Origin of the sequence: Peteryoungia wuzhouensis (assembly GCF_003205195.1) — a bacterium.
Lineage (GTDB): Bacteria > Pseudomonadota > Alphaproteobacteria > Rhizobiales > Rhizobiaceae > Allorhizobium > Allorhizobium wuzhouense.
The window spans coordinates 279,855-337,100 of the sequence record NZ_QJRY01000002.1 but is presented as its reverse complement, the minus strand read 5'-3'; the positions used below and the strand labels follow the sequence as shown (position 1 = coordinate 337,100).

At 61.8% G+C, this 57,246-nt stretch carries 48 protein-coding genes and 1 riboswitch (1 of these 49 cut by a window edge); of the genes, 27 read left to right on the top strand and 21 right to left on the bottom strand.

Annotated elements, in window-relative coordinates:
• Positions 1-132 precede the first annotated feature (132 nt).
• The gene (locus DMY87_RS07485; protein WP_110790666.1) at positions 133-495 is read left to right on the top strand and encodes a gamma-butyrobetaine hydroxylase family protein; all 363 of its coding nucleotides are present in this window, start codon (positions 133-135) and stop codon (positions 493-495) included.
• On the opposite strand, the gene DMY87_RS07480 is transcribed toward DMY87_RS07485, so the two are convergent.
• Positions 476-979 carry a MarR family winged helix-turn-helix transcriptional regulator gene (locus DMY87_RS07480; RefSeq protein WP_110790665.1) on the bottom strand — a complete coding sequence of 168 codons (504 nt, stop codon included), beginning with the start codon at positions 977-979 and terminating at the stop codon, positions 476-478. The genes DMY87_RS07485 and DMY87_RS07480 overlap by 20 nt on opposite strands.
• A gap of 48 nt (positions 980-1,027) precedes the next feature.
• Here DMY87_RS07480 and DMY87_RS07475 point away from each other — a divergent pair, with 48 nt between their 5' ends.
• Positions 1,028-1,960: an alpha/beta hydrolase gene (locus tag DMY87_RS07475; protein WP_110790664.1), complete on the top strand. Its 933-nt coding sequence runs from the start codon at positions 1,028-1,030 to the stop codon at positions 1,958-1,960.
• A gap of 62 nt (positions 1,961-2,022) precedes the next feature.
• Complete coding sequence (locus DMY87_RS07470; RefSeq protein ID WP_110790663.1) at positions 2,023-2,631, top strand: pyridoxamine 5'-phosphate oxidase family protein; 609 nt, start codon at positions 2,023-2,025, stop codon at positions 2,629-2,631.
• A 12-nt stretch (positions 2,632-2,643) separates the two neighbouring features.
• Here the strand turns inward: DMY87_RS07470 and DMY87_RS07465 are convergent, their stop codons facing one another.
• Together DMY87_RS07465 and DMY87_RS07460 are read right to left on the bottom strand one after the other, a co-directional pair.
• Positions 2,644-3,708 (bottom strand): GGDEF domain-containing protein, encoded by a 1,065-nt coding sequence (locus DMY87_RS07465; protein ID WP_110790662.1) that lies wholly within the window; start codon positions 3,706-3,708, stop codon positions 2,644-2,646.
• Positions 3,709-3,926: 218 nt separating this feature from the next.
• Entirely contained in the window at positions 3,927-5,534 is a 1,608-nt protein-coding gene (locus tag DMY87_RS07460; RefSeq protein ID WP_110790661.1) for a fumarate hydratase, read from the bottom strand.
• Between the two features lie 172 nt (positions 5,535-5,706).
• On the opposite strand from DMY87_RS07460, the gene DMY87_RS07455 reads away from it, so the two are divergent.
• Complete coding sequence (locus tag DMY87_RS07455; RefSeq protein WP_110790660.1) at positions 5,707-6,579, top strand: GGDEF domain-containing protein; 873 nt, start codon at positions 5,707-5,709, stop codon at positions 6,577-6,579.
• Between the two features lie 45 nt (positions 6,580-6,624).
• On the opposite strand, the gene fumC is transcribed toward DMY87_RS07455, so the two are convergent.
• Positions 6,625-8,013: a class II fumarate hydratase gene (fumC, locus tag DMY87_RS07450; protein WP_110790659.1), complete on the bottom strand. Its 1,389-nt coding sequence runs from the start codon at positions 8,011-8,013 to the stop codon at positions 6,625-6,627.
• A 452-nt stretch (positions 8,014-8,465) separates the two neighbouring features.
• On the opposite strand from fumC, the gene DMY87_RS07445 reads away from it, so the two are divergent.
• Positions 8,466-10,328: a L,D-transpeptidase family protein gene (locus DMY87_RS07445; RefSeq protein ID WP_110790658.1), complete on the top strand. Its 1,863-nt coding sequence runs from the start codon at positions 8,466-8,468 to the stop codon at positions 10,326-10,328.
• A 61-nt stretch (positions 10,329-10,389) separates the two neighbouring features.
• Here DMY87_RS07445 and DMY87_RS07440 read toward each other — a convergent pair whose 3' ends face one another.
• Positions 10,390-11,073 carry an HAD family hydrolase gene (locus tag DMY87_RS07440; protein WP_425353474.1) on the bottom strand — a complete coding sequence of 228 codons (684 nt, stop codon included), beginning with the start codon at positions 11,071-11,073 and terminating at the stop codon, positions 10,390-10,392.
• Positions 11,074-11,212: 139 nt separating this feature from the next.
• Here DMY87_RS07440 and rpiA point away from each other — a divergent pair, with 139 nt between their 5' ends.
• The 3 genes from rpiA to gor all read left to right on the top strand — a co-directional run bounded on the left by rpiA (position 11,213) and on the right by gor (position 13,976).
• The gene (rpiA, locus tag DMY87_RS07435; protein WP_110790657.1) at positions 11,213-11,914 is read left to right on the top strand and encodes a ribose-5-phosphate isomerase RpiA; all 702 of its coding nucleotides are present in this window, start codon (positions 11,213-11,215) and stop codon (positions 11,912-11,914) included.
• 17 nt (positions 11,915-11,931) lie between these two features.
• The gene (locus tag DMY87_RS07430; protein WP_110790656.1) at positions 11,932-12,471 is read left to right on the top strand and encodes a DUF2059 domain-containing protein; all 540 of its coding nucleotides are present in this window, start codon (positions 11,932-11,934) and stop codon (positions 12,469-12,471) included.
• A 116-nt stretch (positions 12,472-12,587) separates the two neighbouring features.
• A complete protein-coding gene (gor, locus tag DMY87_RS07425; protein ID WP_110790655.1) occupies positions 12,588-13,976 on the top strand; it encodes a glutathione-disulfide reductase in 1,389 nt (462 codons plus the stop codon).
• Between the two features lie 471 nt (positions 13,977-14,447).
• Here the strand turns inward: gor and DMY87_RS07420 are convergent, their stop codons facing one another.
• A complete protein-coding gene (locus tag DMY87_RS07420) occupies positions 14,448-15,320 on the bottom strand; it encodes an alpha/beta hydrolase family protein (protein WP_110790654.1) in 873 nt (290 codons plus the stop codon).
• Positions 15,321-15,563: 243 nt separating this feature from the next.
• Here DMY87_RS07420 and DMY87_RS07415 point away from each other — a divergent pair, with 243 nt between their 5' ends.
• Complete coding sequence (locus DMY87_RS07415) at positions 15,564-16,940, top strand: class II 3-deoxy-7-phosphoheptulonate synthase (protein WP_110790653.1); 1,377 nt, start codon at positions 15,564-15,566, stop codon at positions 16,938-16,940.
• A gap of 83 nt (positions 16,941-17,023) precedes the next feature.
• Positions 17,024-17,422: a GFA family protein gene (locus DMY87_RS07410; RefSeq protein ID WP_110790652.1), complete on the top strand. Its 399-nt coding sequence runs from the start codon at positions 17,024-17,026 to the stop codon at positions 17,420-17,422.
• Between the two features lie 15 nt (positions 17,423-17,437).
• Here the strand turns inward: DMY87_RS07410 and DMY87_RS07405 are convergent, their stop codons facing one another.
• Together DMY87_RS07405 and DMY87_RS07400 are read right to left on the bottom strand one after the other, a co-directional pair.
• The gene (locus DMY87_RS07405; protein ID WP_110790651.1) at positions 17,438-18,331 is read right to left on the bottom strand and encodes a hypothetical protein; all 894 of its coding nucleotides are present in this window, start codon (positions 18,329-18,331) and stop codon (positions 17,438-17,440) included.
• Positions 18,332-18,547: 216 nt separating this feature from the next.
• On the bottom strand, positions 18,548-20,479 hold the full coding sequence (locus DMY87_RS07400; protein ID WP_110790650.1) for an LTA synthase family protein: 1,932 nt from the start codon (positions 20,477-20,479) through the stop codon (positions 18,548-18,550).
• 201 nt (positions 20,480-20,680) lie between these two features.
• Here DMY87_RS07400 and DMY87_RS07395 point away from each other — a divergent pair, with 201 nt between their 5' ends.
• The 4 genes from DMY87_RS07395 to bluB all read left to right on the top strand — a co-directional run bounded on the left by DMY87_RS07395 (position 20,681) and on the right by bluB (position 24,535).
• Entirely contained in the window at positions 20,681-22,360 is a 1,680-nt protein-coding gene (locus DMY87_RS07395; RefSeq protein ID WP_110790649.1) for an NAD+ synthase, read from the top strand.
• Complete coding sequence (locus DMY87_RS07390; RefSeq protein ID WP_133253007.1) at positions 22,360-22,701, top strand: hypothetical protein; 342 nt, start codon at positions 22,360-22,362, stop codon at positions 22,699-22,701. The genes DMY87_RS07395 and DMY87_RS07390 overlap by 1 nt, the downstream gene beginning before the upstream one ends.
• A gap of 19 nt (positions 22,702-22,720) precedes the next feature.
• Positions 22,721-23,557 carry a TolB family protein gene (locus DMY87_RS07385; RefSeq protein ID WP_110790647.1) on the top strand — a complete coding sequence of 279 codons (837 nt, stop codon included), beginning with the start codon at positions 22,721-22,723 and terminating at the stop codon, positions 23,555-23,557.
• A 39-nt stretch (positions 23,558-23,596) separates the two neighbouring features.
• Positions 23,597-23,789: riboswitch (cobalamin riboswitch) on the top strand.
• 44 nt (positions 23,790-23,833) lie between these two features.
• Positions 23,834-24,535: a 5,6-dimethylbenzimidazole synthase gene (gene bluB / locus DMY87_RS07380; protein WP_110790646.1), complete on the top strand. Its 702-nt coding sequence runs from the start codon at positions 23,834-23,836 to the stop codon at positions 24,533-24,535.
• A gap of 6 nt (positions 24,536-24,541) precedes the next feature.
• On the opposite strand, the gene DMY87_RS07375 is transcribed toward bluB, so the two are convergent.
• The 4 genes from DMY87_RS07375 to DMY87_RS07360 form a co-directional block, all read right to left on the bottom strand.
• A complete protein-coding gene (locus DMY87_RS07375; RefSeq protein WP_110790645.1) occupies positions 24,542-25,612 on the bottom strand; it encodes a DUF2865 domain-containing protein in 1,071 nt (356 codons plus the stop codon).
• 142 nt (positions 25,613-25,754) lie between these two features.
• Positions 25,755-26,396 (bottom strand): acyl-homoserine-lactone synthase, encoded by a 642-nt coding sequence (locus DMY87_RS07370; RefSeq protein ID WP_110790644.1) that lies wholly within the window; start codon positions 26,394-26,396, stop codon positions 25,755-25,757.
• 123 nt (positions 26,397-26,519) lie between these two features.
• A complete protein-coding gene (locus tag DMY87_RS07365; protein WP_110790643.1) occupies positions 26,520-27,266 on the bottom strand; it encodes a helix-turn-helix transcriptional regulator in 747 nt (248 codons plus the stop codon).
• 124 nt (positions 27,267-27,390) lie between these two features.
• Positions 27,391-29,700, bottom strand: a complete 2,310-nt coding sequence (locus DMY87_RS07360) for an NADP-dependent malic enzyme (protein ID WP_110790642.1) — start codon at positions 29,698-29,700, stop codon at positions 27,391-27,393.
• 209 nt (positions 29,701-29,909) lie between these two features.
• On the opposite strand from DMY87_RS07360, the gene DMY87_RS07355 reads away from it, so the two are divergent.
• The 5 genes from DMY87_RS07355 (at position 29,910) to DMY87_RS07335 (ending at position 34,960) form a co-directional block, all read left to right on the top strand.
• The gene (locus DMY87_RS07355; RefSeq protein ID WP_110790641.1) at positions 29,910-30,758 is read left to right on the top strand and encodes a UDP-2,3-diacylglucosamine diphosphatase; all 849 of its coding nucleotides are present in this window, start codon (positions 29,910-29,912) and stop codon (positions 30,756-30,758) included.
• A 173-nt stretch (positions 30,759-30,931) separates the two neighbouring features.
• The gene (locus DMY87_RS07350; RefSeq protein ID WP_425353473.1) at positions 30,932-32,083 is read left to right on the top strand and encodes an ABC transporter permease; all 1,152 of its coding nucleotides are present in this window, start codon (positions 30,932-30,934) and stop codon (positions 32,081-32,083) included.
• A 9-nt stretch (positions 32,084-32,092) separates the two neighbouring features.
• Entirely contained in the window at positions 32,093-32,914 is an 822-nt protein-coding gene (locus DMY87_RS07345) for an ABC transporter ATP-binding protein (RefSeq protein ID WP_110790640.1), read from the top strand.
• A gap of 4 nt (positions 32,915-32,918) precedes the next feature.
• Positions 32,919-34,292, top strand: coding sequence for an MlaD family protein (locus DMY87_RS07340; protein ID WP_110790639.1), 1,374 nt, complete (start codon positions 32,919-32,921; stop codon positions 34,290-34,292).
• 89 nt (positions 34,293-34,381) lie between these two features.
• Positions 34,382-34,960, top strand: coding sequence for an ABC-type transport auxiliary lipoprotein family protein (locus DMY87_RS07335; protein ID WP_165826186.1), 579 nt, complete (start codon positions 34,382-34,384; stop codon positions 34,958-34,960).
• A 118-nt stretch (positions 34,961-35,078) separates the two neighbouring features.
• Here the strand turns inward: DMY87_RS07335 and DMY87_RS07330 are convergent, their stop codons facing one another.
• Positions 35,079-40,892 carry an apolipoprotein A-IV repeat region-like domain-containing protein gene (locus DMY87_RS07330; protein ID WP_110790638.1) on the bottom strand — a complete coding sequence of 1,938 codons (5,814 nt, stop codon included), beginning with the start codon at positions 40,890-40,892 and terminating at the stop codon, positions 35,079-35,081.
• Positions 40,893-41,368: 476 nt separating this feature from the next.
• On the opposite strand from DMY87_RS07330, the gene DMY87_RS07325 reads away from it, so the two are divergent.
• Both DMY87_RS07325 and DMY87_RS07320 read left to right on the top strand, forming a co-directional pair.
• Entirely contained in the window at positions 41,369-41,743 is a 375-nt protein-coding gene (locus tag DMY87_RS07325; RefSeq protein ID WP_110790637.1) for an Hpt domain-containing protein, read from the top strand.
• 120 nt (positions 41,744-41,863) lie between these two features.
• Positions 41,864-42,184 (top strand): 2Fe-2S iron-sulfur cluster-binding protein, encoded by a 321-nt coding sequence (locus DMY87_RS07320; protein ID WP_110790636.1) that lies wholly within the window; start codon positions 41,864-41,866, stop codon positions 42,182-42,184.
• A gap of 294 nt (positions 42,185-42,478) precedes the next feature.
• Here DMY87_RS07320 and DMY87_RS07315 read toward each other — a convergent pair whose 3' ends face one another.
• On the bottom strand, positions 42,479-43,099 hold the full coding sequence (locus DMY87_RS07315; protein WP_110791002.1) for a DUF922 domain-containing Zn-dependent protease: 621 nt from the start codon (positions 43,097-43,099) through the stop codon (positions 42,479-42,481).
• A 117-nt stretch (positions 43,100-43,216) separates the two neighbouring features.
• Between DMY87_RS07315 and folP the strand changes: the two genes are divergently transcribed.
• From folP to folK, 3 genes are read left to right on the top strand one after another with little or no spacing between them, the layout of a single operon-like run.
• Positions 43,217-44,092, top strand: a complete 876-nt coding sequence (gene folP, locus DMY87_RS07310) for a dihydropteroate synthase (RefSeq protein WP_245408850.1) — start codon at positions 43,217-43,219, stop codon at positions 44,090-44,092.
• Entirely contained in the window at positions 44,089-44,460 is a 372-nt protein-coding gene (gene folB / locus DMY87_RS07305) for a dihydroneopterin aldolase (RefSeq protein ID WP_110790635.1), read from the top strand. Before folP ends, folB begins: the two co-directional genes overlap by 4 nt.
• Entirely contained in the window at positions 44,441-44,965 is a 525-nt protein-coding gene (gene folK, locus DMY87_RS07300; RefSeq protein ID WP_280953040.1) for a 2-amino-4-hydroxy-6-hydroxymethyldihydropteridine diphosphokinase, read from the top strand. The genes folB and folK overlap by 20 nt, the downstream gene beginning before the upstream one ends.
• Before the next feature lie 45 nt (positions 44,966-45,010).
• Here the strand turns inward: folK and DMY87_RS07295 are convergent, their stop codons facing one another.
• From DMY87_RS07295 to DMY87_RS07280, 4 genes are all read right to left on the bottom strand, one after another.
• Positions 45,011-45,562, bottom strand: coding sequence for a hypothetical protein (locus tag DMY87_RS07295; protein ID WP_110790634.1), 552 nt, complete (start codon positions 45,560-45,562; stop codon positions 45,011-45,013).
• 140 nt (positions 45,563-45,702) lie between these two features.
• The gene (locus DMY87_RS07290) at positions 45,703-46,806 is read right to left on the bottom strand and encodes a YcjF family protein (RefSeq protein WP_110790633.1); all 1,104 of its coding nucleotides are present in this window, start codon (positions 46,804-46,806) and stop codon (positions 45,703-45,705) included.
• Entirely contained in the window at positions 46,803-48,275 is a 1,473-nt protein-coding gene (locus DMY87_RS07285; RefSeq protein ID WP_110790632.1) for a YcjX family GTP-binding protein, read from the bottom strand. Before DMY87_RS07285 ends, DMY87_RS07290 begins: the two co-directional genes overlap by 4 nt.
• A gap of 144 nt (positions 48,276-48,419) precedes the next feature.
• On the bottom strand, positions 48,420-48,911 hold the full coding sequence (locus DMY87_RS07280; RefSeq protein ID WP_110790631.1) for a SixA phosphatase family protein: 492 nt from the start codon (positions 48,909-48,911) through the stop codon (positions 48,420-48,422).
• 276 nt (positions 48,912-49,187) lie between these two features.
• On the opposite strand from DMY87_RS07280, the gene dksA reads away from it, so the two are divergent.
• Positions 49,188-49,607, top strand: coding sequence for an RNA polymerase-binding protein DksA (dksA, locus tag DMY87_RS07275; protein ID WP_110790630.1), 420 nt, complete (start codon positions 49,188-49,190; stop codon positions 49,605-49,607).
• A 162-nt stretch (positions 49,608-49,769) separates the two neighbouring features.
• Here the strand turns inward: dksA and DMY87_RS07270 are convergent, their stop codons facing one another.
• On the bottom strand, positions 49,770-51,395 hold the full coding sequence (locus DMY87_RS07270) for a flagellar biosynthetic protein FliO (RefSeq protein ID WP_110790629.1): 1,626 nt from the start codon (positions 51,393-51,395) through the stop codon (positions 49,770-49,772).
• Positions 51,396-51,655: 260 nt separating this feature from the next.
• On the opposite strand from DMY87_RS07270, the gene cckA reads away from it, so the two are divergent.
• Positions 51,656-54,283, top strand: coding sequence for a cell cycle histidine kinase CckA (gene cckA, locus DMY87_RS07265; protein ID WP_110790628.1), 2,628 nt, complete (start codon positions 51,656-51,658; stop codon positions 54,281-54,283).
• Between the two features lie 81 nt (positions 54,284-54,364).
• Here the strand turns inward: cckA and DMY87_RS07260 are convergent, their stop codons facing one another.
• Both DMY87_RS07260 and DMY87_RS07255 read right to left on the bottom strand, forming a co-directional pair.
• A complete protein-coding gene (locus DMY87_RS07260; RefSeq protein WP_110790627.1) occupies positions 54,365-55,291 on the bottom strand; it encodes a pseudouridine-5'-phosphate glycosidase in 927 nt (308 codons plus the stop codon).
• A gap of 28 nt (positions 55,292-55,319) precedes the next feature.
• A complete protein-coding gene (locus DMY87_RS07255; RefSeq protein ID WP_110790999.1) occupies positions 55,320-56,264 on the bottom strand; it encodes a carbohydrate kinase family protein in 945 nt (314 codons plus the stop codon).
• 242 nt (positions 56,265-56,506) lie between these two features.
• Here DMY87_RS07255 and recA point away from each other — a divergent pair, with 242 nt between their 5' ends.
• A protein-coding gene (gene recA, locus DMY87_RS07250; protein ID WP_110790626.1) for a recombinase RecA crosses the window boundary here: on the top strand, positions 56,507-57,246 show its 5' portion. The gene runs 349 nt beyond the window's last position; the window shows 740 of its 1,089 coding nt (coding positions 1-740); it begins with the start codon at positions 56,507-56,509; the stop codon falls past the right edge of the window.

Sequence of the window (57,246 nt, the reverse complement as noted above, 5' to 3'; positions counted from 1 at the left end):
ATGTGGGGCCATGAGGATCGAGCGTCAAGCGAAGGTCTTCCGGACCAGGTGCATGAAGGGCAAAACAGCTTGCATGAGCAGGGCCTTGGGCCTAACTCTCACGCCGAATTGTATGAGGAAGAGGGCCCTTCAATGTCTGAGATCTGGCCGAGCGAACTCAAGGTGTCCAAGGATCGCAGGACGCTTGCCGTGAGCTTCAATGACGGTGTCGTCGTCAGCTTGCCGGCGGAGATGCTCCGGGTTCTGTCACCCTCTGCAGAGGTTCAGGGTCATGGACCCGGCCAGGCGGTCACGGTGCCGGGCAAGCGGAATGTCGCGATCCGTTCGATGACGCCTACGGGCAATTACGCCGTGCGGATCGGTTTCGATGACGGCCATGACACCGGCATCTTCACCTGGATCTATCTGAGGGAACTGGGCGAGAGCGGCACGGATAAATTTGCCGATTATGAGCGCTCGCTTGCCGAAAAGGGTCTCAGCCGCGATCCGCGCTGAGGCCGACGTCGCTCGCGTCCTCATGACCTGCATCCACCGCCATCATGCGCTGGATCAGGCGCTCCATGGTCTCGGCCATACGGGTGCATTCCTCGATCGGGGTTGCCGACAGCATCTGCTCGATCAGCTCCGTCTGGATCGCCATGGCCTTCTCGGTCAGCGTCCTGCCATCTGCGGTCAGAGATAATCTCAGGACGCGCTTGTCGCGTTGATCAGCATTTCGCTCCAGAAGTCCGCGCTTTTCCATCTGCGGCAAGAGCATGCTCATATTGGATCGACCGACCAGGAGTTTCCGGGCCAGCTCCTGCTGCGAAATGCCTTCGAAACGATAGAGATTGATCAGGATGTCCAGGTGCGGCGGCTTGATGTCGAGGGGCGCGAGTGCCCGTGTGAGCGTCTGCTGCATGAGCTGACAGGCTCGGGCGACGGAGATCCAGCTGCGAAACCGCGGATGGTCCCAAGGGAAGGCTTGATTTTTGTTCATTCTTGTACTTTATTGTTCAGCATTGAACATATTTCCGGGATCCCGACTATGACATCCTTTGCTCTCAAGGTCACCCGCCAGGCATTCGCGAAGCTGGAGAAGCTGTCGCCGGATGCCTCGGGGAAACTTGCATTCGAGCTCTTCTGTCGCACACCGACGCGCAAGCCGAAAGGTGCCAAGGCCGCCTCGGTTTTTCGCCGGGGCGCTGAGCGGCTTAAACACGCGAGCACCGTACGCCTGGCTCTGTCACGGGGGATGGCCGCTGCCCATCACCTGACGCCTGGGGCTTCATCCGGTGGGAGCGGGGCGGCGCGTATCCTTGTTGTGCACGGCTGGGGATCGCGTGCCGAATATCTCACGGAGATGGCAGCAGGATTGCTGGATGCGGGGGCGGAGGTCGTGCTGCTCGATCTTCCCGGCCATGGCGCATCAAGCGGGCGGAGGCTTGAACTCCGGATCGCAGCGGAGGCCATCGTGGCAGCAGAGCGGCATTTTGGTCGTTTTGACGGCGTTGTCGGCCACTCGTTCGGCGGGGCCGCCGTGATGATGGCGGCCGGCGGCATTTTTTGTGATGTCCCGGTGCTCAATGCTCCACGTATTGCGCTGATCGGTGCGCCGTCGAGCATCAGCGAAGTCTTTAGCGGTTTTGCCAATACCATCGGGCTCGGGAGGGCGAGCCTCGCCGTGATGCGGGCTCGGGTCCAAGCGCTGTCCGGTCGCAGCGTCGAGGAACTGGACGGTGTCGCCGTCGCGCGACGGCTCGATCGGCCACTGCTCGTCGTGCATGCGGAGGACGACAAGGAGGTCAATGTCGGCCACGCGCAGCGCTACATCGGTGTCTCGCGGCATGTCCGTCATCTCTGGGCCAATGGCCACGGACATCGACGGATCGTCAGCGCACCGGAGGTGATCCGTGCGGTCGGCGAATTCCTGCTTGCCGAGAGGGCGACCGTTGCGGATGCTCAGCGCATCGTGTCTTGATCCTGTCATGCGGTTTGCCTAAGCGCTGTGGGATCGTCCGGTTCGACGCGCGGGAGGCCTTGATGACCATCATTCAGACAGAAGAACAGCTGAAGCTCCTATACGGGGAGGTCAGCGAAGCTTCGGTTGCCAAGGTCACGTCCTACCTGACCGATGCCTATCGGCAGATGATCGGCTTGTCGCCTTTCGTGGCGCTCGCAACGGTCGGTCCGGAAGGCCTCGATTGTTCGCCGCGTGGCGACGCCGGCTCCGTTGTTCGCATCGAGGACGAACGGACGCTCGCCCTGCCGGACTGGCGGGGCAACAACCGCATTGATTCGCTGCTCAACATCATTCGGGATCCACGGGTGGCGCTGATGTTTCTCATCCCGGGGTCAAACTCTGTGATGCGCGTCAATGGACGGGCGGTGATTTCCGCCGATGGAGCCCTGCTCGAAAGCTTCGAGATCGACGGAAAACATCCGCGCAGTGTGATTGTCGTTACGATCGACGAGGTTTATTTCCAATGCGCCCGGGCCGTCATGCGAGCGGATCTGTGGAATCCGGGCCGCAGGGTGGCCGCCAGCGATCTGCCGACGCCTGGCGAAATGTTGAAAGCGGCCAAGGCTGGTTTCGATCAGGAAACCTATGACCGCGAATGGCCTGCAAGAGCCGCCAAGTCGATGTGGTAAGCGGCCGGCTGATCAGCGCTTGTAGATCAGCCAGCTCTTGGTGAAGTCCTTCTTCATGCCCTCTTCATAGGCGCGAGTCCGGTTGCGTCCTGCGTTCTTGGCGCAATAGAGGGCGATGTCCGCCTTGGCGTAGAGTTCGCCAGCGTCTTCCGAATCCGTTGCCATGCTGTAACCCAGCGAGATGGTGATCGGTCCGTAATTCACGCCGGTCTTCGAATTCTTGAAGGGCGTGGTTTCGAGGGCCACGCGGACGCGTTCGCAGTTCTGCTGCACTTCGTCTGCCGTGTTGCCTTCGATGATGATGGCGAATTCCTCGCCGCCGGTACGGGCGACGAAACAATCCTTGCGCACGTTGCTGCGCAGGACGGTGGCGACGGTTGCAAGGATCTTGTCGCCGACCGGGTGGCCGTAGACGTCGTTGATCTTCTTGAAGTTGTCGATGTCGGCGAGGACGAGTGCGGCAAGCGGGCGGGTACCGCTGACATAGACGGCGGCCAGTTTCTCGTCGAAGGCGCGGCGGTTCGCGATGCGCGTCAGCGAATCCGTATTGGCGATGCGCTTGTATTCATCGAGTTCGCGACGGACCTCGTCCATTTCCTGGGAGCGCTGGGCCATCTGAACGACGGTCTCTTCGCCATGCGCCATGGTGCTACCAGTGGCTTCCGTCAGGATGTTGATTGCGCTGCGAAGGATGTCGGCGCTGTTGCTGCTCTTGGAATTGATGCGGCTATAGGTTTCTCCCAGAAGCCGGTTGTAGCTCTCCAGCGACGTCTGTTCCTGACGCAGCACACGCAGCAACGCATCCAGTTCACCGAGAATGCGCGAATGGACGTTTTCCATTGCGCGGGTCTGGTTGTGGTTGAAATACTGTTCGCCGATCGCGTCCAGCTCATCCTGGTTGGCGCGGCTGCCAAGGGCGGCCAGTTCGCGCGACAGTGCCGGATTGGAGCCGATAAACGCCTCGTAGAACAGCTCGTAATTGCGCGGAATCGGCGCGACACCCATCGTGCGCATGGCATAGGTAATCTGTGCCGCAATGTCGGGTGCTTGCGTCTTGGACGGCGCTGCCGTGGTCATTCGGCCAACTCCAATTATCCTCTTGGGTGCCCCTTAAAGGTCAAGAAAGATATTAGCGTCAAATGATTTTGAAAGATTTAATGCTGCCGTTACGACAAGTAATTGATACAAAATCGAGCAATGCTGGGAATTTCTATTTAACTGTATGTTTTTGATGCATTTTGGCGTGCCGCGACGGCTCATGGCTGACGTCGCGGCACGTTCATCGGTGAAAAAAATCAACCGAGATTGAATTCCTGGAAGAAGTCGTTGCCCTTGTCGTCGGTGACGATGAAGGCGGGAAAGTCTTCGACTTCGATCCTCCAGACGGCTTCCATGCCGAGTTCCGGATACTCGAGAACCTCGACCTTCTTGATGCAGTCCTGGGCGAGCCGGGCGGCGGGGCCGCCGATGGAGCCGAGATAAAACCCGCCATGGGTCTTGCAGGCTTCCCGGACCGCACGCGAGCGGTTGCCCTTGGCAAGCATCACCATCGAACCGCCAAAGGACTGGAACTGGTCGACATAGCTATCCATGCGGCCGGCCGTCGTCGGCCCGAAGGAGCCGGAGGCGTAGCCGGTCGGGGTCTTGGCCGGACCGGCGTAATAGACCGGGTGGTTCTTCATGTAGTCGGGCATGCCTTCGCCCTTTTCCAGCCGATCGCGGATCTTGGAATGGGCAAGGTCGCGGGCGACGATGATCGTGCCGGTCAGCGACAGCCGAGTCTTGACCGGATGTTTCGTCAGTTCCGCCAGGATGGCCGTCATTGGCTGGTTGAGGTCGATCTTGACCACGGACGAGGAGAGGGAGCTCTCATCGATGTCCGGCATGTATTTCGACGGATCGGTTTCCAGCTGCTCGATATAGATGCCATCCTTGGTGATCTTGCCCTTGGCCTGACGGTCGGCGGAACAGCTGACACCGAGGCCGATCGGGAGCGAGGCACCATGGCGGGGCAGGCGGATGACACGCACGTCATGACAGAAATATTTGCCGCCGAACTGGGCACCGACACCCATCGACTGGGTGAGCTTATGGATCTCCTTTTCCATCTCGATGTCGCGGAAAGCGTGGCCGCTCTCCGAGCCTTCGGTCGGCAGGTCGTCGAGATAGCGCGCCGAAGCCAGCTTGACGGTCTTCAGCGTCATCTCGGCGGAGAGGCCGCCGATGACGATCGCCAGATGGTAGGGGGGACAGGCAGCCGTACCCAAGGTGAGGATCTTCTCCTTAAGGAAGTCGATCATGCGGTCGTGGGTCAAAAGAGAAGGTGTTCCCTGATAGAGGAAAGTCTTGTTGGCCGAGCCGCCGCCCTTGGCCATAAACAGAAACTTGTAGGCATCCTCGCCCTCTTCATAGAGGTCGATCTGGGCCGGGAGGTTGGTCTTGGTGTTCTTTTCCTCGAACATCTTGATCGGGGCGAGCTGCGAGTAACGCAGATTGCGGCGCTCATAGGCGTCGCGCACACCTTCTGCCAGCGCTGCGTAGTCCTGACCGTCGGTCCACACCCGGCGGCCCTTCTTGCCCATCACGATCGCGGTGCCCGTATCCTGGCACATCGGCAGGATGCCGCCGGCGGCGATGTTGGCATTCTTGAGGAGGTCGAAGGCGACGAAGCGATCGTTGTCGGTCGCCTCAGGGTCTTCAAGGATCGAGGCGAGCTGCTTCAAGTGGCCGGGACGCAGGAGATGGTTGATATCAGAGAGCGCGGTTTCCGCGAGCAGGCGCAGTCCCTCCGGCTCCACTGTCAGGATTTCCTGACCCTTGAATGTTTCGACGGACACATGGTCCGAGGTGATCTTGCGGTAGGGGGTCAGGTCTTCGCCAATTGGGAACAGATCGTCTGCCATCACGGGGCCTTTCGCGGCATCAGCTGGAAATTCCGGTGGTTTACGGGGAAGCACTTAACATTTCAATGCGCCGAAAGCCGCAAGCTGCGCGTTGATCGCAGCACCGCGGAATTGAGGAGACGGCGTGCGACTTGCATGCCACGGTGTGGAGCAGATTCGGAGAAGAGCAGGCATGGTATTGGACAGCGCTAACAAAAGTACCTGGCGACGATCGATCGTCATCAAGATCTTTCTGGTGAGCTTCGTCTGCATTCACCTGCCTCTCATCGCCTTGCTGATCGCCTTTGGGACAGATACCGCCGCCGATGGCCTGTCTGCTGCGATCGTGGTTCTGGCTGCGACCTTACTCGGCACTGTTGCCTGCCTTGCGACCATGTGGTGGCTGACCCGGCCCTTGCGTCTTCTTGCCTTGGCGATCACCCGTTATCGGAGCGGCGGGAGCTTCTCCGAAGAGCGCCTCAACCTGCATGGCAATGACGAGATCGCGGTTGTGACCCGGGCTGTCTGCGGCATGGTCGGGGAGATCGCAGCCCTGGCCGAGCGGGTCGATGGACAGCCTGGGCTTGATCCGTTGACCGGCCTCTTGAACGGCAGCGCGGCCTATGGCGTGGAGCTCGACCGTCTTGGCTATCCAACAAACAGCGGCGAGGCGATTACCGTTGCGGTTTTCGAACTCGACGCCATCGATTCCTTGCCGCTCAGCCATGACAGGGAGGTGGCTGATCTTGCGCTGGTGGCCGTCGGTGACCTTGTGCGCGCGCACTTCGCGCCGCGACCGGTCGCAGCCCGCATGTCTGCAACCACCTTCGTCCTGCTTTTTGCAGGGGACGGACCAGAGGCGATCTATGCCTGCTGCGAGGCCTTGCGGCGGGCGATCTCCGAGCTTGACGTCGGTTCCGACATCCGGGGCAGGCTGCGCGCGACCTTTGGCCTTGCAACGCGCCGAGAGCGGGAAAGCATGGCTGATCTCTTGCATCGGGCCGACATGGCGCTGTTTCGCGCCAAGGATACGCTCCGGACCGGGCTCGAAGCCTTAAAGCCATGAGAGGTCTGGGGCGGGCGGCACGTTCGAGCCGCCCGCTCTCGCCTGTTACTGAGGCCGGATCATCAGTTCCGGCCGGACATACTGGTCGAATTCCTCATTGCTGAGATATCCGCCGCCGACGGCTTCTTCGCGCAAGGTCGTGCCGTTCTTGTGGGCCGTCTTGGCGATCTTGGCGCAGGCGTCATAGCCGAGCCTGCCGTTGAGAGCGGTCACCAGCATCAGCGAGTTCTCGACACCCTTGCGGATGTTGTCCTCCCGCGCCTCGATGCCGACGACGCAGTTGTCGGTGAAGGACACGGCGGCGTCGCCCAGAAGCTGGACCGACTGGAGGAAGTTGTAGGCCATCATCGGATTGTAGACATTGAGTTCGAAATGTCCCTGGCTGCCGGCAAAAGTGATGGCGGCCTGGTTGCCGAAGATGTGGGCGCAGACCTGGGTGAGGGCTTCCGACTGGGTCGGGTTGACTTTGCCCGGCATGATCGAGGAACCCGGCTCATTCTCCGGCAGCTGCAATTCGCCCAGACCGGCGCGAGGTCCGGAGCCGAGGAAACGGATGTCGTTGGCGATCTTGAACAGCGCGGCGGCGGCGGCATTGATCGCGCCGTGGGCAAAGACCATGGCGTCATGGGCGGCCAGAGCCTCGAACTTGTTCGGGGCGGTGACGAAGGGCAGGCCGGTGATCGCAGCGATCTCTTCCGCGACCTTTTCGGCAAAGCCGATCGGCGCGTTGAGGCCTGTGCCGACGGCCGTGCCACCCTGGGCGAGTTCATAGAGGCCGGGAAGCGTCAATCCGATGCGCTTGATCGACGAGGCGACCTGAGCGGCATAGCCCGAAAACTCCTGGCCGAGCGTCAAGGGCGTGGCATCCTGGGTATGGGTGCGGCCGATCTTGATGATGTGATCGAAGGCTTTGGCCTTTGCGTCGAGGGCGCCATGCAGGTGTTTCAGTGCCGGGAGAAGGTGATGCACCACATGCTCGGCGGCTGCGATGTGCATGGCCGTCGGATAGGTGTCGTTTGACGACTGGCTCATATTGACATGGTCGTTGGGATGGACCGGCTTCTTCGAGCCCATCTCGCCGCCCAGCATTTCGATGGCCCGGTTCGAGATCACCTCGTTGGCGTTCATGTTGGACTGCGTTCCGGATCCGGTCTGCCAGACAACGAGCGGGAAATGGTCGTTGAGCTTGCCGTCGATCACCTCCTGTGCGGCGACGATGATCGCTTCCGCCAGTTGGGGTTCGAGCTTGCCGAGGGCGAGATTTGCGCGGGCGGCTGCCTGCTTGACGATGCCGAGGGCGCGAATGACCGGCAGCGGTTGCTTCTCCCAACCGATCTTGAAATTGCCGAGGGATCGCTGGGCCTGGGCGCCCCAGTAGCGATCTGTCTCGACCGCGATCGGTCCGAAGGTGTCGGTTTCGGTTCGTTTCGTCATGGGAAATTCAGCCTTTTCGGATGGTTGATCAGGATGCGCAACACGGGCGGCAATGTAGGATGCATCGCCATCGTTGCAACTGCATGGCTTTATCTTGCGTATGTATGTCAAGTATTTTTGCACGCGGTCCCATGCTGCTGCACTCTTCGGTCCGGCCGGCGGCTTGTGTCAAATTCGGCACGCGTCACGACAATTTGTCTCGGCCGTGACAGTGTATAGCGGGCAGGGTTTTGCTACATTTCATTAACGTCAATGAAAAATTAACGAATGTTTCCATTAAGTTTCTCCTCAGGCAGCGCTTTTTGAACGGCGCGGTCGCGTGAATTTCTGCCCGGCGTTCCGTTCACCGTTGCGGCGTCGAACTTCCCAATCCAAGGCTGATCGGCTAGTGATCCGCGCAAATGGCCATCAAGCCGCGAGTCCATCGGGCTCGACCTGACATGAGAGCAAGAATGACGAGAACTCCCACATTCGTACTGACGGCATTCCTGGCGGCGACGACTGCCCTTGGTGCATTGCCTGAGCAGGCTTCAGCAACGACGCTTCTCGATCTTCTGCGCGGTGGTCCCGGCCGCAACACACGCGAGAAGGCACGACCGAACCTTCTTGAGCAGCAGGCGCTTGGCGGCCTTGAAATGGGCGATCCCGAGCCGCTGCCGAAGGTGACGGGGCCGCGTTACTACACCTACAAGCCGGAAGCCCAGCGGGCGATCCGGATCGCCTTGCCGACGGCCGCGAACGGCGATCCGGCTGCTCAGAACGAAGTGCTTGGCACGCGCCGCTTCCTGGCCGAGGTGAACGTGCGGGCGAATGACGAGGTCGCCAAGACCGTCGAAGCCTACTATTCCAACGCGACGAAGCCGCTGATCTGGGTGGACGAGGCAGGCTTGTCCGAACGCGGCCGGCAGATGGTCGCGGCACTCGCCGATGCCGGTGCTGCTGGCCTGTCGCCGGAAGATTATGCCGTCACCTTGCCGTCTGACGCCAGCGCCACCGCTGATCCGGAATTGCGCCAGCGTGAATTGATGGGCTTCGAAGTCGCCCTGTCCGCCAAGGTTTTGACCTATGTCCAGGACACCGTGCGCGGGCGTATCGATCCCAACAAGATCTCCGGCTATTACGACTTCAAGCGGAAAGGCGTGAACATCGCCCCGGTGCTCGACATGCTGCGCAAGAGCCCTGATGTCGCGGCCTATCTTCGCAATCGCGACCCGAAGAACCCGCAATTCCTCGCGCTGCGCGCCGAATTGGAACGTCTGCGCGCAGAAGATGCCCAGGCGGACGTCGAGCCGATCACGATTGCTCCCGGCACGTTGCTGAAGCCAGGCCAGACCAACCCGGAATTGTCGCGCATCGTGGGTGCGGTCAAGCAGGTTGCCTCCGAGGCGGTGCTGTCCCAGCATGCCGCGACGCTTGCCGCTTATACCGGAACCCCGGACTACACGCCGGAGCTGGTTTCGCTGGTCGAAACCTTCCAGAAGGAAAAGGGCCTGAAAGCCGACGGTGTCGTCGGCCCGGCAACGATCCGTGCGATGACCGGCCACAGCAATCAGGAAAAGATCGCAAAGCTGCAGGTCGCCATGGAAGCCGTCCGCTGGTTGCCGTCCGATCTTGGCCAGCGTTACGTCTTCATCAACCAGCCTGCCTTCCAAGTGTACTACGTCAACGATGGCAAGGAGCAGCTGTCGATGCGTGTGGTCGTCGGCTCGAAGTCGAACCAGACCTATTTCTTCCAGGATCAGATCGAAACCGTCGAGTTCAACCCGTATTGGGGCGTGCCGAAGTCGATCATCGTCAACGAGATGCTGCCGAAGCTTCGGGCAGATCCGTCCTATCTCGATCGCCTCGGCTATGAGGTCTCCTATGGTGGTCGCAAGGTGGCGTCGAGCCAGGTGGACTGGAATACGACCCATTCGGTCGACGTGCGCCAGCCGCCGGGTGGCGACAACGCGCTCGGCGAGCTGAAGATCCTCTTCCCGAACGATCACGCGATCTACATGCACGACACGCCCTCGAAGAGCTTCTTCAACCGCGACATGCGTGCGCTTAGCCATGGGTGCGTGCGTCTGGCCCAGCCGCGCGTCATGGCGGCGGCCGTGATGGGGACGACGGTCGAGGAAATCGGCAAGCAGATTGCGTCGGGTCAGAACCGCGCCGTCCAGGTGCCGCAGAAGATTCCGGTCTATGTGTCCTATTTCACGGCATGGCCGAACAAGGACGGCGTGATCGAATATTTCGACGACGTTTATGCTCGAGACGAATACACGGCCAAGGCCTTCAAGATCACCACGGATGCGAGAGCTCCGAAGGCCTGATCCAGCGGCATCGAGCGTCTGGAAACGATGATATGGCGGGCTTTGGCCCGCCATTTTCGTTTCAGGCCCGGGTTGTCAACCGCTCGACGAGTTCCGGTGTCAGTTCGTCGAAATGGCTGATGACGGTGGAGGCACCCAGCGTCTCGACGGCGACATCGGAATAGCCGAAGGGAACCGCAATCGACGGAATGCCTGCATTGCGGGCGGCCAGGATGTCGTTGATGCTGTCGCCGATCATCAGCGCATTGTGCGCTACGCCGCCGGCCAGTTCGATCGTGCCGGTCAGGTGGGCGGCGTCTGGCTTGCGCACCGCAAAAGTGTCGCCGCCGGTGATCGCTGTAAAGTATCTGGTCAAGCCGAGCGTTTCGATCAGGGGACGCGCGAGACCCTCCATCTTGTTGGTGCAGACGGCCAAGAGGTGGCCGGCGTCGCGCAGGCGGTCGAGTGCCTCGACGAGACCCGGATAGGGGCGGCTGAGCCCCGGCATGCCGGCTGCGTAGTGGGCGATGAAGCGGTCCAGCAGGGCAGGGATTTCGTCGTCTGCCAGCGGCGAGCCCCTCAGCGCAAAGGCGCGGGCGATCATGACGCGGGCGCCTTGGCCGACCAGATGGGTCAGGTCCTCATAGCCGACAGGGGCAAGGTTCTTGATCGCGATGGTATGATTGAGGCTGGCGACGAGGTCCGGTGCCGTATCCACCAGCGTTCCGTCGAGGTCGAAGACTATGGTCGTCGCGGTCAAGGTCATGCTCCGGGCTGAACGATCTGCCGTCCGGCGTTAGGGGAAATCCCCGCAAAAGGCAATTGTCGGCCCCGTCGCGGGGCTTTCGTTTGTGGAACGAGCCGTGTAAACAGCTTTCGACGCAACAGACGGGAGCTTTCGGCGCATGGACGCCCGGGAAATGAAGATCAAGGCAGCAGCCGAGGCACTGACCCATGTCGAAGACGGCATGCGGCTTGGCATCGGCACTGGTTCCACGGCAGAGGAATTCGTGCGCCTGCTGGCGGAGCGGGTGGCCGGCGGGCTGAAGGTGGAAGGTGTTCCGACGTCCGAGCGCACTGCCCGGCTTTGCCTGGAACTTGGAGTGCAGCTCCGCTCCCTCGACGAATTGCCGGAACTGGACCTGACGATCGACGGCGCCGACGAGATCGACGCGCAGCTGCGGTTGATCAAGGGCGGCGGCGGCGCGCTTTTGCGCGAGAAGATCGTCGCTTCGGCCTCGAGCCGGATGATCGTGATTGCCGACGAAACCAAGATCGTCGACACGCTGGGCGCCTTTCCGCTGCCGATCGAAATCAATCCGTTCGGCCAGGTGTCGACCCAGATCGCCATCGAGGCTCTGGCCTCGAGACTGGGCCTTTCCGGTGCGCTCACCTTACGCAAGCGCAGCGATGACAGCCTCTACATGACGGATGGCGGTCACCTCATTCTCGACGCATCTTTTGGCCGCATTCCTGATGCAGACGCGTTGGCGGAACAGCTCAATGCGATCCCCGGCGTTGTGGAACACGGCCTATTCATAAACTTGGCATCCCTCGCGATCATCGCCGGTCCGGCGGGAGCGCGCGTGATGGAGCCGAAAAACTAACAGGAGCATAGAATTACATGATCAGCATTTCGGGTATGGGCCGTTTCGCCTCGATCGCCATCGTCGCCGGCAGCGTCATGCTGGGCGCAATGTCCGCCAAGGCACAGGACGTTGCCCCGGAACATCTGCAGGCAGCCCGCGCTGCGATCGACGCACTCGGTGTGACCGATCGTTTCGATGCCATCCTGCCGAACATCATGGATCGCCTGACGGTTCAGCTCATTCAGGCTTATCCGAACCTGCAGGACCAGATTTCTTCGACCGTTGAAGCCGAAGCTCTGAAGCTTGCGACCCGCCGCGCCGATCTGGAGCGCGAAGCCGCCCTCGTCTATGCCAAGGCCTTCACTCCGGAAGAGCTGCAGGCGATCACCACCTTCTATTCGAGCGAAGCCGGCAAGAAGCTGCTCAAGGACGGCCCGATCGCCACGCGCGAATTGCTGAAGGCTGCCGACATCTGGACCTCGGGCATTGCACGCGATCTGGAAAAGCAGTCGAACGACGCGCTTCTGAAAGAAGTGCAGGCAACCCAGCCGGCCGCCGAGGCGCCGAAGCCCTGATTGCTTCCCTGTTGAATTCTCGAGCCCGGGCATCGTCCCGGGCTTTTCTTTTTTGGCCCCGGCCTCCTATATCAGGCTGACATTCGGCGAAGCCGCCAAGCGCAGGAGCAAAACGCATGACCCAGTTCGACTATGATCTGTTCGTAATCGGGGGCGGATCCGGCGGGGTTCGCAGCGCGCGGCTTGCCGCCGCGATGGGCAAGAAGGTCGCCATCGCCGAGGAGTATCGGTTTGGTGGCACCTGCGTGATCCGCGGCTGCGTACCGAAGAAACTCTTCGTCTATGCTTCACAGTTCCACGAGCATTTCGAGGATGCAGCGGGCTTCGGCTGGACCGTCGGCGAGAGCCGCTTTGACTGGCATGCGCTGATCGCGGCCAAGGATAAGGAGATCGACCGGCTCGAAGGGCTCTATCGCAAGGGCCTAGAAGGGGCGGGTGCCGAGATCCTGCAGACCCGCGCGGAACTCACCGGGCCGCACAGCGTGCGGCTCGTGGCGACCGGTCGGGAAGTCTCGGCGGAGCGCATCATCATCGCAGTCGGCGGCGCACCGAATCCGCATGCATCTCTGCCTGGACATGAGCTGTGCATTTCGTCGAACGAGGCCTTCCATCTGGAGACCCTGCCACGCTCGATCCTGATTGCCGGCGGCGGGTATATCGCGGTGGAGTTCGCCAATATCTTCCACGGGCTCGGCGTCGAGACGACGCTGATCTATCGGGGGGCGGAGATCCTCAGCCGATTCGACCAGGATATGCGGCGCGGCCTGCACGAGGCGATGGAGGCGAAGGGCATCCGCATCCTTTGCCAGGACCATATTCAGAAGGTGGAGAAATCACCGGCCGGAAATCTTCAGGTCGAAACCATGAAGAACGGCGTTTTGGTGGTCGAGCAGGTCATGCTGGCGCTCGGCAGGGATCCGAATACGACGGGGCTCGGTCTTGAAGCCGCCGGTGTCGAGATCAACGAGCGCGGTGCCGTCGTCGTCGATCGGTATTCGCGTACCAATGTGCCGAGCATTTTCGCGCTCGGAGATGTCACCGATCGGGTGCAGTTGACGCCTGTCGCGATCCATGAGGCGATGTGCTTCATCGAGACGGAGTACAAGGGTAATCCGACGTCACCGGACCACGAGCTGATTGCGACGGCCGTGTTTTCGCAGCCGGAAATCGGCACTGTCGGCCTTTCGGAAGAGCAGGCTGCGAAGAAATTCGACGAGATCGAGGTCTACCGTGCGCAATTCCGGCCGATGAAGGCCACGCTTTCGGGGCGTGCCGAGAAGATGATCATGAAGCTGATCGTCAATGCCGCCGACCGCAAGGTCGTCGGCGCCCATATCCTCGGACATGATGCCGGCGAGATGGCCCAGCTTCTCGGGATCACGCTGAAAGCGGGCTGCACCAAGGACGATTTCGACCGGACCATGGCCGTGCATCCGACGGCGGCAGAGGAACTCGTCACGATGTATAGCCCGAGCTACCGGGTGAAAAACGGGGAGCGTGTCTGATAACGCGGAAAGGCCCGCCAATTGGTGCTGACGCATCCGGCGGGCCTTTATCCACTGCGGGCTCAGCCTGGGGATTATTCCCGTACCGGCGCGCTCTCAAAAATGCTGGATGAACTCTGTGGCGACGATCGGGGCCGTGAACAGGGCCAACGCCAGCAGGGACAATAAGGCAAACCGCAACCTGCGGTTCCGACGGGCCTGTACGCCACTCCAATCATACGCCATCACAATGATCCTCATGATCAACGCGAGAAACCAACGGCTTCCCAACTCACTGCACTGCCCCCACAATGGCGGGTAGCCATTGAGGCTTGCGTGAAGCTGGTCGCAGGATACCGGACGTGTCCGGCGCTGCGGTATTCGGAGACCGTTGATGATGCGACTCACCCGAGTGGACAGCAAGTTCCCGTGTTGCGCTTGCAAGCTGCCCGCCTGTGGAAACTGTGGGTAACTTGGGTGCAGTGCAACGTCTCAGCTCTGCTGCAGCCATTCGATGGCGGGCTGCCAGAGGGTGTCGCGGAACTGCGACCGGAAGAAACCCAGATGACCGATGGGGCCGCCGGCCTCTTCCGGTGAGAGCCAGCGTATTTCTGTCGGCGCGCGGTGGTAGTATTTCAGCAGGGCATGCTGGGCGCGCGGCGTGCCCCAGGGGTCGTCAGTCATGCCGAGGGCCAGGATAGGCGTTTCGACTTCGCCGAAACGGCGAACCGCATCCATGGTCTGATCGGCAAAGAAATATTCGGGATGGCGACCCCAGCGGGCCCATTCACGGAAAACTGTGCCGGGCAGGGTCTGTCCAAGCCCAACCTGGCCAGGGACCTTACCCAGCAAGAGCGCGAGCGGCACGCCGATCAGGTTCATCTGGCTGAAAACGCGGTAGCGAGTTTTCGTGTTGCCCCAATAGCCCGTCATGGTCGCGACCATCAGATACCGTTGAAAGCGATCCGAGCAGCCTCCCAGCGCCAGGACCTGCCCTCCGAAGGATTGGCCTATGCCCACGACCGGATGGCCGGGCGCCTCTGCTTCCAGCCTCTTCAGGGCGGCCGGCATGTCGAAATGGGCCCAGTCGCGCATCAGCAGTGGTCGGCGCCAGTCCGATGGCGCAGTGGAACCCGAAACGCCACGGTAATCGTAGGTGAGGGCGGCGCGAAAGCCGTGGTCTTGCACCAGATGCACGGCAAAACGCGCATAAAAGCCACGGGGGACCGCGGCCGCAGCGGATATGAGAGCAAGCGGCCCCTTACCTGTCCCTGAGAAAAGCGTGGCCGAAATCGGAAAGCCATCTGCAGTGGTGATGACGAGATCACGCTTTTCCGGTGGCGGTGCGGCGTCATGCGGTGTCATCCGGATCCTCCCATCACAGACCCGCACAGATTACGTTTACGTGCTGGTCAATTCAAGTGGCGTGTCCCCACCCGGTGTTGTCGCATGTGCGGTGACGGCTGCGAGATGTCGGAGCTGTTGGGTCGCGAATGTGTTCGAAAGCCCTTCAACTTCGGCTTTCCAACCCTTAGATAACCGTTTATAAGCCCCCATCCCTTGCGGCCGGGAGGTTGCCGCAGTTCCAGTACAAGACAGGTGACGACGATGGCGCAAAATTGGACCCCGAACAGCTGGCGGCAGAAGCCGATCAAGCAGGTTCCGGCCTATCCGGACCAGGATGCATTGAAGGCTGCCGAGCAGCAGCTCGCCTCCTATCCGCCGCTGGTCTTTGCGGGTGAAGCGCGTCGTCTGAAGAAGTCGCTGGCCCAGGTCGCGGAAGGCAATGCCTTCCTGCTGCAGGGCGGTGACTGCGCCGAGAGCTTTGCCGAACACGGCGCCGACAACATCCGCGACTTCTTCCGTGCCTTCCTGCAGATGGCTGTCGTTCTGACCTTTGGTGCACAGTTGCCGGTGGTCAAGGTCGGCCGTATCGCCGGCCAGTTCGCCAAGCCGCGTTCGTCGGACATGGAAAAGATCGGCGACGTGGAACTGCCGAGCTACCGTGGCGACATCATCAACGGCATCGAGTTCACCGAGGATGCCCGCATTCCGAACCCGGAACGGCAGCTGATGGCCTATCGCCAGTCGGCCGCGACGCTGAACCTCTTGCGCGCCTTCGCGATGGGTGGTTATGCCAACCTCGACAATGTGCACCAGTGGATGCTCGGTTTCATCAAGGATAGCCCGCAGGCTGAGCGTTACCGCAAGCTCGCCGACCGTATTTCCGAAACCATGGACTTCATGAAGGCCATCGGCATCACGTCGGACAACAATCCGAGCTTGCGCGAGACCGATTTCTTCACCAGCCACGAAGCTCTGCTGCTCGGCTATGAAGAGGCACTGACCCGCGTCGATTCCACGTCTGGCGACTGGTATGCCACCTCCGGCCACATGATCTGGATTGGTGACCGTACCCGTCAGGCCGATCACGCGCATCTGGAATACTGCCGCGGGATCAAGAACCCGATCGGTCTCAAGTGCGGTCCGTCGCTGCAGGCGGACGATCTCTTGAACCTGATCGACATCCTGAACCCGCAGAACGAAGCGGGCCGGTTGACGCTGATCTGCCGTTTCGGTCACGACAAGGTGGCCGAGCACCTGCCGCGCCTCATTCGCGCCGTCGAGCGCGAGGGTCGCAAGGTTGTCTGGTCCTGTGACCCGATGCATGGCAACACGATCACGCTCAACAACTACAAGACCCGTCCCTTCGAGCGTGTCCTGTCGGAAGTTGAGAGCTTCTTCCAGATCCACCGTGCCGAAGGCTCGCATCCGGGCGGCATCCATATCGAGATGACCGGCAAGGACGTGACCGAATGCACCGGTGGCGCGCGTGCGGTGTCGGCCGAGGATCTGCAGGATCGCTACCACACCCATTGCGATCCGCGTCTCAACGCCGATCAGGCCCTCGAACTGGCCTTCCTGCTTGCCGAGCGGATGAAGGGTGGTCGAGACGAAAAGCGCATGATGGTTGCGAACGGCTGAAACCAAGCTTCAGTTTTCCGAGTTTGACGATCGGGCGGGCTTCTACGAAGCTCGCCCGAAATCGTTTTGCCAGGAGGGCGTTGATGGCCAGGAATATTTTCGGAAAATGCCTCTGTGGTGCGGTCGAGGTCACCGTCACGGGCGAGCTCGGATCTGTCGGCTACTGTCACTGCAGCCAGTGCCGTCGCCAAACCGGATTGTACTACGCGACAACCAATGTTGCCGTCGATGACGTCACGATCGCGGGAGAGGAGAATATCAGCCGCTATCGGGCAAGCCCCGGAGCCGAACGCGCCTTCTGCCGAACCTGCGGCTCGGCCCTGTTCTGGAAGGGCGATGGAGAAAAGACGGTGTCGCTGATGGCAGGGCTCTTTGAAGCGCCGACAGGGCTTGCGGGCGGCTATCACATCTATTGCGCCGACAAGGGCGATTTCTATGAGATCAATGACGGGTTGCCAAAGTTCGCGGCCAGCCGGAGCTGATGCTGTCGTTATGGCTTAGGCTGCGACGACGTTTGTCTCGGCGCTGATCCCGAGTTCGCGGCAAGCCTCGTGATAGGCAAGTTCGAGAGCCGCGAACTTGGCGGACTGCCATGTGAAATAGTCTTCAAGGAAAGACTGGCCAAGCCACAGACTGCCACGGCGGCGAGGCAGTTCCCAGCCGAGCAATCCGTCGGTCTCTGCCTTCTTGAACATCCGTTTCAGGTTGGTTGCCGAGACCTGGTAGACGTCGCTCAGTTCGGCCAGGGTCACCGGGCCGGCAAGGACCCGGGGCGCCTGGCGATCGACGCTGTCGAGACGGGCGACGAGATCGTGGAGGATCATGCCGCCAAGATCGGACCAAAGGAAGTGACCGATCGAGTCCGGAGGATCCCGCCAGAGCGGATCGTCGACGAGCATGTCGGCAGCTCGTGGCTGGGCCAGCACGAAAATCGTTTCATGGTCGATCGAGGTCTGTTCGCGCGTGCCACCGTCGAGACGATCAAGGCAGGCCATGTGGCCGTTGAACCAGCTGCGCATGCCGCCAAGGCTGAGTTCCGTGGCTTCCAACACGCGCACGCGTTTGTCCGGCACATCCGGAACGTCCCGGAGAAACTTGTAGGCGACGAGTTCTGCGAGATATCCGGTCGCCGTGTTCCGGCTCGCGGCCCCGAGCCGCATCACGGTTTCGACAAAGCGGGTCGCCGTCAGGCCCGACAGCGGATCGTCAGGCGTACGACGCAACGCGAGCGCAAACAGCGACTGTGTCATCAGCCACTTGCGATGCGATGCCTTCAGTCGCGACATCCGCGGCGTCCGCAAATGAATTCCAATCAGATGCTGGGCGATCTGTTTTTCGATCGAGGGAAAGAGCGGATGGGCCGCGATTTCGGCACGCGTCAGTGACGGCATGGCACAGCTCTGCTTCACATTCCTGACTATTGTCATTTAAAAACGGCTGTCCGGTCAAAAGGGATTGCAGTAAAGCAACTCAAATACTGTCAAGCGCTGCAAACGACTGAACAAAAAAAGTCTATGCCGCAAATTCGCGGATGTCGCAAGACATCCGCTACTTCAAATTTGCGGTATCAATAACAAGCTGTTGGGACGAGGAGCCTTCAGTGTGTCTTAGCTGTTCGGTTGCAGCCGCAATGCCTGTTCCGGGAAGAAACGCGGCAGGCCATAACCTTCTCCAAACATGACGTCATGCTGAAGCATGCGATAGTCGCGGATGAGCGGATCTACTGTGCCGGCGAGAGACCAGTCGGCCTGAGACTTGGCGTTGCGACCGATCAACTGGTGTCTGTCGACGACCGTATAGCGCTCGGCCACGCGACCCAGCACGCCGGTGTAGTAGGGGTGACGGTAGCCGGCAAGGCGGACCACCACATGCGGCAGCTGCGAGGGGCTGACCGAGCCGATGTCCTTCTGCACGCCGCGCTTGGACGACCACACGACAAGCGGTGTCTCGTGCTCGCGCTTCATCGTCGGTACCGATGCCTTGCGGGTGGCCACGACGTTCGGCATGTAACCGCTTTGGGTATAGACTTCGCCGAGCGGCGGCAGGTGGTCGCCAAACATCACGATGATGGTTTCACGGCGGCGCTTCTTTGCCCAGTCCATCAGCATCTTCAGGCTCTGGTCGGCTTCCTTGACGCCTTGCGTGTAGGTCGCGAGTGTCTTGGTCGGAGCGTCCGACAGGGTCGGAGCATCCACCTCGACCGTGTTCTTCGCATAGCGGTGCTCTTCGTAGGGGCCATGGCCCTGGAGGGTGACGGCAAAGAAGAAGAACGGCGCTTCGGTGTTGTCTGCTTCCTTGATGATGTAACGCGTCAGGGCATCGTCCGAGGCGAAAATGCCGCGCTTGTCCATCGTCGGCATGTTTTCTTCCGAACGGAACTGCTGGAAACCGAGCGCCTGGTAGACGTTCTGCCGGTTCCAGAACCAGCTCTGGAAGGGATGGAAAGCCTTTGTCACGTAACCCTTCGATTCAAAGAAGGTGGCGAGCGAGGGCAGTGGCCGGCGGATGTATTGCTGATACGGGATGCTGCCATAGGGCAGGAAGGCGTTGGAGAAACCGGTCAGTGCCTCGAACTCGACATTGGCCGTCATGCCGCCGAATTCCGGGGAGAACATGTTGCCCGACGTGGCTGCACGGATGGTCGGCATCGGGTCTTCGGAATAGCGGACGCTGGTGAGGCGGGTCGGATCCCAGAGGCTCTCGCTCATCACCACGATCACGTCGGCCTGGCGGCCGGAGTAGAAGGAGGCGGGAACGCGGTCTGAAGGAATGTCTGTGATGGCCGGCTGGCTGTAGCCATCGGGGGCGCTGATGCGGGCCATCGGCACATTGAAGGCAAACGCCATCAGAAAGCCGTTGTGGCGATAATTTTCCTTCTGGTCCCACATCATCGGAACGATGTTCAACCGGTCGCGCACAGCCGAGAACGCCATGGGGTCCATCAGGGAGATGAAGCCGGCGAGCAAGGGGAAGGAAAGCGCGAGGCGCATGCCGCGACCGACGAGGTTGAGGCGTGGGAAAACTTTGCGGCTCTTCCAGATCAGCGCGAACAGGGCAACAATGAAGGCAAGGCTTGCGACCGCCAGGCCAACCGCCTTCATGGGTTCTGCTGCCACCATAGCTGGCAGGAGTTCCATGATCTGGCGACCGAAGAGCAGGTCGCTTGGAAACAGCGGATCCGACAGGAAAAGCTGCTTCTGTCCCGAGAAGAAGGCCGGCAGGAGCAGAAGTGGGCCGACGAAGAGCACAGATTGGTAGCCCTTACCGATGATCGCATCGGTGAAGGCGAGAATCAGGAAGATGACGCCTACGGCAACCAGCCCGGGGCGGCTTGTCGAAGTCATGTATTCCACGACGTCGATCATGCTGCCGCGTGCCAGAATCTCGCTCAGCAAAACGATCGCCGCGGCAATCAACGCCGTGTTGATCCACTGGACGATAAGTTGGGCGATCCAGGAGCTTCCGAGCTCTCGCTCGCGTGTCGCGCCAAACGCGCTAAAGATGTTCGCGACAAGCGATTTCGGGCTGGACTGGACCACTTCGAACTCCAGGTCTTGGGCAGATGTCGTGAAAGGTTCGCATAGGTGTCACATAAGTGTCATGAATGCTACATGAACCGTGATCAAGAAAGCTTTGTTCCCAGAATTTCCCGTGGTCTCCTGAGCGCGAGCGGTGGCTGCGGTGCCCCGACAGAGCAAAGCGACATTGCGATTGGGCGGACGAGCGGCTAAATCGGTGTCATGAGCGATACAAAGAAGATTTCCGACGTCCTGCGAATTGCGGTGGCACAGTTCAATCCCACGGTTGGCGACGTCACCGGCAATCTCGCGAAGGCGCGCGCCGCGCGCGCCGAGGCAGCTGGGCAGGGGGCCGATCTGCTGCTCCTGACGGAGCTGTTCATTTCCGGCTATCCGCCTGAGGACCTGGTGTTGAAGCCGGCTTTTCTAAAGGCCTGCATGCAGGCCGTGGAAGCGCTTGCCGCCGACACCGCCGATGGCGGGCCAGGAGTGATCGTCGGTTTCCCGCGTCAGGGCGACAAAGGGCGCCACAATTCCGTCGCCATCCTCGATGGCGGCAAGATCCTTGCCTTCCGCGACAAGATTGACCTGCCGAACTACGGCGAGTTCGATGAGAAGCGCGTGTTCGTTGAAGGCGAGATGCCCGGGCCGGTGAATTTTCGTGGCGTGCGCATCGGCGTGCCGATCTGCGAGGAGATCTGGAACGATCTGGGCATCTGCGAGACGCTGGCGGAGACCGGGGCGGAAATCCTGCTTGTGCCCAATGGTTCGCCCTATTATCGCGGCAAGGTCGATGTGCGCCACCAGGTGGCGCTGCGTCAGGTGATCGAGACGGGCCTGCCGCTCGTGTTCGCCAACCAGCTCGGTGGACAGGACGAACTGGTGTTCGACGGTGCGAGCTTCGCCTTCAATGGCGACAAATCGCTTGCCTTCCAGATGAGCCAGTTCGAGGAGACGCTTTCGGTGACCACCTGGAAGCGCATGCCCGATGGCTGGCGCTGTGACGGCGGTCCGATGTCGCGCATTCCGGAGCATGAGGAGGCGGATTATCGCGCCTGCGTGCTGGGTTTCCGCGACTACGTCAACAAGAACGGCTTCAAGAGCGTGGTGCTGGGGCTGTCTGGCGGCATCGACTCGGCTCTATGTGCGGCGATCGCGGTCGATGCGCTCGGCGAAGAGCGGGTGCGCACGCTGATGCTGCCCTATCGCTATACTTCCGAGGAGAGCTTTGCGGATGCCGAAGCTTGCGCCAAGGCGCTCGGCTGCCACTATGACATCGTGCCGATCTCCGATCCGGTCGAAGGTTTCCTCTCGGCGCTGTCCGAAATGTTCGAGGGCACCGAAAGCGGGATCACCGAAGAGAACCTGCAGAGCCGCACGCGTGGGACCATCCTGATGGCCGTGTCGAACAAGTTCGGCTCGATGGTCGTCACCACCGGCAACAAGTCGGAAATGTCTGTCGGCTATGCGACGCTTTACGGGGACATGAATGGCGGCTTCAACCCCATCAAGGACCTCTACAAGATGCAGGTCTATGGGCTGTCGGCCTGGCGCAATGGACATGTTCCGCCGGGTGCGCTCGGTCCGTCGGGCGAGGTCATCCCGGCCAATATCCTGTCAAAGGCACCTTCGGCCGAACTGCGCCCCAACCAGACGGATCAGGATTCGCTGCCGCCCTATCCGGTGCTCGACGACATCCTCGAATGCCTGGTGGAGAAGGAAATGGGCGTTGATGAAATCGTGGCGCGCGGCCATGACATTGCGACCGTGCACCGGGTCGAGCATCTGCTCTATCTTGCAGAATACAAACGTCGGCAGTCGGCGCCGGGGGTGAAGATTACCAAGAAGAATTTCGGGCGCGATCGTCGCTATCCGATCACGAACAGGTTCCGGGATCGCTGATGAGCGTGGGAATGGGGGACAGCGAGCCTCGGACACCAATGCCGGAATTTACAGCGGAAGAACGCGGCTACATTTTTGCTGTTGCGGCGGATGGTCACCAGGACAGTGGTTTCTACCGGACGCTCTCGGGCGCCGCCTACTTTTTCCCTTCCGTGGTGATAGGCTGCTATGGTCTGTGGGATGGGAGTTTCAAGATACTTGGCATTGGTTTCCTGACGTTGATCGTCAGCATGGCCTGGGGCTTCTACACCGAATGGCGGTCCGCTCACCACGAACGAACGGGGCGGGCGATCCTCGCCAAGCTGCGGCAGGCGATCGAAGATCGCCCGGTCGTCGATTGATACTTTCAGGGAGACCATGATGCGCAGCTCGGTCGAGATTTTCGATATGGCCACACGCGAATGCGAGGTCGTCTGGCAGACGGACGACCTCGTGGAGGCGCCGAACTGGTCGCGGGACGGCGAGTTTCTCGTCGTCAACGGCGACGGTCTTCTCTACGCGCTGTCGCTCGACGAGGACGAGCCGGAGCCGGAGCCGATCGATACGGGCTTTGCCGTCCGCCTCAACAACGATCACGGCATTTCCCCGGATGGCGCGTCGATCGCCTTTTCGGACCATACGCTCTACGGAAAATCCTGCATCTACCTGCTGGGGGATGGCGGTGACGAGCCGCGCCAGGTCACCGACAAGATGCCGTCCTACTGGCATGGCTGGTCGCCGGACGGGAAGGAACTTGCCTATTGTGGTGACCGAGGTGGCGTGTTCGACATCTACACGATCTCGATCAAGGGCGGACCCGAGCGGCGGCTGACACATGGCGAGGGGCACAATGACGGGCCGGACTATTCGGCTGACGGTCAGTGGATCTATTTCAACTCCAGCCGCACCGGCACCATGCAGATCTGGCGGATGCGCACCGATGGGTCCGATCTGCAACAGTTGACCTCGGACGGCTATGGCGACTGGTTTCCGCATCCGTCGCCTGACGGAAGCAAGGTATTGTTCCTCTCCTATGATGCCGACGTGACGGGTCATCCGCGCGACAAGCAGGTCCGGCTGCGGCTGATGGATGCCGATGGCAGCAATGTGGAGACTCTCATCGAATTCTTCGGCGGGCAGGGCAGCATCAATGTCCCCAACTGGTCTCCCGATGGAGCAGCCTTCGCCTTTGTCCGCTACTTCCAGACCACGGACTGATGGTGTCGCATTTGGCTCTGGGCGGCCCGCCTGACCTGAGGTAGAACTCCGGCGTCAGGTGCCTGCCGACAGGCGGGAGAATCGGGAAGCCGGTGCAATTCCGGGACGTGCCCAGCGCTGTGAGGCGGATGTCTGTGCCAAGGGGAAACCCAGCCACTGGTCGATGTACCGGGAAGGCGGCACAAGACGGTCGAAGCCGAGTCAGAAGACCGGCCTGATACGATAGACCTTGCCCGCGTGGACGGCGGGCGATTGCGCTGTGTTGGAGACAACAGCATGCACGACTTGTCGAACGAGGCCCTCGTCCGGGCCAATGCCTTTTCCGATGCGGAGAAGGATGCCGTCTACCGCGCCATAGAAACCCGTCGCGATGTGCGCGACCAATTCCTGCCTGATCCCTTGCCCGACGATCTCGTCCGGCGCCTGCTGTCGGCTGCACACGCTGCGCCTTCGGTCGGTTTCATGCAGCCATGGAACTTTCTTCTGATCCGCAGCCGCGCCCAGCGCGAGGCGATCTGGGGTGCCTTCGACAAGGCCAATCACGAAGCCGCCGCGCTGTTTTCCGGTGAGCGCCAGCAGGCATATCGATCCTTGAAACTTGAGGGTATCCGCAAGGCACCGCTCAATATCTGCGTCACCTGCGATCCTGATCGGGCTGGCCCCGTTGTGCTCGGTCGCACGCACAATCCGCGCATGGATGCCTATTCCACCGTCTGTGCCATCCAGAACCTTTGGCTTGCCGCGCGTGCCGAAGGTGTGGGCGTCGGTTGGGTCAGCATCTTCCATGAGACGGAGGTCAAGGCGATCCTGGGCATTCCCGAGCGTGTCGAGATCATCGGATATCTCTGCCTTGGCTTTGTGAACGAACTCTACGCTTCACCGGAGCTGGAGGTGAAAGGCTGGCGCAGACGTCTCGCTCTGGATGATCTGGTCTTCGAGGAGCGATGGCCTGACGGCGAGGGGCGTCATGGCGGCTGATCTTCGCTATTCCTGAAGCGGCTGTGGTCCCGGTGCTGCCGGTTTGCGCAGGTCGATCTCATCGGACTGCGTCGGCAGGAAGACCGGGCCAACGCGGCGCACGTTCAATGCGGACGCATCCAGTTCGCGCTCGGGGGCTGGCGCCGGTGCGGAGGTCTGTCTCGTGGCTGCCTGTTGCGGCTTGATGGTGACGATCGAGGATTGATAGTCGGAAACTGCGGGCCGCGGGGTCATCCGCTGGTGGTAGCGCGCGAGATCGCACCGGCATTGGGGATCTTCGGCCGGTCGGCGTGTGCGGTAGACGAAAGCATTCGGCATGTCACGGTAGGACTGACCGGTCACGGCCGAAACCATATCGGAGGTTTCGCCTGAGGTCGCCGAATGGAAGAAAAGTTCGGTCTCCACGCCAGGGCACATTTGCTGGCATTGCGCCGCGTCGCGGGCGAAGTTCATCGCCGATGTTCGCGAGGAAATGGGAAAGAAGCCGCCGTCACAGGTGCGCACGCACAGAGTTCGGACGTCGCCCGACGGCAGAATGCCGATTGTCGGACGGAAGGAGGCTGCGGCTTCACCCGCGCGATCCGGCCGATAAGGCTCAGGCAGCGTATCGAGATAAGGTACCCGTTGAGGTTCGTCCGGGGTCGAGGCAAGCGTGCCTTCGCCATTGCAGCCGTTGTCGGTGAGGGCCTGTTCAAGGCGTGCGGCCTCGGCGGCTCCCAGCCGTTCGCGCAGTTCCACCAGCTTGCCGGTCAGAATTTGCTTGTTGCTTTCCATCCGGCTCAGAGCTTTGGCGAGATCGCCGCAATCGCTGCCGCCATCGGCGCGGATGGTCGTGATCGAAGAGGTGAGGCAGCGGAGCCGCCGCTGGTCCTGGCGGGCTTTGCGAAGTTCGAGATTCTGCTGCGCAATGGCGCCGGCATAACGATTGATGTCATCGGACGAGACCGACCGATCAACCGAAGCCAATCTGTCGCGCAGCCTCTCGCACGCCAGCGACGCGGCAGCGGCGTCCGCCAGAGATGTCGCAAGAAAGGCGACGGCGATCAGTGGGCCGAGCAATCTGGTCAGTGAATCCATGGCTCCGACTGGGTGGCTCCGACTGGGGGGCTGTCGGTACGCGACCTTGTATGCAGTTCCTGTACAATACGGCACTTGATGACAAAGTAAAATGACAGGGAAGAGAGCGACCGGGGCGGCCAACCGCCGGCCGCTCCTCGCTTCAGGCGGCGCGGGCCGATGCGAGTGTCATCGGCTGCTCCAACACGCTGCCGTCGATGGTGGCAACAGCCTTCATCCGCTCCAGCAGATCTTGGCTTACGTCCCAGGACACCGCCACGGCCTGCACGGAGCCGATGCGCTGCGGATCGGCGATGCGCTCCCCTGGGCAGCCCATGCGCTTGAACATACGTTCCAGGAAAACGTCGGTGACGGTGACGATGTGGCTGAGGCCGGAGGCGAGGCCGAGTTCACCCACGCCGCACATCAGTTCGGCAGCGGCAATCGTCACCTGGTTGTTTGCGCGGTCCTGAGAGATCTCCGGATCGATGCAGAAGCGGCTGGATTCCCAGATCGCGGCGCTGCGGATTTCGGGGCCTGCGCCGAGCAATTGCGGAAAGGTGTCGTCCAGCATGTTTGGCCCAAGGGTCGGGAGCAGCCGCAGCGCACCTCTTAACGACCCGTTGTCGCCATAGGACAGGACGTAGATCGGGTTCGCGCGGTCATAGTGGTCGATCTCCCAGGCGTCATGCACCTGCACGTCCCAGCGCAGAAGGTCGTGGAACACCCGTTTGCGCAACCTGTGCATGGCATCAATGTCAGTGGGAAATTGATGGCGCCGGGCGCCGTTGATGATCCGGATCATGCTGAACTCCTTGAATTATCGTTGGAGCGGACAGCATGACGGGGAGGTAGAGTGACTGAAACTGGCGGTGGCGACAGCTTTGTTGAATGCAATCTATGATATGATGGTTTGCCCTGATTGTCGTCAACCGGTGGGACGGTCCGTAAAGCGGGGAATGAGGCCCTGCCAGACAGCTTCTGCTACCGCCTGGGCATTGTTGACGACATCCAGCTTGTGGCGCGCGTTGGCCATGAAATAGCGGACGGTCCGCTCCGTGATGCCGAGGATAATCGCCGCTTCCCAGTAGCTCTTGCCGGCGGCGATCCAAGCCAGCGTCTCACTTTCACGGCGCGTGAGCAGCGTTTTTGTCCGGCGCCTGTGAGGTTTGGGTTGAGCAGACTTGGCGAGCCGTGCGTGAAGACGTCCGCCAAGGCTTGCGACATCGCGATCGTTGAGCCTGCGCCACTCTCTCCATTGCTCCTGATCGCCTGCGGCTTCGATCAGAAGGCCGGCACGCCGTCCGGGGTAAGACAGCAGGGGGTAGCCCACGCCGATGTGTGCGTTTACGTCGGCGCCGGGTCGACCTGCAGCAGGGGGCGTGGAGAGAGGGCCAAAATCCACCTGCACGGGTTCGAGTTCGGAAAGGACCTGCAGGAGCTGATCACGAAACGGGCGTTCCAGCAGAAGTCTCGCCGTCCTTGCTGTGTCACTCGGTCTGCTGTGCACGAGCCTGTGCAGTTTCAGCCGTTCGGAGCCGACAATCCCATCCACATAGATGATGGCACCTGTCCGATAGCCAGCCTGGATCTTTTGCAGAAAGGCAGATGGTTCGAACCGCTCCTGTTGGTCGAGCCAGTCCAGCAGGTCGAAATACACGCCCTCTTGCCCCATCGAATGACCCTAGATTCTCAGGGATACAATTTCGGGGCTGCAGCTCTGACTTGTCCAGCGGCAATTCTACGCGTGAGGCCCCGGCATTGCTGCCGAGGCCCGTGCGTCTGTGTCGTCTCGCTTATTACGGCTGGGATGCCTCGACCACCGCCAAAGCCGCCATGTTGACGACGCCGCGGGAGGTGACCGAGGTCGACAACACATGGGCGGGCAGGGCTGCACCGAGCAGGATTGGACCCACATGCAGTGCATCCATCATCGTGCGGACAATTCCGAGCGAAATATTGGCGGCGTCGAGGTTCGGGAAGACGAGGAGATTGGCTTCACCGGTCAGGGTGCTGTCAGGCATGGCGCGCTTGCGCAGGCTTTCCGACAGGGCCGAGCCGCCCTGCATTTCTCCGTCGACTTCCAGTTCCGGAGCCGCCTTGCGGATGATCTCCAAGGCCTGGCGCATCTTGGACGCGCTGGCCGAGGGACGCGAACCGAAGTTCGAATGGGACAGGAGCGCCGCCTTCGGGCTGATGCCGAAGCGGCGAATTTCTTCCGCCGCGAGGATCGTCATTTCCGCGATTTCCTCGGCACAGGGATCGTCGGTGACAAAGGTGTCGGTGAAGAAGATGGCGCCGCGCTGAGAGATGAGCAGGCTGAGACCCGAGAAATCACGCACCCCTGGTCGTTTGCCGATGATCTGGCGCACGTCACGGAGATGGCGGTCGAAGCGGCCTTCGACGCCGCAGATCAGCGCATCGGCGTCGCCGCGCTTGACAGCGAGCGCACCAATGACGGTGGTGCTGGTGCGCACGATCGTGCGGGCCGCCTCCGGATTGATGCCGGCACGGCCGACAAGTGCGAAATAGTCGTCGACATAGTCGCGGTAGCGCGGATCGTCTTCCGGGTTGACCAGCTGGAAGTCGACGCCCGGGCGGATGCGCAGGCCGTAGCGCTTCAGGCGGGTTTCGATGATCTGCGGGCGACCGATGAGGATCGGTTCGCCAATCCCGTCTTCCAGCAGAACCTGGGCGGCGCGCAGCACGCGTTCGTCCTCACCCTCGGCAAAGATCACGCGCTTCTTCGTTGCGCTCTTTGCCGCAGCAAAGATCGGCTTCATGACAAAGCCCGAGCGGAAGACGAAGCGGTTCAACTGGTCGAGATAGGTGTCGTAGTCGGCAATCGGTCGACGGGCGACGCCGCTGTCGGCGGCCGCCTTTGCCACGGCGGGGGCGATGCGCAGGATGAGGCGGGGATCGAACGGCGAAGGGATCAGGTAATCCGGGCCGAAGGTCGGGGTTTCGCCGGAATAGGCGCGGGCCGCCACTTCCGAGACTTCCTCCCGCGCGAGTGCTGCGATGGCGCGGACGGCCGCCATCTTCATCTCTTCGTTGATCGTCGTGGCGCCACAGTCGAGTGCACCCCTAAAAATATAGGGGAAACACAGGACGTTATTGACCTGGTTGGGAAAGTCCGAGCGACCCGTGCAGATCATCGCGTCCGGGCGGGCCGCGCGGGCGTCTTCGGGCATGATTTCAGGCTTCGGGTTGGCGAGTGCCATGATTAGCGGGCTTGGCGCCATACGGGCGAGCAATTCAGGCTTCAGAACACCGGCAGCCGACAGGCCGAGGAAGACGTCGGCATCATCGATGCTTTCGGAAAGCGACCGCTTGTCGGTCTCCTGCGCATAGATTTCCTTCCACGGATCCATCAGCTCGTTGCGGCCCTTGTAGACAAGACCTTCGATATCGTGGACCCAGATGTTTTCGCGCTTTGCGCCGAGGATGACGAGCAGGTTGAGGCAGGCGAGCGCTGCCGCACCGGCACCCGAGGCGACGATCTTGACGTCTTGGATCTGCTTGCCGGCCAGTTCCAGGCCGTTGAGGATGGCGGCGGCGACGATGATCGCCGTGCCGTGCTGGTCGTCGTGGAAGACCGGGATGTTCATCTTGGCGCGCAGCTGGTCTTCCACCTGGAAGCACTCCGGCGCCTTGATGTCTTCGAGATTGATGCCGCCGAAGGTGGGCTCCAGGGCCGAGATGGTCGAGACCATCTGGTCGACGGTCGGGGCCTCGATCTCGATGTCGAAGACGTCGATGCCGGCGAACTTCTTGAACAGGACCGCCTTGCCTTCCATCACGGGCTTCGAGGCGAGCGGGCCGATATTGCCGAGGCCGAGTACGGCCGTACCGTTCGAGATGACAGCCACGAGGTTGGAGCGGGCGGTGTAGTCGTCGGCGGCTGCCGGATCGTCCTTGATGGCAAGGCACGGGGCTGCGACGCCGGGCGAATAGGCGAGGGCCAGATCGCGCTGGTTGCCGAGTGGCTTGGTGGCCTGGATCTCAAGTTTTCCGGGACGCGGATAGCGATGATAGAAGAGCGCCTGTTCGTCGAGATCGGCCGTCTTCGGGGCTGCTTCAGTCTTGTTCTTGTCCTGGGAAGTCATCGTGTCACCGGCAATTCTTGTCACAGATTGGTTTGATCCCGTCATACACGAAACGGCTTGGAGTGGTAGACCTTAGTTCAGTCTTAGGGTGGAGTGGGGCGGTACCACACGCTCGCCAGTGTGCACGCAAGGACTGCCAGAGCGCGTGTCATCTTCCTGAAACACGAGTCTGATTAAGCCATGCGCAGTCAGTGAAAGAGGACAGCGCCGTGGAAGACGCAAGCGAAATTCGCCATTTCAGGACCCTTTTCATCTCGGATGTGCATCTGGGCTCAAAGGCTGCAAAGACCGATTTTCTGCTCGACTTTCTCCGTACCCACGAGGCAGACACGATCATCCTGGTCGGCGACATCGTCGACGGCTGGCGTTTGAAGCGCAGCTGGTATTGGCCGCAGCCCTGCAATGACGTGGTTCAGAAACTGCTGCGCAAGGCGCGCAAGGGCACGCGCATCGTCTACATTCCGGGCAATCATGACGAATTCCTGCGGGATTTCCCCGGCATGCATTTCGGCGGCATCGAGGTCGCCGAGCGGATGATCCACGAGATGGCCGATGGCAAGCGCTACCTGGTGCTGCATGGTGATGAGTTCGATGTCGTCGTCCGCAATGCGCGCCTGCTCGCCTATCTCGGCGACTGGGCCTATGACACGGCGATCGCGATCAATGTCATGCTTGCAGCGGTGCGCCGCAAACTCGGCATGCCGTACTGGTCGTTCTCGGCCTGGGCGAAGCTCCAGGTCAAGCATGCCGTCAACTTCATCGGCGAGTTTCAGAGGGTCGTTGCCGAGGAGGCGCGACGCAACGAGGTGGATGGTGTCATTTGCGGCCACATCCATCATGCGCTGATGGAAGACATCGACGGCATCCATTATGTCAACACCGGTGACTGGGTGGAGAGCTGCACGGCGGTGGCCGAACATCCGGACGGGCGACTGGAGCTGATCTCCTGGGCGCACAAGATCAGTGCTGCTGCGGCTCCGAGGCAGGTTCCACAGATGGTGCCGGTCATGATTCCGACGCTCGACAGCGCCGAGAAAGAGGGCGTTCGCGCCGCTTGATTGTTCCATCTGTTGCAAAGCGGCCATCGCTCCCGGCAATCGGGCGGCGGGGTCGCAATTAACGGTTCATCAAGGATTACATCGCGGTCGTCGGTGTTTATAGTGCGCAACATTCAATCACGTGATTTGCGGACCGGGATTCGGCCGGCGCAGGTTTGGAAGTTGTTGCGCCCTTGAAGTCGGTACCTGCTGAAAACGCCCATATCGAGATCGACCGCCAGGCGCATGTCGATCACGACGTGATTCGGTTGACCGGCAGCTGGAAGAACACCAACCTTTCGGACATGATCAAGTCGGCCGGACCGCTCGTCGAGGACGAGGGTACGCGGGCGGAAGTCATCGATATCGATGGTGTCACCGCCATGGATACGGCCGGTGCCTGGCTGATCCGACGCTTCATGACGCAGCGTCGGGCGCGCGGTCGCGAGATCGATCTTGCGGGTGGTGATGCGCAAATGCGCGAGCTGATCGAAGCCTTGCCGGAGCGCGTCGAGCCACCGGAGGTGCTGCCTGACAACCGTAGCCGTTTCGAACGGGTCTTCGACCCGATCGGCCGTTTGACGATAGGGCTGTGGCAAGACGCTGTCGCCATGATGTTCGTGCTCGGTTCCGCCGTGCGTGGCGCTCAGACCAAGCTCGGGAGAGGGGCTGGGGTCTCTCCGGCCTCGGTGGTCAATCAGCTCGACCATATGGGTGTTCGCGCGGTGCCGATCATCGTGCTCATGTCCTTCCTCATCGGCGCGATCATCGCCCAGCAGGGCGCGTTCCAGCTGCGCTACTTCGGTGCTGAAGTCTTTGTGGTCGATCTCGTCGGCATTCTACAGCTGCGCGAGATTGGCGTGCTTCTCACCGCCATCATGATCGCTGGGCGTTCTGGTAGTGCGATCACCGCAGAAATCGGTTCGATGAAGATGCGCGAGGAAATCGACGCGCTGAAGGTGATTGGCCTGAACCCCATCGGTGTTCTGGTCTTTCCGCGCCTCGTGGCGCTGACGATTGCCCTGCCGCTCTTGACCATCGTCGCGAACTTCGCAGCGCTGTATGGCGCGGCCGTCGTTGCCTGGGCCTATTCCGGGATCACCTTCGAGGTCTTCATTACCCGCCTGCACGATGCCGTCGATTACTCGACGCTCGCCACCGGCATGATCAAGGCGCCGTTCATGGCGCTCATCATCGGGATCATCGCGGCCGTCGAGGGGATGAAGGTGGGGGGAAGTGCGGAATCGCTCGGCCGCCACGTCACAGCCTCTGTGGTCAAATCGATCTTCGTCGTCATCCTCGTGGACGGGCTGTTTGCCATGTTCTACGCAGCCATCGATTTTTGAGGAGCCGTTATGTCTGATACGACGTCATCCTCCTCCTCCAATACTCGTGAAACGGTCTTGTCCGTGAAGGACTTGACGGTGGCCTTCGGCGAGAAGGTCGTCCTCGACAATCTCAACCTCGACATCTATCGCGGTGAAATTCTCGGTTTCGTCGGCGCGTCCGGTGCCGGCAAGTCGGTGCTGATGCGCACGGTTCTGCGGCTCTTGCCACGACGTGGCGGGACGATCGAGATTCTCGGTGCCGATTATGATGCCGTCACCGATGCCGAGCGTATGGCGCTCGATACGCGGCTGGGGGTGCTTTTCCAGCACGGCGCCCTATTTTCTGCCTTGACCGTCAAGGAGAACATTCAGCTGCCGATGCGCGAATATCTGGATCTGCCGCCGTGGCTGATGGACGAGCTTGCCTATCTGAAGCTCGAACTCGTCGGCCTGAAGCCCGATGCGGCGGACAAATATCCTTCCGAACTCTCGGGCGGCATGATCAAGCGCGCGGCGCTGGCACGCGCGCTGGCGCTGGACCCGGATCTCGTGTTTCTCGACGAGCCGACATCGGGTCTTGATCCGATTGGCGCCGCCGAGTTCGATGAACTCATCGCACAATTGCGCGATACCCTTGGATTGACGGTCTACATGGTCACGCATGACCTCGACAGCCTCTTCTCCGTCTGCGACCGTATCGCCGTTCTCGGCGAGAAGAAGGTCATGGTCCAAGGCTCGCTGGACGACATGCTCGCCTATGACGATCCCTGGGTGCAATCCTATTTCAGGGGCAAGCGTGCCCGTTCCATCCCCCGCGCGGACACAGCCGCCGTGCAGCCGGTAGAGTAGACATATGGAAACCAAAGCCAATTATGCCATCGTCGGCTTCTTCACGATCCTGGTCATCGGAGCCGCCTTCGGCTTCGTTTACTGGATGGCGCAGTATGGACGGGGAGGGCCTGTGGCGCCGCTCGCCATCCGCATCCCGGGCTCGGCCAATGGTCTCAGCATTGGCTCGCCCGTGCGCTTCAACGGGATCGCCGTCGGTTCGGTGCGCAACCTCTATATCGACAACGAAGATCCTGAGTTTTCCGTGGCCTTCACTGAAGTCCGAGCCGATGCGCCGGTGACCTCGGGCACACGGGCGGTTCTGGAAATCCAGGGCCTGACCGGAGCCGCCTATATCGAATTGTCGGGTGGTGGCAGCGGCAGCGGCGAACAGATTCTGAAGCGCGCCATCGATACCGGCGAGCCGGCGATCCTGACCGCCGACCAGTCCAGCGTCACCAATCTTCTGTCGACAGCCGACCGCATTCTCAAGCGTGCGGACGATGCGATTGGCGAACTGCAGGGCTTTATTGTCGACGCCCGTGCACCGCTGACCAATACGGTCCGCAATGCCGAAACCTTTTCGAAGTCGCTGGCCGACAATGCCAAGGGCATCGACGAGTTCCTGAAGAGCGTCAGTGCCTTGTCGGATTCCGTATCAGGTCTTTCCGGTCGGATCGATGGGACGCTGGCGGCAGCGGAAGATCTCTTCAAGGCGCTGAATTCTGAAAAGATCGACAAGATCCTGACCAATACCGAGCGTGCGACCGCAAGCTTCGCCGATGCGTCCGACAAGATCGGCCCTGCGATCGACAGTTTCCGGTCGACGGCCGACACATTCCAGACTTTCGGCAAGAATGCCGACCTGACGCTGACGAAAGTGTCCAAGCTCATCGACGCCGTCGATAGCCAGAAGGTCGGCAAGGTCGTCGACGACGTTTCCGTCGCCTCCGCCGATGCGCGCCAGGCGATTGCCGGCTTCCGCGACTTGTCGAACAGCATTACCGGTCGCAAGGACGATATCGACAAGGCGATCGATGACTTCACACAGCTCGCCAATCGCCTGAACAACGCATCGACCCAGGTTGACGGTATCCTCAAGAAGGTCGACGCCTTCCTCGGCTCAGGCGACGCCAATTCTCTCAGCGTCGAGGCGCGCAAGACGCTTGAGTCGATCCGCATGACGGCGGAGAACCTCAATGCCCGCATCGGACCGATCGCGGAGAACCTGCAGCGCTTCTCCAGCTCAGGCCTGCGCGACATCCAGACGCTCGTGACGGACACGCGCCAGACGGTGCGTGGCTTGAATGACGCCATTACCAATTTCGACCAGAATCCGCAGCGCCTCCTGTTCGGCGGCGATACTGTGAAAGAGTTCGACGGAAGGACGCGCCGATGATCCCTCAGACCGGCATGGGTAAGACGATGGTTCTCCCCGAGGGGTGCTCCGATCGGAGTGACGTTACGACACGCGCAAGCCGGGTCCGGATGCTTGCCAGCGCCATGGCGCTGCCGATGCTTCTGGCACTCTCGGGCTGTGGCAGCGCACCCAATGACACCTTCGACTTGTCCGCTGTGTCCACGCCGGTGTCGACCTCGGCCAGCGCGCGCAACAGACAATTGCTGATCGCGGATCCGTCGGCTCTGAAGGCCGTGGACAGCGAGCAGATCCTGGTGCGGGTCGCAGGTTCCGAGGTGCAGTATCTGAGCAAGTCGCAGTGGAGCGACAAGCTGACCCGCGTGGTGCAGTCGAAGCTGGTCGAGGCCTTCGAGGACACGGGCCGTCTCGGCGGCGTTGGCAAGCCGGGGCAGGGGCTGGCCATCGACTATCAGCTGATCAGCGACGTGCGTGCCTTTGAAATTGCGACCGGTGGCGGTGATCGTGGCGTGGTCGAGATCTCCGTCAAGCTGCTCAACGATCGCAACGGTAGCGTCAAGGCGCAGAAGGTCTTCCGCGCCGAGGTGCCGTCCGCCGGTAGCGGCAGCAGCGCCTATGTTGCAGCGCTTGATCAGGCGTTCGGCCAGGTCACCGGCCAGATCGTTGCCTGGACGCTTCAGCAGCTCTGATCGCGGACTTGGCTGTCTGGCATGACGGTCTACCCATTCCCGACCTCAATGAAAAACCCCGGATCCCTTTCAGGATCCGGGGTTTACTTTTGACGATCTTGCCGTGAAGGCGGCTGCTTCAGCTGAAGCGGCCTGCTGCATGGGCAAGCATCGTGTAGACCTTGCCGGTGTCGGATGTCAGGTAAGACTGGGTGATCGACTTGTCGCGATCGGTGCGGGCAACATCCGCCAGCAGCTTTTCGAAATCGGCGATGTATCGGTCTACGGCGACGCGGAACTCCGGTTCGCGGTCATATTTGCGCTTGATCTCGTCGAAGGTCTGCTGACCCTTCAACGTGTAGAGGCGACGGGTGAAGATGTCGCGTTCGCCGCGCTGGTAACGGCGCCACAGGTCGACCGATGCGTCATGGTCAATGGCGCGGGCAATGTCCACTGACAGCGAGTTCAGCGACTCCACCATATGGCGTGGATTGCGGGTGTCGCTCTGGCGGGCTGCAGCCGGTGCATCCTGAGCCGGGCGGGATTGTGCCGGGGCTGGCGCCGGGCGGCTGGCAACCGGTTCTGCAGCGGGCTCTTCACGCGATGCGCCACGCAAGAGATCGCTGATCCAGCCACCGCCCTCGGTGCGGCTCGGCGCCTGGGGTGCATAGTTTTCCGTCGCACTCAGGCTCCCGCGCAGGGCATAGTCCGGAGCAGGGCGTGCCGGCTGCGCTGCGGGTGCTGCCGGAGCGGGCTGTACCCGGCGGGGCTGCTCGACCGGCGCATCGGCCAGACGGCGGGCAACGGGTTCGGAGATTTCCAGCGTCTGGCTGGTGCGGCCGACAAGCTGCGAAATGTCCTGCAATGCCTTGATCTGTTCAGACACGGCGCGGCGCATGGCAGCCGCACTTTCCTTGGCTTCCTCCGGCAGATCAAAGGCACCGCGCTTCAGCTCGTTGCGCGTGAGGTCGAGCTCCTTGCGGATATCGTTTGCCGAGCGGCGGATTTCGTCGGTCGCACCGGTGAAACGGCTGACGGCCTCTTCGACCGCGCCCTGCATGGCCTGCTTGAGGGCTGCTGCTGCGCCTTCGGACTTGCGGCCGGCTTCGCCAAGCAGGCGATCGATATCCGCAAGCGACACTGCAAGGCCGCCGCGCAGGCGGTTTGCCAGTTCACCCGAACGCTTTTCGGCTTCCGTGAGCGTGTTGTCGATCGACCGCTGCGCTTCCTGCTCGGCGGAGATCAGGGCATTGCGCATGTTCGCGGCGGTGACCTGCGCCTTCTTCTCGGTCTCACCAAGCACCTGTCCGATATCGGCGAAGGACGCCTGGACGCTTTCGCGCATGTTGGCGGCTGTCGACTGCGCCCGCTTCTCCGTCTCGCCGAGGATCTGGCCGATATCGGTGAAGGAGGCCTGGACGCTCTGGCGCAGGTTCCCGGCCATCTGGCCGGAACGCTGTTCGGCGCGGTCGAAGGCGGTCTCGACCATCTTGCCAAGCCCCTGCATCGTCGTCTCGATCTCTTCCGAGCGCTTGACGAGGCCGACCGAGAGATCACGGAGCGCCTGCTGGCGCTCTTCAAGCGTGCCGACGAGATTGGACTGTGCAGCGGAAAGGAGCTCGGAGGCCTTTCCGAGAACCTTGGTGTGATCGCCGAAGCGGCTGACGATCGAGGAAACCTGTTGCAGCGTTTCGCCCGAGATCGCCGTCAGGCGGCCGAGCTTGTCGTCGAGCAGACGGTTGGAGGTCGACAGCATGTCTGTCGCCTGGGTCGCGGTCTCGGTAAAGCGCGAGGCCGTCGAGCCGAGACGGTTGTCGAGTGCGCCGATGCTCTCAAGCGCTTGTTCGATGACACTCGAAATGCCGGAATTGCTCTCGCCGAGCCGATCGATAAGCTGCAAGGCGCTTGCGGCAATGTTCTGTTCGGCAGTGCCCAGATGGGCGACGGCACGGTCCGTGCGCTCGCTGATCGCGTCAACCAGGGCTGCGTTTTCCGCCCGGAGACGTTCGGCGCTCTGGGCAGCGGCCGCCGTGATCTGTTCGGCGGCTGCACGGCCGGTTTCGGCATAGGAGGCGACGACCGGGGCTGCCTTTTCGTCGATCAGGCGTGAAAGTTCGGCCGACCGGCTCGACAGCATGGAGTTCAGTTCGCGGGTGCGATCGTCGAGGACCGTGCGGATCGAATTGCCACGGGCTTCGAGCGCCTTTTCAACGGCGTTCATCGTGACCGCGAGTTCCTGCGTATTGCCGGAGATGGCATCGCGGATCGCTGCTGCGCGCTTTTCGAGGGTGGAGTTGACCTCGGTGATCGTGCCGGACAGCGTCTCGTTGACGTTGGTGAGGGCGCCAGAAAGCGTCGTGTTGGCGTCCGCGATCGTGCCGGACAAGGCGGAATTGGCTGCCGAGATTGCGCCCGTCAGCGACGCGTTGGCCTGGGAGATCGTGCCGGTCAGGTTGGCAACCTGGGCATTGACGAGCGCATCGGCATTCGAAATGCGGTCTGCCAGTTCATTGGACTTGGTTTCGAGCGTGCTGCTGAGCTGGGCGCTGCGTTCATCGATCTGGCCGACGAAATTGCTGCTGGTTTCGGTCAGGCGTTCGAGCGAGCGCTGTGTTTCCGCATCAATATCCCGGGCGGCATCGGCGACAGCACCGCGCAGGGCGGTGGCGAGGCCGGCAGCCTTGCCCTCGATGGTGCGATTGACGTTTTCAAGGCCGACGCTCAAGGCGCGATCCATCGTCGACAGGCGTTCATCGATGAGGGCGGTACGGCTGTCAAAGGTCTCCGCGACGCGGTTGGTGCCTTCATCGAGGGCCTGTGCGACGCGCATGGAGGCTTCGTCACCGATCCGCTCGATCGTCGTAACCTTCTCGTCGAGGCGAGCGGCGAATTTCTCACCGGCGTCGTTGACGCGGGCATCGACGCCGTCGAGGCCGTTGCGCAGGCGGTCTTCGAGCGTGCCGAGGCTCTGCTCGATCCGCGTGCTGGTTTCATCGAGGCGCATGGTCATGCCGCTGACGGACTGCTCAACCGTTCCTGAGAAATCCTGCGCCGAGCGGGTGATGTCACCAGCGGCGTCGCGGATCTGTTCGGTCAGCGCACCGGCGGTGCCGCGCAGGCGGTCGTCGAGGGCGCGGCTGCTCTCGTCGATGGCCTTGCGCAGGCTTTCCTCGTGGTCTTCGAGGCTCATTTCGAGCATGCCGGTGCTGGCCGCAAGCGAGCTGCCGAGCGAAGTCGCATGTTCCGTTAGCGTCGTTTCGAGTGCGGCCTGCGCTTCTCCGAGGCTGAGCGTGATTGCCTGTGTGCGGTCATCGAGCGTCGAGCGGATGCGCTCGTGAGTGTCGACAAGGCGCGTGTCGATGTCGCGCACGCCGCTGTTCACGGTGTCGGCGATCTTGGCGACGTTTTCGCCGAGTGTGTCGGCCAAGGCGCCGGTCGCATCGTCGAGCGTCATGCGCAGGCGCTCGGCCGTGCCACCGAGCTTGCCGTCGATGTCGTTGATGCCGGACGTGAGCGACGCGGCGATGGTGCCGGATGTCGCGCCCAGCGTTTCGGCGAGATTGCGTGTCGCATCGTCGAGGTTGGCCCTCAGACGCTCGGAGGTCTCGACAAGCTTTCCGTCGATGTCGCTCACGCCGGCGTTGAGAGATGCGGCGATTGTGCCCGATGCGGCACCGAGTGCCCGCTCGATGTCGGCGGATGCGTCTTCGAGGGTCGAGCTCAAATAGGAGGTGTGACCGGCCAGCGACATTTCCAGGCGTTCCTGGTTGTCGCCATAGGCTGTGCGGATTGCCTCGGCCTTTTCCGAGAAGGCCTGGTCGATGCGGCGATCCGCATCGGCCACGGTCTCGATGATGGCAGAGGCCCGCTGGCTCAATGTCTCGTCGATCCGGCGCTGGCTGTCGCTCAGCGTCTCGGCAAGGTCCTGGCTGCGCGCCGTGAGGGTCAGGTCGAGTTCGAGGCTCTTGGTGTTGAGCGTGTCGATCAGGTCTTCGCTCTTGGCGTCGAGGATGGTCGCGATCCCGCCCATCTTCTGGTCGAGTGTTTCCGCCAGGCGATCCTGGTTCGCCTCAAGCGCATTGACGATGTGCTCGGCTCGGCTCGACAGGCTCTGTTCGAAGCGGGACTGATGGTCGGTCAACGCGCCGTAAAGAGAACCCGAGCGCTCTTCCATCACCTGGTCGATGCGTTTCTGGGCCGTTTCCAGGCTTTCGGTCAGGGCTGCGGCGCGGGCCGACATGGCGTCGGCGATTTCCTGGGCGCGGCCAGAGAGGGCGTCATCAAGGATCTCCTGGCCCGAGCTCAGGGTGACCGCAAGTGCGAGAGACTGGTCGTTCAGCGTCGAGCCGAGGCGTTCGATGCTCGAGGTGAGGATGCCGTTGATCGAATCCGAGCCGCCATTGACGGTTTCGTTGATCCGGGCAAGGCTCTCCATCAGCTTGCTGTCGAGGCTGCCGGCGCGCTGGTCGAACGCGCTGGCGAATTCGGCGACGCGTTCGTCGAAGGTGGAGTTGATCTGACCGATCGTCGTCTGGAAGCGGTCTTCGAAGAGGCCGGACCGCAAATCGAGGTCGACGATCGCATCGTCGGCGCTGGCCTGCAGACTTTGGCGGAAATGACGGCTGCGCTCTTCGAGCGAGGTGTTGAGGCGTGAAAGAACATCGTCCAGCGACGACGTGATCGAGCTTTCGCCACCCTTCAGGCTCTCTGCGATGTCACGGGTCCGCTCGACCAGCGTTTCGTTCAGCTGGCGGGCACGCTCGTTCAGCGCCGCATTCAGCTTCTCTGTGTTGGCGTCGAGCGTGGAGGCGCGGGTCTCGAACTCGCCGAGCAGTTCGCGACCGCGCTGGTTGAGCGTCGTGGTCAGCGTCTTCAGCTGCGAATCGAATTCGGTGGAGAGTGAGATGCCGGAGGCGGCCAGCGTCTGCACCATCGTGTCGGTCTTGTGCGCCAGCAGCGAGCCGAGGGCCGTCACCGCTGCATCCGACTTCTCCATCAGGGTCGCAGCACGCGTGTCGATCATCGAAGCAAAGGCTTCGCCCGAGGTCTGCAGGCGGACGGAGATCTCCTCCGTTGCGAGCGAAAGCTCTTCCTTCAACTGCTCATGGGCGCCGACGATCGAGGAGCGGATGCGCTCGGCGTGATTGACGATCGCGTCGCGTTCCGAACCCAGTTCGTGGACAAGGCCGCGGACCCGCAGTTCGTTGTCGGTGTAGCTGCGTTCGAGGGCCGTCACCTCGGAATGGACCAGCGTTTCCAGCTCGGTGGCGCGTGCGATGGTGCGCTCGATACCTTCATTCATGGCGGAGACTTCGCGGCGAACGGCCTGACCGACGGTCATGATGCGTTCGGACGCGATCGTTTCCGGTTCGGCCAGCCGCAGCGCGACTTCCGCCATGGATCGAGCGGCGTTGCGCAGGTCATGGGCGCGGGCCATCATGATGGCAAAGGCGAAGAAGAGCATGATCGGGAGGAACGTCCCGACGAAGATCGCAACGACTCCCGGCATGGCGACGATGTCGGCCACGGAGGCGGCCTGCCAGATCGCGCCGCCGTAGAGGAGCTGCGAGAGGCCGATGGCTCCGACGACCCACAGAGCCGAAATGATGGTCGCGTTGCGAAGTGCCGTCTTCAGCGACGCCGCTTCCAGAGACTTCAACATAGCGGAAGGGGCGCGGCGGGAGCCGTCATTGGCAGGGGCGAGGGCCGGGGAGCGAGGCTGCGGCGGCGCAGGCTCGGGGCCGAGTTCGGCGGCGCGAGCCGAGCGACGATCGATGGGCTTCTTGGAGGCAGGGCGCTGCGTGTTGTCCGACAAAATGGCCTCCGGTCCGCGCGTTTGCGACCGAGGCTTCGGGGCCACAGGCGCTTCGTCACCGTCGAAATCAATACTCAGGGCCGCCTCGAGTGCCTGGAACGCGTTCTCGTCAATCGAGTCGGACTTCTTGTTCGCCATCGGGTTACGCCTCGTTACAACTTACGCTCGGCTGGCTCGAAGGGTGAGGGTGGCCGCCTGCCATTCCGCACTTTCGCATTCCCGCCGTACAATCACACTCCGCATGCCGCCACGCCACACGAAACGCTTTCTCAGAAACCGAGCAGTCTGCCTCACCTTGGGGCGAACATTGCCCATTGTTCTAGCACCGACTTGCCCGAGGTCAAAGTTCTACGACTTTGGCCCAATCAACCGTATCGTACTGACACATTTGGCCCTCCGTTACAATTAACGCAGGTGCAGCACGCCAAGGGGCGCTGCGCTTGTTAACAGTATTTAAACCTCCATTTAGCCGTAAAAGCCAAATTTTGCGGGGGTTTAAATTTCGTTAACCATGATGCGAGCTTTTTCGGGTCGTCGCCCCCGCGCTTAACAGGATTGCCACAACCGAATGTCAGGCTGATCCCACCAATAAGAAGAAAAGAAGGTTCTTTGGCATGGCTGCAGCAGTCAACATCGCATTCGAAGCTCCCGAAACCCATCATGTGCGCACGCCGTCACACGAACGTCCAATCGATCTGGTCCATCTGGCTGCCCAGACGAAGGGTGATAAGGCGGTCGAAATCGAGATCCTGCAGATGTTCGCCCGCCAGGCGCGCGGATGCCTTCAGGCGCTGACCGCAAAGTCGGACAAGACCGACAACAAGGCTGCGGCCCAGCGCCTGCGCAACGCCGCGATTTCCGTTGGCGCTTTGCGTGTCGCGAGCGCTGCCGAACTTGTCGACAGCAAGGGCGTTAACGCCGATACGCTGGCGACCGTCGCGAGCGCCGTGCTCGAGGCCGAGCATTTCATCCTGAAGCTCGCGCGCTGAGACACCCGTCGGTGCCGTTGTCGGCGCGTTCAACTCGCTCTGCCGTGAGTTGACTGGGCCTTGAAATTGCGAGAAGACTTCGCCGATTTTTACACAAGGCGAAGTCTGGATCCGCACATCATGACACAAATCAGCATCATCGCATTTGACGGCACGCGTTTCGAAATTGCGGCCCAGGACGGCTCTACGGTCATGGAGAATGCCGTTCGCAATTCCGTTCCGGGCATCGATGCGGAATGTGGTGGCGCCTGTGCCTGTGCGACCTGTCATGTCTATGTCGACGAGGCCTGGACCGAGAAGGTCGGGACACCGTCGGCGATGGAAGAAGACATGCTCGACTTTGCCGTCGACGTCCGTCCGACCTCGCGTCTTTCCTGTCAGATCAAGGTGAGTGCCGCGCTCGACGGTCTCGTCGTGCATGTGCCGGAACGCCAGGGCTGAGGCTCCACCGAACGCACCAAAAAAAGCCCCGTCTCCCGGTTTTCCGGGCGACGGGGCAAGCGGGCGCATCGCCAAACAGGCGAGGGAGGAAGCACCTGTGGCAACAGGACGCGCCGGGAGAACGGGGAAAAATCGGGAACGCTTAATCAACGTTTTCGATGACACTTATATTTCAGATTTGTATCAAGGGCCACGGGCAGAAATCGCCGGTTATTCACAGGCTGCGCGGCAAGTTTCGGACAAGGCGTGGCAAGCCTGCCAAAACCACCTCTCAAAATTTACTGGTGATTGCTGCTAGTTTCTGACCTTGCCGCTGCGATGGCGCAGGATGCGCAGCATGCGATCCTCGAAATTGTGCGACTCAATCCGATCGAATTCGATCTGGGCCATATCGTGCGCACGGGTCACTTCGTCCGTCACGGCGGCGACCTTTGCCTGCAGGCGATCGCAGTCACGTTCCGGTCGCAGGTTCAGCAGCCGCTGCTCCAGACGCTTGGCATGCTGTCTGGCGATTTCGGCATGCCGTTCTTCGTGCCGCTTGATGTCAGACGAGAGCGCATCCCAGATCATCGCCATCTCCGGCGTCGCTCGCTTCCGGTTCTTCCAGCGCGGCAGAATGATCTTGGTGTCGAGCGTGACTGTGGCATCCTCAACCGCACAGCGGGTGCCGCGTTTGGTGTATGTCAGGTCGCCGCCGAAGCGGATCTGGGTGGCACCGGGATGGCGGTATCCGGTCGCCTCTGTGAAAGGTCCCTTGCGTGCCAGTTCATCATCCAGATCCGCCGCGGTCTTACCCCCGATCTGGAAATAGCTGATGGACTTGCGAACGATGGTTTCGGATTGCGCCGCGTTCGGGAAGAGGCCGGTCAGGGCGCCCAGAAGGAGCATCGCCCACAGACGGCTGTATGATGTCATGTTCAATCCGCGATGTTCTCATGTCCGCGATGTTGTGTTCGCGACGCCCTTGGGGCATAGCCAACGCGGCTGCACTATTGCAGCTTCGCAGATTTCCGTCGAGAGGACAGAACGCAGTTGGCGAGCGGCAAGCGGACAATTTGGCGTGTGGCCCATGGCCGTGAACTCGATGTGACGGCGCGCGGCGCCTTGATGGCAATCATCAACGTCACTCCCGATTCCTTTTCCGATGGCGGTTTGCACGACAGCACCGAGGCAGCGATTGCTCATGCGCTCGCCTGCGTCGATTCAGGCGCGCAGATCCTTGATATCGGAGGCGAATCGACGCGACCCGGTGCTGCCCCTGTCAGCCCTGAGGACGAGATGGCGCGGGTTCTTCCCGTCATTGCGGGGCTCCGCGACCGCACCGATGCCCTGCTTTCCATCGATACCTATCGTGCGCGCACCGCGCAGGCTGCCATCGAAGCGGGTGCGCATATCATCAACGACGTGCACGGCCTTCAGCGCGAACCTGATATCGCCGCAGTTGCCGCCCGTTTCGGGGCCGGCCTCTGCATCATGCATACCGGTCGTGGCCGTGAAAAACGTGCCGACCCGATTGAAGACCAGCGTTTCTTCTTCGGTCGGTCTCTCGCCATTGCCAAGGATGCCGGTGTTGCGTCGGAAACAATCATGCTGGATCCGGGGTTTGGTTTTGCCAAGGACACGGTCGAGGAAAACATGGCGCTCCTGGCCCGGTTCGAAGAGTTGCATGATCTCGGCCTGCCGCTTCTGGTCGGCACGTCGCGCAAGCGCTTCCTTGGCAACATCACCGGCCGGGACGCCGCCGAACGCGATGCGGCAACGGCTGCGACCACCGTGGCGCTCCGATTGAAGGGTGCCTCCGTTTTCCGGGTCCACAATGTCGCGATCAACCGGGACGCGCTTGCCGTCGCCGATGCTATGCTTTCGGCCGCACGACACATCGAGGCTGCAGGGAACGCGCAGATATGAGCCGCATTTTCACCATCACGCTACAGAACTGTGCCTTCTTTGCCCATCATGGCGTCTTTCCCGAAGAAGGCGTCCTCGGTCAGCGCTTCTTTGTCGATGCGGAGTTTGACGTCGATGCGCTGGAGGCGGCCGAGACGGATACGCTCGGCGGGACAGTGCATTACGGCATAGCCTTCGAGGTCATCCAGGAGATCGTCACCGGAAGCCGCCGGCAATTGGTCGAGGCGCTGGCGCTCGCCATCGCACGCGGCCTGCTCGACCGTTTCCCCGAAATACTGCGCTGCCGGATTACCGTGCGCAAGCCCAGTGCCCCGATTGCCGGGATCCTCGACCATGTGCAGGTGAGCGTTGAACAGTTCAGAGCATAACGCGTGGCAGCAGGCGACGCTCGGCCTCGGCGGCAATATCGGTGATCCCCAGGCGGCGATGGCAGATGCCTTGCGGCGTCTGGATGATCGTGAGGACTGTCGGGTGACCGCGGTATCGCTCCTCTATCGTACGCCGCCCTGGGGCAAGATCGATCAGGCCGATTTTTACAATTGCTGTGCGGCAGTCGAGACATTGCTCGCGCCGCAGGCGTTGCTCGCCGCCTGCCTCGAGATCGAGCGGGATATGAAACGGGTGCGTGTCGAGCGCTGGGGACCGCGCACGATCGACATCGACATCCTTACCTATGGTTCGCTCACGCTCGATGCCGATCATCTGACGATCCCGCATCCGCGCATGACCGAACGCGCCTTCGTGCTGATGCCGCTGGCTGATTTTGCCGGAGATCTCGTGGTTGAGGGGCGCCGTGTGGCCGATTGGCTTGAGGATGCAGATGGCGCGGGTATTGCCGTTGCAAACGAAAACCGCGCCTGGTGGCGCGGCTGACGGATTTCGATGCTTGTGACGCTGGCCTGAGGGGTGAGCGCCGGATTATTCGTTGTCGGCGGTCTCTGCCATAGCTGTTGCCTGGCGGTTGAGCTTCAGGCCGATCACAGGGATCATTCGGTCTTCGACCTTCACAGAAATGGTGATGTTCATGGCGTCGTCCTGCTCGAGGCGGGCGACCATGGCGCCATTCAGCTTGGCGCGGTTGATGCCCATCACGGCGCGGTTGCCGTTGACCGTGCCGGAGACGATGTCGAGACCCTTGCCATCGGCGCCGTCGAGGAACTGGCCCTTGTAGGAGCCGCCGGCCTGCGAGATCACGGCCGACATCGGCTGGCTGAAGACGCCGACGCGGCATGTGCCGTCGAGCTTCAGGCCGGTTTCCTTGCCTTCCGCCGGAAGGCCGGTCAGGTTGCAGGTGAACTTGGTGCCCTTGTACTTGCCGGCAACGATCTCGCCAGGGCCTTTCCAGACACCGGCGACCGATTCGAAGAAGCGCTTGTCACGCGACGCGGCATCGGCGACTGCGACCGGCAGCAGCGTTGCGGCAGCGAGAATGGCGGCGCAGCGGCCGACTGTCGAAAAGCGAGCAGACATCGATTTACCTTGGTACGAGAAACCAGAAACCCCGCGAGAACCCTAGCGGAATAATGGTTAATGCATCATTGCCATAGCCTCATTTCAGGCTCCCGACAATTGGCAAACAGCACTCGGCCGTGCGGTGTGGCGGAAAAGACTCAGGCGGTCCGGTTGTCGCCTTTTCCGGTCATGCTCGGCGTCAGGTCGCCGATGAAGTCACCAATGCCTGGTCGTTTCGTGGCGTCGAACGGCAGCGGCCGGCAGAGATCCATGGCAGCGATCCCGATTCGGGCCGTCATCAGCCCGTTGATCACGCCTTCGCCGAGCCTGCTGGACAGGCGCGATGCCAGCCCATGCCCGAGGACCTGCTGGGCGAGGCCGTCGCCAATCGCAATCGAGCCTGTGACGGCAAGATGGGCAAAGACGTCTTTCAAGAGCCGCAGCATGCCGAAGGATCCCGGACGACCGCCATAAAGTTCGGCCATGGCGCGAACGAGCCGCACCACTTCGAAGAGGACATAAGCGAGGTCGACCACCGCACGAGGACTGACGGCGGTTACGACCGAGACACGCTTTGACGATCCGAGGATGAGCGCGCGTGCCTTGATGTCGAGTGGACCAAGAAGTTCCCTCTCGGCGAGGTCGATGAGTTGGGGCGCGTCGATGATGTCATCCTCGACGGATTCGAGCGTCTTGCGGCCACGCGCGGTTTCCGGGCGGTGAGCGACGAGGCCGGACAGGCGGCGCACGATCGTGATAGCATTGGCGCGTTTCATGCTCGCGGCTGCCGCCTGGGCGTCAAGCTTGAGGTTCTGCACCGCGTCCAGACGGTAAAGTCCGGCCAATTCGCGCCCGACGGCAATCAGAAGCGCCAGCAGTCCGATGACCAATACGGCGATCGCGGTATAGCCGAGCCAATCTGCACGAGAGAACAGGTCGCGGATCAGCCCGTCGACCCAAAGTCCGAATGCGAGGGAAAGCAGGAAGCCAAAGGCGCCCATCGCGATGCGGGCGAAGGAAATACCCCGACGGCGCGGAGTGGCGACGGGCAGGGCTTCTGCCTCGTTTGCCATGCCGGCAAAGGGATCGCGTTCGTCGGGCACGATCTCGATCTCTCCGGAGAAGCTGCGCGGCGAACGGCTGGCCGGCATTGCTTGGCGTCCTGCACTGCGCGGTGCATCGGGTTCCACGGTGAAGGCGGTCGGCTTGCGGGCGGGGTTTTGCGCGCGCGGCGGTTCGTCCTGTCCGATCTTCTTGGTCATGTGAGGCGGTCCCCCAGCAGGAATTGCAGTGCCCGGTCCAGACGGATATGCGGCACGGAAAGTGTGATGCCGCCTTTCTCGTCGAGATGGGGAGGTCTAAAGCGGACGATGCTGAGATCAGGGAGCGCAGCGGATGCATCCCCTTGATCGACCGAGCGGAAATAGGCCTCCGGATCCTCGGGCAAATCGCCCGGGAAGACGGCCGTCTTGCGGTTGCCGTCAAAAGTCTCCGCGCCGATGCGTTCGCCGGCCATCGGCGTGCCGACGATGACGGGCAGGTCGTGCCCGTCCTGTTTGACATTGGCCTCGCGGGTGGCGCGCACCGATGCCAGCGCCATGACCTCGATGCCCGCGCCGTTCATGTCGATGCTGCGGATGGCGCGATTGACCAGGCGACGCGTCAAGGTCTCTAGCCTGTCGTGACTTTCGTGATGCAGGTGGTCGGCTTTGGTGGCCGCCACCAGAACGCGGTCGATACGGCGGCGAACGAGCGAGGTGAGAAAGGAGTTTGATCCCGCACGGAAGCAGGCAAGCACTTCGGCCAAGGCGCGCTCCAGATCCTGAACGGCTTCAGGTCCCCGATTGATCGCCTGGAGCGCATCGACCAGCACGATCTGGCGGTCGAGCCTTGCGAAATGCTCGCGGAAGAAGGGTTTGACCACGACCGACTTATAGGCCTCGAAGCGACGCTCCATCATGGCCCGCAGGGTGCCCTTTGGCGCGCGACCTTCGGGGAGGTTGGGAAGAGGGGCGAAGGTGAGGGCGGGGGAACCCTCAAGGTCTCCGGGCATCAGAAAGCGTCCCGGTGGCAGGGTCGAGAGCGAGCGCTCATCCGACTTGCAGTGACGCAGATAGTCGGTGAAGGCCTCTGCGAGCCGACGCGCCGTCATCTCGTCGGCCGGTGCATCGGGATCGATGGTCGCCGCGAGCTCCAGCCAAGGGCGCGAGAGTTCTTCCCGGATGCCCGTCCCAGCCAATGCGGTGGTCGCTTCGGAAAAGCTTCGGTAGTCCTGTCCGAGCAATGGGAGGTCGAGCAACCATTCGCCGGGATAATCGACGATGTCGATCGACAGGCGGCCAGGCGAGAGCATGCGGCTCCATGCGCTGGCGCTGCGATACTCAATGGTCAGGCGCAGTTCCGAAATGGCGCGCGTCGAATCCGGCCAGATCCGGTCTTCGACCAGTGCGCGGATATGGTCCTCATACTGGAAGCGCGGCACCGCGTCGTCCGGCTGCTCCTGCAGGGCGGTTGCCGTGATGCGCCCTGATCGCAGGGGTTCGAACAGCGGCAAACGCCCGCCATGCAGCAGATTGTGGACCAGCGACGAGATGAAGACCGTCTTGCCGGCGCGAGACAGGCCTGTCACACCGAGGCGGATCGTCGGATTGATCAGATGGGCTGCCCGGTCGGCGATGTTGTCGAAGGCGATGGCGGCTTCATCGGTCAGGCTGGTCAGAGAAGGGGGCATTCGGGTTCCTGCACTGAAGAAAACGACCGCTTTGCGCGTTCTGGGGCGGGACGAGCGTCAGCGACATGCCTGCATATAGGCTCTGTTGTGCCGCCAAAAAAGGCCGGATGGCTTCGTCTGCGATCACCCGCGCGATGCCGGGCCTCATCCGACGATAAAGTCGTGCAGTCGCCAGCTTTGCTCGACGGCATCGATGACCGCCAGGCCAGAGGTGGGGTAGCCTTCCGGCACGGTGCGCGCGACGACCTCGTTGCCACAGAGCCTTGCGAACACCTCTTCGATCGCCGGGTTGTGGCCGACCAGCATCAGCGCCGGGATGTCGGGCGTCGAGGATAAAATCTCCAGATAGGTTTCGGCCGGCGCGTTATAGAGTTCGTCGACGTAGCGGAATTCGACGAGGCCGGAAAAGACCCGGTTCAGCGCTTCGGCCGTCTGTCGGCAGCGCTTTGCGGTCGAGGCGATGACGAGGTCGGGACGGTAGTTCCGGTCCGCCGCGGTTTCTGCCAGCAGCTCGGCTTCGGCAAAGCCCGCATCGGAGAGGTTGCGGTCGAAATCGCGGCCGCCGGGCTCTGCCCACCCCGATTTTGCATGCCGCAGCAGATAGATGCGTTTGGGAACCAGGTTCGAAGGCGTCATCTGTAGAGCTTTCGGCGTGAGATCGTCCAGGCTATTGAACTAGCGGGTCTTGGCGGTCTGCGTCAACCGCTGCGGAACAGACTGGTTGCATGGCCTTCCGTTGCGGAGGCTCTTGCGGCAACCGGGCGACCGGTTCCAATTTATGCTTAAAAAATAGAAATTTAGCTCAAAATTATAACAGACTTAAAAATGCTCGGGAAACATTCTGAAGGCTTGAACCGGTTGCCTTGAAAGGATATACAGCCGCCCATTGAGATGTTCTTCAGGAGAATCGCGTTGAGTGAGAAGATCAATCTTAGCAATTATGTACTCTCGGAAGACGATGAGTTCATGAACGCGAACCAGCGGGCCTATTTCAGGGCCAAGCTGATCGCCTGGAAGAACGACATTCTCCGTGAGGCGCGCGAGACGCTCGAACATCTCGCAGAAGAAAGCGCAAACCATCCCGATCTTGCCGACCGGGCATCCTCCGAAACCGACCGTGCCATCGAACTCAGAGCCCGCGATCGTCAGCGCAAGCTGATTTCGAAGATCGACGCTGCGCTGGGACGCATCGAAGACGGCACCTATGGTTATTGTGAGGAGACCGGCGAACCGATCGGCTTGAAGCGACTGGACGCGCGTCCGATCGCGACGCTGTCGATCGAGGCGCAGGAGCGTCACGAGCGTCGCGAAAAGGTCTATCGCGACGAATGACAGCCGGCATTTTGCCCGGCGGGTTTTGAACCCATTCTGCCGACTATTTGTCGAAAGGCCCGCTTTTGGCGGGCCTTTCGCTTTCTTGCAATCACGACGCAACATCTTGGCGAGGCGGTCTGGCGCGGGCACATCGGAGGTCGGCAGTTGCCCGCCGATGCCTCATGGATTGCGGCTCGCCGACATCTCGCCGAATATCCGGGCGATTTCGTTCTGCAGATTGGGTTCTTCCGCCGGCTGGGCGGGATTGGTGCCGGCAGGCGCGGCAGCCTGGCGCGGTTCGGCGACCATGGCGCCGATCGGCGGCCTTGGGCGGTCCGGGCGCGTTTCCGGCAACAATGCGGGGATCGGGGTCGTCGGCGATGCCTCCGGCCGTGGTGGCCCGGGGTCGGCTGCGATGTGCAGCGCCATCTCCTCTTCCAGCACCCGTTCGAAATCGCTCAGGTCCCGTTTCGTGCCCTCTGCCTGGGGATTTTCATCGCCGGCCTCGTCCTGCTTTGGCGTGAATCGGGTTTCGTCGAATTGACCGGAGAATTGATCTGCGGGCGCAGTCGAAAGCACGCGCGCGCGGGCCGCTTCCAGCACATCTTCAGCTGATGCGTTGCTGCCTGCTTCACCAATGGTTGAAACGGTGCCGGCCGTGGGTGCCGGCGCCTCGTCCACCGAGGCATCGATCACAGGCGAGCGCACCGCTTCGACCGAAGGCGCCAGGCCTTGCGTTGCCTGCGGAGGCCGGTCGACGGCGGGAGCATCCGGTTGCGGTTGCGGCTCGATGCTGACAGCTGGTGCGACGGACGCTTCGAGGCCTGGTTCGCGCGATGCCGCTTCGACCATTGGCTCAGGTTCGACGACGGGCGCCGGTTCTTCGACGAGGCGGCCACGCGGGGCGGGTCGTTCTACGGCGGGCTCGGGCTGCAGGGTTGACGGCGCTCCGACCGGCCGGTCCGCATGCAGTTCGGGTGAGAAGGTGGCTGAGATGGCAGACCCGGTGGCGATTGCGGCCGGTACGGTCGATCCGGTGGCAAGCGATGTTGCGGTTGCGGCAACTGCCGTTTGCGAGGGTACGACAGGCGTCGCGACGGGTGCTGCGGCAAGCTGGGCCGAGGTCACCGGTGCCGGCGATGCCGCCGAGATCGGCGGTTTCGGAGCGTCAGCCGCTACAGGCTCGGCTTTCAGACGATCTTCCGCAGGGCGCTCGTTCGTTGGGATCGGGCGCGGCTGCGGCACGTTCGTCATGGGTTGCGGCGCACGGGGGGCGGCCACAGCGGGCGCTGCGGCATCTGGCTGCTCGATCCTGGGCCGCTGGGACGTTCGTTGCGGTACGCGATCCTTCCGGGCCGAGGGCTGCGGAACGAGGCTTTCGCTCTGGATCGGATCGGCAACAAGAGAAGGCGCCTGGATTGGTGGAGCGGCCGGCAGGCTGGCGGTGGATTGGTGGCCAAGTCTCGCTTCCTCGTCGGCCGCCGCCGTCTGCAGCGCGCGGGCCGTCAGATAATGTCTTTCGTCGCCAATCCCGGACTCAATCACCAGATCCGTTGGGCCGCCGATCATGACTAGGTGTTCGACGTTGTCGCGGCGGATCAGCACGATGCGCCGGCGCGTGTCGATCGCAGCTGCATCAAGCACCTGCAAACGGGGCTGACGGTTGCGACCACCGCGCACGAAAGGCGATGGCGCTCGATTGCGCAGGATCCAGAGCACGATGAAAAGGCAGAGAAGCGCCAGGCTGACTCCCAGCGCCGCAACGAGAAAACGGCTTCCATAGGCGGAAATCAGTTCATCCAGCATTTCAAACGCTCCCTTTGCAGGCTTTTTGGCAGAAGACGTCGCTATCTGCAATGCGAGGTTTTTGTCCCGTTGATGTTGAGGACGCGCCCGCGACGCCATGCTATCAGTCCTGAATGCGGCAATCCTGTGGGATAGTGGGCTTAGCGGGAGTTACCGGCCTTTCTTCGCTTTTTGCGGTCAGGGCAAATTGTTAAACAGAAGGCTGCACCGATTCTGGCGGATCGACCGGGCAGCGGTGCGTTTACAGGCAAGAGGCATTCATGACACGACAGCTGAACGACCGCGACGGAGACAGCCCCCTGGTTGATCGCCGCGGCGGCATAGGTGCCGCGCTGCGCATCCTCTTGCTGGCGCTGGTGCTGCTGGCCGCCGCCGCTGCCTTCGTCTTCTTCCGCGACCAGCTCGACAATCAGATCGTGCTCGGCGTTCTCGGCATCCTGGCGATGATGGGGATTTTCTTCATCGTCGCGGCCGTGATCGGTTTCGTCGAGGTCATGCCACAGCCGCATGGCGACAGCCTGGCCCGTCGGTTCCTCGCCAGCCAGCCTGAGGGTACGCTGATCACCGATGCGGAGGGGCGCATCGTCTTCGCCAATGCGGCATATGGCGCTATGACGGGTGCAAAGAAGGCGACCGAGGTGCAGACCCTCGAGGCTCTGCTCTCGCGTTACCGCGAGTCCAGCGAAGCGCTTTACCGCCTGACCAATGGTCTGCGCGAGGGCCGTGAAAGCTACGAGGAGTTCCGGCTGCTGAAGCCGATCGGCAGCCTGACGGCCAACGGCTCAGGCGCGCATTGGTACCGGCTCAAGGCGCGCTTACTGCCGGGCGAAAACCGTGGCCGTGGTCTTCATGTCTGGCAGGTCTCCGACATCACCTCGGAGCGGGACGATCAGGAGCGCTTCTTCAAGGAATTGCAGCACGCCATCGATTATCTTGACCACGCACCCGCCGGTTTCTTCTCCGCCGGCCGCAAGGGCGAAATCTATTATCTCAATGCGACGCTCGCCGAGTGGCTGGGGGTCGATCTCACGCAATTCAGCCCCGGCTCCATGTCGATCAGTGACCTCGTTGCCGGCGAGGGCATGGCCCTGATCGATTCGGTTCAGGCGGAGCCGGGCCAGGCGCGGACGGAAACGCTTGATCTTGATCTGCGCCGTGTCAACGGCCAGAGCCTGCCTGTGCGGCTCGTCCATCGGGTCAAGGCCGCGCGCGACGGGGCGCCGGGTGAAAGCCGGTCGATCGTGCTTGCGCGGCAGCAGGGCGAGGGTTCGGATCAATCCGATTCGGTTGCTTCGATGCGCTTCACCCGCTTCTTCAACAACACGCCGATGGCAATTGCCTCTGTTGATGGTGAAGGCCGTATTCTGCGCACCAATGCGCCCTTCATGAAGCTTTTCGCCGACATCATCTCGCGCGACGAGATCGAGCGTCACGGGTTGATCGAGGTGGTGCTGCATGAAAGCGAGCGTGAAGGCTTTCGTCAGGCGCTCGCAGCCGCCATGGACCGCCAGGTCGACATTGCGCCCATCGACAGCCGCCATCCGACCAATGACACCAGGCATTTCCGCTTCTATGTGAATGCGGTGATCGACCAGAGCGACGAGGCGCCGGAAGAGGCGGCTATCGTCTATGCGGTCGACGTCACCGATCAGAAGGCGCTTGAGGCGCAGATGGCGCAGACCCAGAAGATGAATGCAGTCGGCACGCTTGCCGGCGGTATCGCGCATGACTTCAACAACGTGCTGACCGCGATCCTGTTGTCGTCCGACCATCTGCTGCTGCAGGCCCGTCCGTCGGATGCCAGCTTCGCCGATCTCATGGAGATCAAGCGCAATGCCAATCGTGCGGCCGTTCTCGTGCGGCAGTTGCTCGCCTTTTCGCGCAAGCAGACGATGCGGCCTTCGGTCTTGAACCTCACCGACGTCATCGGCGATCTGCGCATGCTGGTCGACCGGCTGATCTCCGGCTCGAACGTCAAGCTCAAGGTCGAATATGGCCGCGACCTCTGGCCGGTGAAAACCGACCTGTCGCAATTCGAGCAGGTGCTGATCAATCTCTGTGTCAACGCCCGGGATGCCATGCCGCAAGGCGGCATGATCACCGTGTCGACACGCAATGTCGGCGGGGACGAGGCGGCCGAATTCGGCTATCGCGGTCTGCCCTCCGAAGACATGGTTCTGGTCGAGGTGGCCGATACCGGGACCGGGATTGCGCCGGAGATCATGGACAAGATCTTCGAGCCCTTCTTCACAACGAAGGAAGTGGGCAAAGGGACCGGCCTTGGGCTTGCCATGGTCTACGGCATCGTCAAGCAGTCCGGCGGTTACATCTATCCGGAATCGGAAGTCGGCAAAGGCACTGCGTTCCGCATCTTCCTGCCGCGACACATCCCGGACGTCGTTGTTGTTTCCGAGGATGCGAAAGCTGCAAGTTCCGCGACGTCCGGCAGTCTGCCGCCGGCGACGCCTGCAAACGGCACCGATCCGTCTGCCGATGGCAAGGACCTGACCGGCAAGTCGGCCGTGGTTCTGCTGGTCGAGGATGAAGAGGCGGTGCGGCGCGGCGGCAAGCGCATGCTGGAAACGCGTGGCTACACGGTGCATGAGGCGGGATCCGGTGTCGAGGCGCTCGACATCATGGATGAACTCAATGGCGAGGTGGACATCGTCGTCTCCGACGTCGTGATGCCGGAGATGGACGGGCCGACGCTGCTCACCGAACTCAGGAAGAAATATCCGGATCTGAAGTTCATCTTCGTCTCGGGTTATGCCGAGGATGCCTTTGCCCGCAATCTGCCGGCTGATGCCAAGTTCGGATTCCTGCCGAAGCCGTTCTCGCTGAAGCAGCTGGCGGTCGCCGTGCGCGAAATGCTCGACGGCGAAGGCTGATCCGCTAACGCTGGTTTCAAAGACAAAAGAACCCGCCGGATCGCTCCGGCGGGTTCTTGCGTTTCAGCGCTTCGAAGAGGTTCAGCCGTTCAGGGCAACCGCGATCTCGGCTGCCAGGCGGGCATTGTTCTCGACCAGCGCGATATTGGTCTTCAGGCTTCGGCCACCGGTCAGATGGAAGAGGTTGTCGAGCAGGTAAGGCGTGACGGCCTTGCCGGAGATCTCGTCGCGTTCGGCATTGGCGAGCGAGCGGCTGATATAGATTTCCATTTCCTCGCGCGGGATCTCGTCGGCCTCCGGGACCGGATTGGCAATGAGCATGCCCCCGGCAATGCCGAGCTCGTCGCGCATCTTCTGGAAGTTGGCGATGGCCGCCGGGCTCGGCAGGCTGAGCGGGCTTTTGAGGCCCGAGCTGCGCGACCAGAAGGCGGGGAAGTCTTCGCTATCATAGGTGACGACCGGCACGCCGCGGGTTTCCAGCACTTCCAGCGTCTTCGGAATGTCGAGGATGGCCTTCGGGCCGGCCGAGACGACGATGACACCGGTGCGGGCCAGTTCTTCCAGGTCGGCGGAAATGTCGAAGGTCTCCTCGGCGCCGCGATGCACGCCGCCGATGCCGCCGGTGGCGAAGACATGAATGCCGGCGCGATGGGCGGCGATCATGGTGGCGGCGACGGTTGTTGCACCGTTGCGGCGCTCGGCGATGGCAAAGGCGAGATCCGCACGCGACAGCTTCATCACGTGTTCCATCTGCGCCAGTTCATCCAGCTGCGCCGGCTCAAGACCGATATGCAGCACGCCCTTGATGACGGCGATCGTGGCGGGAACGGCGCCCTGCTGGCGGATGATGTTTTCCACGCTGCGGGCCATCTCGATGTTGCCGGGATAGGGCATGCCATGGGTGATGATTGTGGATTCGAGCGCCACGATTGCGGCACCGCGCTGCTTGGCGGCGGTCACTTCGCTGGAATAGGCGATCGGCAGGAGGGGGGAGACGGAACGGGTCATGGGAGATCTTTCAAGCTGGAACGGCTCGTCATGGCAGGAAACGGGCCGGGGGGACAAGTGACATCTGTGTGTCGAGTTTCGCTGCGGACAGATTTTCGTCCGTCGCATGGGGAGAGGCAAGGGTGATGGCGGCGCAGGCCGTGCCACGGCGAAGGGCGGCGCAGAGGTCGCCGCCAGCGAGCCTTGAATGGAGAAAACCGGATGCGAAGGCGTCGCCGGCACCCGTGACATCTCCGATGTGCTCGACCGGCGTAGGTTCGATGACGGCGATGCGCTCTGAATCGAAGGCGATGGTGCGGCCGCCACCCGATGTGACCGATCCGCCGCGCAGGCCGCAGGCGCGTAAGAGGTCGGGCCAGTCTTCCGGTCGCTCGGCTCTCGTCCCGGTGATGGCTTCAGCCTCGGCGCCGTTCATGAAGAGATGGCCGAGATGGGCGAAGGTGCCGCGCAGGCGAAGCACCTTCGCCGGGGATATGGCAATGGCAGAGACGCCGCAGCCCCGACGCGCCGCCGAAGCCGTGAGACTTGCCAGGGTTTCGGATGGCAGGTTGGCGTCGCAGAGCACATGCCCGGCTTCCGCCAGACTGTCACGCATCGATCGGGCCCGAAGCCGGCGCGCGACAAATGCATCATAGAGCTCCATGTCGGCGAGTGCGATGACGAGGTTGCCGTCGTTTTCCAGGATCGCGGTATAACTCGGAGTGGCCCGATCGAGAAACATGACCGGCCAGTCTTCGATGCCGGCCCGCTCTGCGGCCTCGCTCACGGCTTGGCCGGCGGCGTCTCCGCCTCTGGGGGCGATCAGCCGAACGGAACGTCCGAGACGGGTAAGGTTGCGGGCTGCATTGAAGACGCCGCCGCCCGGTTCCTCGAACCATGTTCCGGGATTGCTGGCACCCGGTTTCGTCTCCCCGGAAATGCGGGCGCGGCGATCGAGATGGGCGCCGCCGATGGCAAGAATTTCGACCGTCATGACCATACCTTCGCAAGGGCTGTCGAGCGAATCGAAGCACATTCGACTGACGTTGAAGGGCCTGATGTCGCCTTCACGGGGTTCGTATGGAACCACCTGAGAACATTATTCGAACACACGCCCGAAAACGCTGTATTCAGAAAGGCTTCGCTGCCACTTGCAAAATGAGAACAAATAGGGTACATGATGTCCATCGGCGGCTTCATTGCCTATGCGGCCTCAATAACCTAAAGGTGGATCCAATGGCACAAAATTCTTTGCGGCTTGTAGAGGACAAATCGGTGGATAAAAGCAAGGCATTGGAAGCGGCGCTCTCGCAGATCGAACGCTCGTTCGGCAAGGGCTCGATCATGAAGCTCGGTGCGAACGAGAGCGTGGTCGAAGTCGAGACGGTCTCGACGGGGTCGCTCAGCCTCGACATCGCGCTCGGCATTGGCGGCCTGCCCAAGGGGCGCATCATTGAAATTTACGGACCGGAAAGCTCGGGTAAGACGACGCTGGCGCTGCAGACGATTGCGGAAGCCCAGAAGAAGGGCGGCATCTGCGCCTTCGTTGACGCCGAACATGCGCTCGATCCGATCTATGCCCGCAAGCTCGGCGTCGATCTGCAGAACCTCCTGATCTCTCAGCCCGATACCGGCGAACAGGCGCTCGAGATCACCGACACGCTGGTTCGCTCCGGTGCGATCGACGTTCTCGTCGTCGACTCGGTTGCCGCGCTGACCCCGCGCGCTGAAATCGAAGGCGAAATGGGCGATAGCCTGCCGGGCATGCAGGCCCGCCTGATGAGCCAGGCGTTGCGCAAGCTGACCGCCTCGATCTCCAAGTCGAAGACCATGGTGATCTTCATCAACCAGATCCGTATGAAGATCGGCGTGATGTTCGGTTCGCCGGAAACGACGACGGGTGGCAATGCGCTGAAATTCTACGCCTCGGTCCGCCTCGACATCCGCCGTATCGGTGCCGTCAAGGATCGCGAAGA

Excerpts from the sequence above, each read along its gene's own strand:
- DMY87_RS07485 (WP_110790666.1), top strand. The coding sequence starts at position 133 with ATGTCTGAGATCTGGCCGAGCGAACTCAAGGTGTCCAAGGATCGCAGG.
- DMY87_RS07480 (WP_110790665.1), bottom strand. The coding sequence starts at position 979 with ATGAACAAAAATCAAGCCTTCCCTTGGGACCATCCGCGGTTTCGCAGC.
- DMY87_RS07475 (WP_110790664.1), top strand. The coding sequence starts at position 1,028 with ATGACATCCTTTGCTCTCAAGGTCACCCGCCAGGCATTCGCGAAGCTG.
- DMY87_RS07470 (WP_110790663.1), top strand. The coding sequence starts at position 2,023 with ATGACCATCATTCAGACAGAAGAACAGCTGAAGCTCCTATACGGGGAG.
- DMY87_RS07465 (WP_110790662.1), bottom strand. The coding sequence starts at position 3,708 with ATGACCACGGCAGCGCCGTCCAAGACGCAAGCACCCGACATTGCGGCA.
- DMY87_RS07460 (WP_110790661.1), bottom strand. The coding sequence starts at position 5,534 with ATGGCAGACGATCTGTTCCCAATTGGCGAAGACCTGACCCCCTACCGC.
- DMY87_RS07455 (WP_110790660.1), top strand. The coding sequence starts at position 5,707 with ATGGTATTGGACAGCGCTAACAAAAGTACCTGGCGACGATCGATCGTC.
- fumC (WP_110790659.1), bottom strand. The coding sequence starts at position 8,013 with ATGACGAAACGAACCGAAACCGACACCTTCGGACCGATCGCGGTCGAG.
- DMY87_RS07445 (WP_110790658.1), top strand. The coding sequence starts at position 8,466 with ATGACGAGAACTCCCACATTCGTACTGACGGCATTCCTGGCGGCGACG.
- DMY87_RS07440 (WP_425353474.1), bottom strand. The coding sequence starts at position 11,073 with ATGACCTTGACCGCGACGACCATAGTCTTCGACCTCGACGGAACGCTG.
- rpiA (WP_110790657.1), top strand. The coding sequence starts at position 11,213 with ATGGACGCCCGGGAAATGAAGATCAAGGCAGCAGCCGAGGCACTGACC.
- DMY87_RS07430 (WP_110790656.1), top strand. The coding sequence starts at position 11,932 with ATGATCAGCATTTCGGGTATGGGCCGTTTCGCCTCGATCGCCATCGTC.
- gor (WP_110790655.1), top strand. The coding sequence starts at position 12,588 with ATGACCCAGTTCGACTATGATCTGTTCGTAATCGGGGGCGGATCCGGC.
- DMY87_RS07420 (WP_110790654.1), bottom strand. The coding sequence starts at position 15,320 with ATGACACCGCATGACGCCGCACCGCCACCGGAAAAGCGTGATCTCGTC.
- DMY87_RS07415 (WP_110790653.1), top strand. The coding sequence starts at position 15,564 with ATGGCGCAAAATTGGACCCCGAACAGCTGGCGGCAGAAGCCGATCAAG.
- DMY87_RS07410 (WP_110790652.1), top strand. The coding sequence starts at position 17,024 with ATGGCCAGGAATATTTTCGGAAAATGCCTCTGTGGTGCGGTCGAGGTC.
- DMY87_RS07405 (WP_110790651.1), bottom strand. The coding sequence starts at position 18,331 with ATGCCGTCACTGACGCGTGCCGAAATCGCGGCCCATCCGCTCTTTCCC.
- DMY87_RS07395 (WP_110790649.1), top strand. The coding sequence starts at position 20,681 with ATGAGCGATACAAAGAAGATTTCCGACGTCCTGCGAATTGCGGTGGCA.
- DMY87_RS07390 (WP_133253007.1), top strand. The coding sequence starts at position 22,360 with ATGAGCGTGGGAATGGGGGACAGCGAGCCTCGGACACCAATGCCGGAA.
- DMY87_RS07385 (WP_110790647.1), top strand. The coding sequence starts at position 22,721 with ATGCGCAGCTCGGTCGAGATTTTCGATATGGCCACACGCGAATGCGAG.
- bluB (WP_110790646.1), top strand. The coding sequence starts at position 23,834 with ATGCACGACTTGTCGAACGAGGCCCTCGTCCGGGCCAATGCCTTTTCC.
- DMY87_RS07375 (WP_110790645.1), bottom strand. The coding sequence starts at position 25,612 with ATGGATTCACTGACCAGATTGCTCGGCCCACTGATCGCCGTCGCCTTT.
- DMY87_RS07370 (WP_110790644.1), bottom strand. The coding sequence starts at position 26,396 with ATGATCCGGATCATCAACGGCGCCCGGCGCCATCAATTTCCCACTGAC.
- DMY87_RS07365 (WP_110790643.1), bottom strand. The coding sequence starts at position 27,266 with ATGGGGCAAGAGGGCGTGTATTTCGACCTGCTGGACTGGCTCGACCAA.
- DMY87_RS07360 (WP_110790642.1), bottom strand. The coding sequence starts at position 29,700 with ATGACTTCCCAGGACAAGAACAAGACTGAAGCAGCCCCGAAGACGGCC.
- DMY87_RS07345 (WP_110790640.1), top strand. The coding sequence starts at position 32,093 with ATGTCTGATACGACGTCATCCTCCTCCTCCAATACTCGTGAAACGGTC.
- DMY87_RS07340 (WP_110790639.1), top strand. The coding sequence starts at position 32,919 with ATGGAAACCAAAGCCAATTATGCCATCGTCGGCTTCTTCACGATCCTG.
- DMY87_RS07335 (WP_165826186.1), top strand. The coding sequence starts at position 34,382 with ATGCTTGCCAGCGCCATGGCGCTGCCGATGCTTCTGGCACTCTCGGGC.
- DMY87_RS07330 (WP_110790638.1), bottom strand. The coding sequence starts at position 40,892 with ATGGCGAACAAGAAGTCCGACTCGATTGACGAGAACGCGTTCCAGGCA.
- DMY87_RS07325 (WP_110790637.1), top strand. The coding sequence starts at position 41,369 with ATGGCTGCAGCAGTCAACATCGCATTCGAAGCTCCCGAAACCCATCAT.
- DMY87_RS07320 (WP_110790636.1), top strand. The coding sequence starts at position 41,864 with ATGACACAAATCAGCATCATCGCATTTGACGGCACGCGTTTCGAAATT.
- DMY87_RS07315 (WP_110791002.1), bottom strand. The coding sequence starts at position 43,099 with ATGACATCATACAGCCGTCTGTGGGCGATGCTCCTTCTGGGCGCCCTG.
- folB (WP_110790635.1), top strand. The coding sequence starts at position 44,089 with ATGAGCCGCATTTTCACCATCACGCTACAGAACTGTGCCTTCTTTGCC.
- DMY87_RS07295 (WP_110790634.1), bottom strand. The coding sequence starts at position 45,562 with ATGTCTGCTCGCTTTTCGACAGTCGGCCGCTGCGCCGCCATTCTCGCT.
- DMY87_RS07290 (WP_110790633.1), bottom strand. The coding sequence starts at position 46,806 with ATGACCAAGAAGATCGGACAGGACGAACCGCCGCGCGCGCAAAACCCC.
- DMY87_RS07285 (WP_110790632.1), bottom strand. The coding sequence starts at position 48,275 with ATGCCCCCTTCTCTGACCAGCCTGACCGATGAAGCCGCCATCGCCTTC.
- DMY87_RS07280 (WP_110790631.1), bottom strand. The coding sequence starts at position 48,911 with ATGACGCCTTCGAACCTGGTTCCCAAACGCATCTATCTGCTGCGGCAT.
- DMY87_RS07270 (WP_110790629.1), bottom strand. The coding sequence starts at position 51,395 with ATGCTGGATGAACTGATTTCCGCCTATGGAAGCCGTTTTCTCGTTGCG.
- cckA (WP_110790628.1), top strand. The coding sequence starts at position 51,656 with ATGACACGACAGCTGAACGACCGCGACGGAGACAGCCCCCTGGTTGAT.
- DMY87_RS07260 (WP_110790627.1), bottom strand. The coding sequence starts at position 55,291 with ATGACCCGTTCCGTCTCCCCCCTCCTGCCGATCGCCTATTCCAGCGAA.
- DMY87_RS07255 (WP_110790999.1), bottom strand. The coding sequence starts at position 56,264 with ATGACGGTCGAAATTCTTGCCATCGGCGGCGCCCATCTCGATCGCCGC.